Origin of the sequence: Robiginitalea aestuariiviva, from assembly GCF_029537735.1 — a bacterium.
GTDB lineage: Bacteria > Bacteroidota > Bacteroidia > Flavobacteriales > Flavobacteriaceae > Robiginitalea > Robiginitalea aestuariiviva.
Map to the genome: position 1 here is coordinate 185,791 of NZ_JARPUQ010000002.1, position 57,671 is coordinate 243,461.

General features: G+C 55.7%; 47 protein-coding genes and 1 other RNA gene (2 of these 48 only partly in view). 31 read left to right on the forward strand and 17 right to left on the reverse strand.

Annotation, left to right across the window (positions count from 1 at the left end; translation table 11 throughout):
• On the forward strand, window positions 1–501 hold the 3' portion of the coding sequence (locus tag OZ410_RS07540; protein ID WP_277707340.1) for a sterol desaturase family protein. 342 nt of this gene lie to the left of the window's left edge; the window shows 501 of its 843 coding nt (coding positions 343–843); the start codon falls outside the window, past its left edge; the stop codon is at window positions 499–501.
• Here the strand turns inward: OZ410_RS07540 and OZ410_RS07545 are convergent.
• Window positions 498–1,712 (reverse strand): exo-beta-N-acetylmuramidase NamZ family protein, encoded by a 1,215-nt coding sequence (locus OZ410_RS07545; RefSeq protein ID WP_277707341.1) that lies wholly within the window; start codon window positions 1,710–1,712, stop codon window positions 498–500. The two genes, OZ410_RS07540 and OZ410_RS07545, sit on opposite strands and share 4 nt — an antisense overlap.
• Before the next feature lie 3 nt (window positions 1,713–1,715).
• On the opposite strand from OZ410_RS07545, the gene OZ410_RS07550 reads away from it, so the two are divergent.
• The 7 genes from OZ410_RS07550 to OZ410_RS07580 all read left to right on the forward strand — a co-directional run bounded on the left by OZ410_RS07550 (window position 1,716) and on the right by OZ410_RS07580 (window position 8,861).
• Entirely contained in the window at window positions 1,716–2,957 is a 1,242-nt protein-coding gene (locus OZ410_RS07550; protein WP_277707342.1) for an ABC transporter permease, read from the forward strand.
• 47 nt (window positions 2,958–3,004) lie between these two features.
• Window positions 3,005–4,006 (forward strand): PLP-dependent cysteine synthase family protein, encoded by a 1,002-nt coding sequence (locus OZ410_RS07555; protein ID WP_277707343.1) that lies wholly within the window; start codon window positions 3,005–3,007, stop codon window positions 4,004–4,006.
• 12 nt (window positions 4,007–4,018) lie between these two features.
• Window positions 4,019–5,323 carry a M20/M25/M40 family metallo-hydrolase gene (locus tag OZ410_RS07560; protein ID WP_277707344.1) on the forward strand — a complete coding sequence of 435 codons (1,305 nt, stop codon included), beginning with the start codon at window positions 4,019–4,021 and terminating at the stop codon, window positions 5,321–5,323.
• Window positions 5,320–6,117, forward strand: coding sequence for an aldose epimerase family protein (locus OZ410_RS07565; protein ID WP_277707345.1), 798 nt, complete (start codon window positions 5,320–5,322; stop codon window positions 6,115–6,117). The genes OZ410_RS07560 and OZ410_RS07565 overlap by 4 nt, the downstream gene beginning before the upstream one ends.
• A gap of 58 nt (window positions 6,118–6,175) precedes the next feature.
• Entirely contained in the window at window positions 6,176–7,090 is a 915-nt protein-coding gene (locus OZ410_RS07570; protein WP_277707346.1) for a hypothetical protein, read from the forward strand.
• Window positions 7,091–7,147: 57 nt separating this feature from the next.
• Window positions 7,148–8,566, forward strand: coding sequence for an MBL fold metallo-hydrolase (locus OZ410_RS07575; protein WP_277707347.1), 1,419 nt, complete (start codon window positions 7,148–7,150; stop codon window positions 8,564–8,566).
• Window positions 8,567–8,711: 145 nt separating this feature from the next.
• The gene (locus OZ410_RS07580; protein WP_277707348.1) at window positions 8,712–8,861 is read left to right on the forward strand and encodes a hypothetical protein; all 150 of its coding nucleotides are present in this window, start codon (window positions 8,712–8,714) and stop codon (window positions 8,859–8,861) included.
• 105 nt (window positions 8,862–8,966) lie between these two features.
• On the opposite strand, the gene OZ410_RS07585 is transcribed toward OZ410_RS07580, so the two are convergent.
• On the reverse strand, window positions 8,967–10,346 hold the full coding sequence (locus OZ410_RS07585) for an exonuclease domain-containing protein (protein WP_277707349.1): 1,380 nt from the start codon (window positions 10,344–10,346) through the stop codon (window positions 8,967–8,969).
• 304 nt (window positions 10,347–10,650) lie between these two features.
• Here OZ410_RS07585 and OZ410_RS07590 point away from each other — a divergent pair, with 304 nt between their 5' ends.
• The 7 genes from OZ410_RS07590 (at window position 10,651) to OZ410_RS07620 (ending at window position 17,901) form a co-directional block, all read left to right on the forward strand.
• Window positions 10,651–11,955, forward strand: coding sequence for a phosphoribosylamine--glycine ligase (locus OZ410_RS07590; RefSeq protein WP_277707350.1), 1,305 nt, complete (start codon window positions 10,651–10,653; stop codon window positions 11,953–11,955).
• A gap of 1 nt (window position 11,956) precedes the next feature.
• Window positions 11,957–12,427: a GNAT family N-acetyltransferase gene (locus OZ410_RS07595; protein ID WP_277707351.1), complete on the forward strand. Its 471-nt coding sequence runs from the start codon at window positions 11,957–11,959 to the stop codon at window positions 12,425–12,427.
• A 56-nt stretch (window positions 12,428–12,483) separates the two neighbouring features.
• The gene (locus OZ410_RS07600; RefSeq protein ID WP_277707352.1) at window positions 12,484–13,638 is read left to right on the forward strand and encodes an alpha-hydroxy acid oxidase; all 1,155 of its coding nucleotides are present in this window, start codon (window positions 12,484–12,486) and stop codon (window positions 13,636–13,638) included.
• Window positions 13,639–13,893: 255 nt separating this feature from the next.
• A complete protein-coding gene (locus tag OZ410_RS07605; RefSeq protein WP_277707353.1) occupies window positions 13,894–14,121 on the forward strand; it encodes a hypothetical protein in 228 nt (75 codons plus the stop codon).
• Between the two features lie 18 nt (window positions 14,122–14,139).
• Window positions 14,140–14,514 (forward strand): hypothetical protein, encoded by a 375-nt coding sequence (locus tag OZ410_RS07610; protein ID WP_277707354.1) that lies wholly within the window; start codon window positions 14,140–14,142, stop codon window positions 14,512–14,514.
• On the forward strand, window positions 14,511–15,275 hold the full coding sequence (locus OZ410_RS07615; RefSeq protein WP_277707355.1) for a GLPGLI family protein: 765 nt from the start codon (window positions 14,511–14,513) through the stop codon (window positions 15,273–15,275). Before OZ410_RS07610 ends, OZ410_RS07615 begins: the two co-directional genes overlap by 4 nt.
• A complete protein-coding gene (locus OZ410_RS07620) occupies window positions 15,268–17,901 on the forward strand; it encodes a TonB-dependent receptor (RefSeq protein ID WP_277707356.1) in 2,634 nt (877 codons plus the stop codon). The genes OZ410_RS07615 and OZ410_RS07620 overlap by 8 nt, the downstream gene beginning before the upstream one ends.
• 4 nt (window positions 17,902–17,905) lie before the next feature.
• Here OZ410_RS07620 and OZ410_RS07625 read toward each other — a convergent pair whose 3' ends face one another.
• Window positions 17,906–19,057 carry a hypothetical protein gene (locus tag OZ410_RS07625; RefSeq protein WP_277707357.1) on the reverse strand — a complete coding sequence of 384 codons (1,152 nt, stop codon included), beginning with the start codon at window positions 19,055–19,057 and terminating at the stop codon, window positions 17,906–17,908.
• Window positions 19,058–19,281: 224 nt separating this feature from the next.
• Between OZ410_RS07625 and OZ410_RS07630 the strand changes: the two genes are divergently transcribed.
• The 3 genes from OZ410_RS07630 to OZ410_RS07640 are packed head-to-tail and all read left to right on the forward strand — an operon-like array spanning window position 19,282 to window position 22,407.
• Window positions 19,282–19,962: a hypothetical protein gene (locus OZ410_RS07630; RefSeq protein WP_277707358.1), complete on the forward strand. Its 681-nt coding sequence runs from the start codon at window positions 19,282–19,284 to the stop codon at window positions 19,960–19,962.
• Between the two features lie 11 nt (window positions 19,963–19,973).
• Window positions 19,974–21,677, forward strand: a complete 1,704-nt coding sequence (locus tag OZ410_RS07635; protein ID WP_277707359.1) for a hypothetical protein — start codon at window positions 19,974–19,976, stop codon at window positions 21,675–21,677.
• Window positions 21,678–21,708: 31 nt separating this feature from the next.
• Complete coding sequence (locus tag OZ410_RS07640) at window positions 21,709–22,407, forward strand: uracil-DNA glycosylase family protein (RefSeq protein WP_277707360.1); 699 nt, start codon at window positions 21,709–21,711, stop codon at window positions 22,405–22,407.
• A gap of 84 nt (window positions 22,408–22,491) precedes the next feature.
• On the opposite strand, the gene OZ410_RS07645 is transcribed toward OZ410_RS07640, so the two are convergent.
• The 3 genes from OZ410_RS07645 to ssrA form a co-directional block, all read right to left on the reverse strand.
• A complete protein-coding gene (locus tag OZ410_RS07645; RefSeq protein ID WP_277707361.1) occupies window positions 22,492–25,176 on the reverse strand; it encodes a carboxypeptidase-like regulatory domain-containing protein in 2,685 nt (894 codons plus the stop codon).
• Between the two features lie 13 nt (window positions 25,177–25,189).
• The gene (locus OZ410_RS07650) at window positions 25,190–25,927 is read right to left on the reverse strand and encodes a GLPGLI family protein (protein WP_277707362.1); all 738 of its coding nucleotides are present in this window, start codon (window positions 25,925–25,927) and stop codon (window positions 25,190–25,192) included.
• A 754-nt stretch (window positions 25,928–26,681) separates the two neighbouring features.
• Window positions 26,682–27,081: a transfer-messenger RNA gene (gene ssrA, locus OZ410_RS07655) on the reverse strand.
• A 144-nt stretch (window positions 27,082–27,225) separates the two neighbouring features.
• On the opposite strand from ssrA, the gene OZ410_RS07660 reads away from it, so the two are divergent.
• Complete coding sequence (locus OZ410_RS07660) at window positions 27,226–28,431, forward strand: NAD(P)-dependent oxidoreductase (protein WP_277707363.1); 1,206 nt, start codon at window positions 27,226–27,228, stop codon at window positions 28,429–28,431.
• On the opposite strand, the gene OZ410_RS07665 is transcribed toward OZ410_RS07660, so the two are convergent.
• The 5 genes from OZ410_RS07665 to OZ410_RS07685 all read right to left on the reverse strand — a co-directional run bounded on the left by OZ410_RS07665 (window position 28,432) and on the right by OZ410_RS07685 (window position 32,301).
• Window positions 28,432–28,734 carry a hypothetical protein gene (locus tag OZ410_RS07665; protein ID WP_277707364.1) on the reverse strand — a complete coding sequence of 101 codons (303 nt, stop codon included), beginning with the start codon at window positions 28,732–28,734 and terminating at the stop codon, window positions 28,432–28,434.
• 3 nt (window positions 28,735–28,737) lie between these two features.
• Complete coding sequence (locus OZ410_RS07670; protein ID WP_277707365.1) at window positions 28,738–30,135, reverse strand: DUF4153 domain-containing protein; 1,398 nt, start codon at window positions 30,133–30,135, stop codon at window positions 28,738–28,740.
• A gap of 50 nt (window positions 30,136–30,185) precedes the next feature.
• Window positions 30,186–30,476: a winged helix-turn-helix domain-containing protein gene (locus tag OZ410_RS07675; protein WP_277707366.1), complete on the reverse strand. Its 291-nt coding sequence runs from the start codon at window positions 30,474–30,476 to the stop codon at window positions 30,186–30,188.
• Window positions 30,477–30,484: 8 nt separating this feature from the next.
• Window positions 30,485–31,117 (reverse strand): hypothetical protein, encoded by a 633-nt coding sequence (locus OZ410_RS07680; protein WP_277707367.1) that lies wholly within the window; start codon window positions 31,115–31,117, stop codon window positions 30,485–30,487.
• Between the two features lie 62 nt (window positions 31,118–31,179).
• Window positions 31,180–32,301, reverse strand: coding sequence for an Sb-PDE family phosphodiesterase (locus OZ410_RS07685; protein WP_277707368.1), 1,122 nt, complete (start codon window positions 32,299–32,301; stop codon window positions 31,180–31,182).
• 175 nt (window positions 32,302–32,476) lie between these two features.
• On the opposite strand from OZ410_RS07685, the gene OZ410_RS07690 reads away from it, so the two are divergent.
• Window positions 32,477–32,740: a hypothetical protein gene (locus OZ410_RS07690; protein WP_277707369.1), complete on the forward strand. Its 264-nt coding sequence runs from the start codon at window positions 32,477–32,479 to the stop codon at window positions 32,738–32,740.
• Here OZ410_RS07690 and OZ410_RS07695 read toward each other — a convergent pair.
• Together OZ410_RS07695 and kdsA are read right to left on the reverse strand one after the other, a co-directional pair.
• Window positions 32,737–34,701: a DUF3857 domain-containing protein gene (locus OZ410_RS07695; RefSeq protein ID WP_277707370.1), complete on the reverse strand. Its 1,965-nt coding sequence runs from the start codon at window positions 34,699–34,701 to the stop codon at window positions 32,737–32,739. The genes OZ410_RS07690 and OZ410_RS07695 overlap by 4 nt on opposite strands.
• A gap of 41 nt (window positions 34,702–34,742) precedes the next feature.
• Window positions 34,743–35,561 carry a 3-deoxy-8-phosphooctulonate synthase gene (kdsA, locus tag OZ410_RS07700; protein ID WP_277707371.1) on the reverse strand — a complete coding sequence of 273 codons (819 nt, stop codon included), beginning with the start codon at window positions 35,559–35,561 and terminating at the stop codon, window positions 34,743–34,745.
• An 82-nt stretch (window positions 35,562–35,643) separates the two neighbouring features.
• Between kdsA and OZ410_RS07705 the strand changes: the two genes are divergently transcribed.
• Together OZ410_RS07705 and typA are read left to right on the forward strand one after the other, a co-directional pair.
• Entirely contained in the window at window positions 35,644–36,216 is a 573-nt protein-coding gene (locus tag OZ410_RS07705; protein ID WP_277707372.1) for a hypothetical protein, read from the forward strand.
• A 252-nt stretch (window positions 36,217–36,468) separates the two neighbouring features.
• Window positions 36,469–38,268 (forward strand): translational GTPase TypA, encoded by a 1,800-nt coding sequence (typA, locus tag OZ410_RS07710; protein ID WP_277707373.1) that lies wholly within the window; start codon window positions 36,469–36,471, stop codon window positions 38,266–38,268.
• A gap of 2 nt (window positions 38,269–38,270) precedes the next feature.
• On the opposite strand, the gene ppgK is transcribed toward typA, so the two are convergent.
• Together ppgK and OZ410_RS07720 are read right to left on the reverse strand one after the other, a co-directional pair.
• Window positions 38,271–39,023 carry a polyphosphate--glucose phosphotransferase gene (ppgK, locus tag OZ410_RS07715; RefSeq protein WP_277707374.1) on the reverse strand — a complete coding sequence of 251 codons (753 nt, stop codon included), beginning with the start codon at window positions 39,021–39,023 and terminating at the stop codon, window positions 38,271–38,273.
• Window positions 39,024–39,102: 79 nt separating this feature from the next.
• Window positions 39,103–39,786: a cell division ATP-binding protein FtsE gene (locus OZ410_RS07720; RefSeq protein WP_277707375.1), complete on the reverse strand. Its 684-nt coding sequence runs from the start codon at window positions 39,784–39,786 to the stop codon at window positions 39,103–39,105.
• Window positions 39,787–39,940: 154 nt separating this feature from the next.
• On the opposite strand from OZ410_RS07720, the gene OZ410_RS07725 reads away from it, so the two are divergent.
• The 4 genes from OZ410_RS07725 (at window position 39,941) to OZ410_RS07740 (ending at window position 47,605) form a co-directional block, all read left to right on the forward strand.
• Window positions 39,941–42,961, forward strand: coding sequence for a tetratricopeptide repeat protein (locus OZ410_RS07725; RefSeq protein ID WP_277707376.1), 3,021 nt, complete (start codon window positions 39,941–39,943; stop codon window positions 42,959–42,961).
• Between the two features lie 4 nt (window positions 42,962–42,965).
• Window positions 42,966–44,723 carry a TonB-dependent receptor domain-containing protein gene (locus OZ410_RS07730; RefSeq protein WP_277707377.1) on the forward strand — a complete coding sequence of 586 codons (1,758 nt, stop codon included), beginning with the start codon at window positions 42,966–42,968 and terminating at the stop codon, window positions 44,721–44,723.
• 91 nt (window positions 44,724–44,814) lie between these two features.
• A complete protein-coding gene (locus OZ410_RS07735) occupies window positions 44,815–45,915 on the forward strand; it encodes an OmpA family protein (RefSeq protein WP_277707378.1) in 1,101 nt (366 codons plus the stop codon).
• Between the two features lie 64 nt (window positions 45,916–45,979).
• Entirely contained in the window at window positions 45,980–47,605 is a 1,626-nt protein-coding gene (locus tag OZ410_RS07740) for an amidohydrolase (protein WP_277707379.1), read from the forward strand.
• A 51-nt stretch (window positions 47,606–47,656) separates the two neighbouring features.
• On the opposite strand, the gene OZ410_RS07745 is transcribed toward OZ410_RS07740, so the two are convergent.
• The gene (locus OZ410_RS07745) at window positions 47,657–48,190 is read right to left on the reverse strand and encodes a DUF2911 domain-containing protein (RefSeq protein WP_277707380.1); all 534 of its coding nucleotides are present in this window, start codon (window positions 48,188–48,190) and stop codon (window positions 47,657–47,659) included.
• Window positions 48,191–48,423: 233 nt separating this feature from the next.
• On the opposite strand from OZ410_RS07745, the gene asnB reads away from it, so the two are divergent.
• The 3 genes from asnB (at window position 48,424) to OZ410_RS07760 (ending at window position 53,360) form a co-directional block, all read left to right on the forward strand.
• Window positions 48,424–50,094 (forward strand): asparagine synthase B, encoded by a 1,671-nt coding sequence (gene asnB, locus OZ410_RS07750; protein WP_277707381.1) that lies wholly within the window; start codon window positions 48,424–48,426, stop codon window positions 50,092–50,094.
• A gap of 241 nt (window positions 50,095–50,335) precedes the next feature.
• Window positions 50,336–52,279 carry a DNA topoisomerase (ATP-hydrolyzing) subunit B gene (gene gyrB, locus OZ410_RS07755; protein ID WP_277707382.1) on the forward strand — a complete coding sequence of 648 codons (1,944 nt, stop codon included), beginning with the start codon at window positions 50,336–50,338 and terminating at the stop codon, window positions 52,277–52,279.
• A 73-nt stretch (window positions 52,280–52,352) separates the two neighbouring features.
• Window positions 52,353–53,360, forward strand: a complete 1,008-nt coding sequence (locus OZ410_RS07760; protein WP_277707383.1) for a DUF6588 family protein — start codon at window positions 52,353–52,355, stop codon at window positions 53,358–53,360.
• 222 nt (window positions 53,361–53,582) lie between these two features.
• Here OZ410_RS07760 and OZ410_RS07765 read toward each other — a convergent pair whose 3' ends face one another.
• Window positions 53,583–53,960, reverse strand: coding sequence for a hypothetical protein (locus OZ410_RS07765; protein WP_277707384.1), 378 nt, complete (start codon window positions 53,958–53,960; stop codon window positions 53,583–53,585).
• A 240-nt stretch (window positions 53,961–54,200) separates the two neighbouring features.
• Between OZ410_RS07765 and mdh the strand changes: the two genes are divergently transcribed.
• Window positions 54,201–55,127, forward strand: a complete 927-nt coding sequence (mdh, locus tag OZ410_RS07770; RefSeq protein ID WP_277707385.1) for a malate dehydrogenase — start codon at window positions 54,201–54,203, stop codon at window positions 55,125–55,127.
• Window positions 55,128–55,327: 200 nt separating this feature from the next.
• On the forward strand, window positions 55,328–57,671 hold the 5' portion of the coding sequence (secDF, locus tag OZ410_RS07775; RefSeq protein WP_277707386.1) for a protein translocase subunit SecDF. Its footprint extends 611 nt past the window's final position; only the first 2,344 of its 2,955 coding nucleotides appear in the window; its start codon is at window positions 55,328–55,330; its stop codon lies off the right edge, out of view.

Below are 57,671 nucleotides of genomic sequence, written 5' to 3' on the forward strand. Positions count from 1 at the left end.
CACAAGGTGAAGCCGCTCTGGATGGTCCACCTGGTGCACCACACGGACCACGAGGTAGACACCACCACGGCCAACCGCCACCATCCCATTGAGAGCTTCATACGCTTCTTTTTTACCCTGGCCGGGGTCTTTATAGCCGGCACGCCTATCGGTATTGTGATGCTGTACCAGTCCCTCTCTTTGGTGGCCACCCAGTTTTCGCACGCCAATATCCGCCTGCCCCGGAAGGTAGACAAGGCCATCAGTTATGTGCTGGTCTCTCCGGACATGCACAAGGTACATCACCACTATGTGCTGCCCTATACGGATTCGAATTACGGGAATATCTTTTCCATCTGGGACCGGATTTTCGGGACGTATATGGAACTGGACCGGGACGCCATCGTATACGGGGTGGATACCTTCCCGGACCGCAAAGTCAATGCCAGCGTCTGGGGGCTGCTTAAACAGCCTTTCCACAAATACCGCAAGCCCACTACGGGGGGCAGCACCCCGGCCTAAGGGTAGCGCAGGTAGCGCTTTCTTACCTCCCGGAACGCCTCCAGGCCCTCCTGCCAGGAGGCGCGAATTTCCGCCATACTTAGCCCGGCTTCAATCTGCTGTTGCAATGTTTCCGTGCCCGCATGCCGGGTAAACCCTGAGGTATTGAAAAATTCCGAGCCTTCCTGCCGGTGGTTATAGGCTTCCAGCAACCAGGTCAGGTCTACTGCCCGGGGCGGTTCAACCTGGCTCAGGTCCCGTCCGTAACAGGTTTTTCCCTCTTGTTTGGGGTATTTGGCGCCCGCGTTCGGGGCCGGTGTGTAACGGAAATCGAAGTAGGCCGAATCCAGGTAGGGCGCCCCGAAGCGTTGGAACTGTGCATCGGTGCCCCGCCCGGCGTTGGCCGTGGTGCCCTCAAAAAGCCCCAGGCTGGGGTAGAGGCGGGCGGCCTGGGTGTTGGGGATGTTGGGCGAGGGGGCAATGGGCAAATCGTAAGGAACCCCCCGGCGGTAGTGTTCCAGCGGGATAACCGTGAGGTCGGCCTGCAGCCCTCCTTCCAGCCAGCCTTCCCCGTTCAGCATTTCGGCATATTCCCCCAGGGTCATGCCATAAGCCAGGGGGATGGGGGTCATGCCTAAAAAACTGGTATGCGGGGGTTCCATGATAGGCCCATCTACATAATCTGCATTTGGATTCGGGCGGTCCAGCACCAGCACCGGGATGCCTGCCTCCGCACAGGCTTCCATCACCAGTTGCAAGGTGGCGATATAGGTATAGAACCTCACGCCCAGGTCCTGGATGTCGAAGACGACCAGGTCCAGGCCTTCCAAATCTTCCGCAGCCGGTTTGCGGCGGGAGCCGTAAAGGGAAACAATGGGCAGCCCGGTGCGGATGTCCGTGCCGTCCTGTACGTGTTCCCCGGCATCGGCCTGCCCGCGGAAGCCGTGTTCCGGGGCAAAGACTTTGACCAGGTCCATCCCGGCCCCGAGCAGGCTGTCTGCCAGGTGTACGGGTGCCCCGCCCGGGCGGAAGATAACCGTGGTCTGGTTGGCCACCAGGCCCAGGCGTTTGCCCCGCAACAGGGGAAAATAGGCTTCCGTGCGCTGGGCCGCCAGGCACAGGGTGTCTGCCCCGGTTTCGGGGGAGACGGATTCCGGGGCCGAACCCCGGCAGGAGGCCAGGACCAGGAATAGGACAAATAGCGTATTTTTGATCTCGGCTAAAACGTGCATGGGTTGAATTTAGAATTATACATCGCCAGGCGGCTTATCGGGGGCGGGCAGCATAAAAGTAGTATTTCCGCCCCGATCATTAAAATTGCCATTGCGGCCATTGCCATCGGCATCCTGATGATGCTGGTTGCCCTGGCCACCGGCGTGGGCCTCAAATATAAGATCAGGGAAAAGGTTGCCGCCTTTAACGGCCACATCCAGATTTACAATTTCGACAACAACGCCTCCCAGGTTTCCGTGGTGCCCGTCTTCCTGAACCAGGATTTTTACCCGGATTTTAACCTGACGGACGGGGTGCGCCATATCCAGGCTGTGGCCACCAAGGCCGGGATCATCCGCACCGAAGACACCTTCGAGGGCATCATTGCCAAAGGGGTGGGGCCGGATTACGACTGGTCCCCCTTTGCGGATTTTCTGGTGGCCGGAAAGCTCCCGGACTATTCCGGCCCCCTGGGGGAGGAAACCCTCGTATCCCGGATGCTGGCCACCCGCCTGGGGCTGGAAGTGGGCAGCCGGTACAACAGTTTCTTCCTGAAGGACGAAGATCCCTCCCGCATCCCCAACCGCCGCCGCTTTGTGGTGGCCGGCATCTACGACAGCGGTTTTGAGGAATTTGACGCCACCTACATCTTCACGGACATCCGCCACATCCAGCGCATGAACGGGTGGCAGGCAGACCAGGTCGGGAATTTTGAAATTTTTCTGGACGACTTCAGCCAGATCGAACAGAAAAGCATGGATATCTATGGCAAGACCCTCTCGAACCTGGATACGCAGACCATCGAAAACAAATATTACCAGATCTTTGAGTGGATCGGGCTGTTCGATTTCAATATTGCCCTGATCATCGGGATCATGGTACTGGTGGGCGGCATCAATATGGTGACGGCCCTGCTGGTACTGATCCTGGAGCGCACCCCCATGATTGGCATCCTCAAAGCCCTGGGCGCCCCAGACTGGAGCATCCGCAAGGTTTTTCTTTACAATGCCGCCTACCTGATCGGGATTGGCCTGCTCTGGGGGAATGCCCTGGGCCTGTTGCTGATCTGGATACAAAACCGTTACCGGGTGTTCACTTTTCCCAATCCGGAGGAATACTATATTGACTATATCCCGGTTTATATGGACCTGCCCACCCTGCTGTTGCTGAACCTGGGGGTGTTGTTGCTGTGCCTGCTGATGCTGTTGCTGCCGTCGCACATCATTACCCGGATCAGCCCGGTGCGGGCCATCAAATTTGACTGACGGCCCGGGTGCCCCGGCCCAAGGCGCAGCTTTGTATCTTTGTGCTAATGGAATACGCCTCGAATATCCTGGAGACCATAGGGAATACCCCCCTGGTCCGCATCAACCGCATTACCGAATCCCTGCCCTGCCTGGTGCTGGCCAAATACGAAACCTTTAACCCGGGCAATTCCGTCAAGGACCGTATGGCCCTTACCATGGTGGAGGATGCCGAGGCCCGAGGGTGGCTCAAACCCGGGGGCACCATTGTGGAAGGCACCTCAGGCAATACCGGAATGGGCCTTGCCCTTGCGGCCATTGTTAAGGGCTATCGCATGATCTGTGTAATCAACGACAAGCAGTCGCGGGAAAAAGTGGACATCCTCAGGGCCGTAGGCTGCGAGGTACACGTATGCCCTACCGATGTGGCCCCGGAAGACCCGCAAAGTTATTATTCCACTGCCCGGCGCCTGGCCGCTGAAATCCCGGGTGCCTGGTATGTAAACCAATACGACAACCCCGCCAATGCCCTGGCGCATTTTGAAAGTACCGGCCCGGAAATCTGGAAGCAGACCGCTGGTAAAATCACCCATTTTGTGGTAGGCGTGGGTACGGGGGGCACCATTTCCGGGGTGGGGCGTTACCTGAAATCCCAGAACCCTAACGTCAAGGTTTGGGGGGTGGACACCTATGGCTCCGTGTTTAAGAAATACCACGAAACCGGCATCTTTGACCCGGACGAAATCTACCCCTACCTGACCGAAGGCATAGGGGAAGATATCCTGCCCGAGAATGTAGACTTTGGGGTGATTGACGGCTTCACCAAAGTCACGGACCGTGATGCTGCGATCTATACGCGGCGTCTGGCCCTGGAGGAAGGGATGTTCCTGGGGAATTCTGCCGGGGCTGCCATTAAGGGGGTACTGCAGCTACAGGAACATTTTGGCCCGGACGACGTGGTGGTGGTCCTCTTCCACGATCACGGCAGCCGCTATGTGAATAAAATTTATAACGATGCCTGGATGCGCGCCCAGGGCTTCCTGGACGCCGGTGGCGAATCCCAACCCTAAATGCGAAACCCTATGAAACCTTACCGCTTTACCCTTTTTCTAATCCTTTTTCCCGCCCTGCTGGTGCAGGCCCAGCGCCTGAACCGGGCCGAACGCCGAATTGTGGCCTCGGTGGAGGCCCATGCACCCGAGGCTATTGGTTTTCTGGAGCAGGTGGTAAACATCAACAGCGGCACCCTGAACCTGGAAGGGGTGCGGGAAGTAGGCCGGGTCTTTGGCAATGCTTTTGAGGAGATCGGGTTTGAGACCCGCTGGATCGCCATGCCGGATTCCATGAACCGGGCGGGCCACCTCTTTGCGGAAATCGGGGGAGGCAAAGGCAAGCGCCTGTTGCTGATCGGCCACCTGGATACAGTCTTCGAAAAAGACAGCCCCTTCCAGCACTTCGAACGGGTAAACGATACCCTGGCGCACGCCCCGGGCGGGAACGACATGAAAGGCGGGGACGTAGTGGTCCTCTATGCCCTGAAGGCCCTGCAGGAAAACGGCCTGCTGGAAGACGCACAAATCATCGTGGCCTTTACGGGCGATGAGGAAAGCACAGGAGACCCCCTGGAAGTGAGCCGCCGGGACCTGATCGCGGCAGCTCGGCGCTCCGATATCGCCCTGGGCTTTGAGACCGCTACGGGTTTTGACAAGGCTACCGTGGCCCGCCGGGGCGCCTCCGGGTGGATGGTGGAGACTACCGGCCGCCGGGCGCATTCCTCCGGGGTGTTCAGCGAGCGTACCGGGGCCGGGGCCATCTTTGAACTCTCCCGTATCCTGAATGCCTTTTACGAGGAGGTCCGGGGGGAGGAATACCTCACCTTTAACCCCGGCATCCTGATGGGGGGCACCTTTGCGGAGTACGACCCCCTGAGCGGGAAGGCACAGGTCTTTGGCAAATCCAATGTGGTGGCACAGACAGCCAGCGTGCGTGGGGGCTTGCGTTTTATCTCCGAAGAACAGAAGGAACGCACCCGGGCACGGATGCGGGAAATCGTATCCCAGAACCTGCCGCAAACCGGTGCGGAAATCACCTTTTCCGACGCCTACCCGGCCATGCCCCCAACCGAGGGGAACATGGCTTTGCTGGAGGTACTGAACCAGGTGAGCCTGGACCTGGGCCAGGGCGGGGTAACCGCCTACGACCCCGGCCGGCGGGGCGCGGCCGATGTGTCTTTTGTAGCCCAATATGTCTCCTGCCTGGACGGGCTGGGCACCATGGGCTCTGGCGCACATACGCCCAAGGAAACCGTAAACCTCAAAACCATGGAGGCGCTTACCAAGCGTACAGCGTTGCTTATATACCGCCTCCTGCAACAGCCCCGGTCATGAGCGCACAGGAAGCAAGGGTAACCCGGTTACAGGCCGGGGATATGCATGCCATCATTGAAGGAGGCGAATTGGTCAGCCTCAGGGCCGGAGGCCATGAATTTATGCACCGGGCAGGGGAACCCGGGTGGGGGCACTCCGATACGGAAATGTTCCCGATAATCGGACCCACCCAGGATGCCGGGTACCGGGTACAGGTACCCCGGGCCAATGCCGTACAGGACCAGCACGGCCTGCTGCGGGAGTTGCCATATGAGCGGGTTGCTGCCGATGCCCGGGAAGCCGTTTTCCGGAAAGCCTACGCGGCAGGGACACCGGTGCCCAATTCCAAATACCCGGAAAAGTCCACGGCCCGTTGGCTGGTCTGGCCTTACGCCTTCACCTTTACCAAGCGCTTTATTCTTACGGAGGCAGGCATGGAGGTGCGTTTCGAAATCGAAGCCGAAAAAGACATGCCTTTTATGGTGGGATACCACCCGGCCTTCCGCATTCGCAGTGCTGAAGCTCAGGTGGAAGCAGGGGGGCAGGCCATCGGCATTGCCGAAATCCTGGAAGTGGGAGACCGTGCACTCCCGGTACGGACTTGCACGGAAATCACCTTGCAGGACACGAAAGCGCTGCGAATAAAGACCGAAGGCTTCGGACATTTTATGCTCTGGAGCCCGGACCCGGGCATGATTTGTATAGAGCCCATAACGTTTTATCCCTACGATGCCAGCCCTGCCCATTTGCACAAAGGATTCCGGTTTTTGGGGGATCGCCCGGAGCTGTTTCGATGTGTGCTGGAGCCAGTGTGACCAACGGCTAGTGTAACACTTGCGGCCGGAACCCGTCTCTTTCAAAAAAGGTTCCCGTATGAACTCCAGGATTCCTGTTCTTTTGTTGTGCTTCTTTTTGGGCCTGGTTGCCTCCGCCCAGGACACGCTTCCCTTATTTCAGACCCTCCGATTGGGGATGACTTCGGATATGGTGTACAACCACCTGAAATCCCAAGACCTGGAACCTGTAATCTTCCATCCAGAGCATGTGCAATTCCCACTGGCAAGCAGCAGGGAGGAACACTGGCAGGTTGCGGGTTATACCACCCAAGGACACTCCCTGCAGCAAATGGCACTGGTTTTTGCCGATGGGAAACTGGCCTTCCTGCAGGCCCGGGGTGGGGTAAACACATGGATGGATGCCCGCCCAGAAGCCAATTTTGGCTCCTATTCAGGTTACCGGTTTTATGAGGGTTGGGGTGCCGTATCCCATCCCGATAGCGACCAACTTTGGTTACTGTCTCCTGAGGGGCTTCACCTGAACCTTTTTGCGTGGAACCACCCGCTACTCGAAGCTGGTGCTGCATGGCCAGCGTATCCAAAAACCGTGAGCGTTCCGCACTATTTGAAGATGGGGGCCACCCTGCAGCAATTGGAACCCATGCTGGAAAGTGTTTCAACGCAAATAATCCGTGAGGAACTAGACGGGAGCGATCCCAATGCCCAGTTACAACTCAATTGTTACGGCATACCCTATGCCGGCTTTGCGCGAAAGGCAGAAGCCCGGTTTGGTGGCGGAAACCTTAATGTGGTTTGGATATTGACGGCTAAGGCAGAGGAGTCTCGTGTTCGTGAACAACTGCGGCTACAGTACGGGCCGCCGGATTTCACCTCTGAGGCCTGGGAAGCTTACCACAACTGGCAGGTATTCCTGCGTAAGGATAAACCCGAGGTGTTGTTCCTGACCCCTGAGCTGGGCCAGTTTTATAAAAAGGAATACTTCGGTCAGTAAGCGCCTTTCTGTATAGCTCATCCCGATTCCGTATTTTTGAGGAAACGATCGACAGCTATGCAAATTGAACAGATCTACACCGGCTGCCTGGCACAGGGCGCCTATTATATTGAAAGCAAAGGCGAAGCCGCCATCATTGACCCCTTGCGCGAAGTTGGGCCCTACCTGAAACGGGCCCAGGCGGATGGCGCCAAAATCAAATACATCTTTGAAACCCATTTCCACGCGGATTTTGTGAGCGGGCACATTACCCTGGCCGAAAAGACCGGCGCGCCCATTGTATACGGCCCCCTGGCTAATCCCAGTTTTGATGCGCTCATTGCGGAAGACGGGCAGGTATTTCCCCTGGGGGAGGTGACCCTGGAAGTCTTGCATACCCCCGGGCATACCATGGAAAGCACCACCTATCTGTTGCGGGATGCCCAGGGCAACCCCCACGCCATCTTTTCGGGAGACACCCTATTTCTGGGCGATGTGGGCCGTCCTGACCTGGCCCAGAAGGCCGCGGACATGACCCAGGAGCAGTTGGCTTCCACCCTCTACGACAGCCTGCGCAACAAGATCATGCCCCTGCCGGACGAGGTAATCGTATATCCTGCCCACGGGGCGGGGTCTGCCTGTGGCAAGAATATGATGAAGGAAACGGTAGATACCCTCGGGAACCAGAAAAAAGTGAATTACGCCCTGCGGGCAGACATGACCCGGGAGGAATTCGTGGCCGAGGTAACCGAAGGCCTGTTGCCCCCGCCCAAATACTTCCCGCTGAACGTAAAAATGAACAAGGAGGGGTACGAGGATATTGACATGGTGCTGGCGCGGGGTACCCGACCCCTGAGTCCGGATGCCTTTGAGGCGGCGGCCAATGAAACCGGGGCGGTGGTCCTGGATGTGCGCCATCAGGACGACTTTGTGAAGGGCCATGTGCCCCGGTCCATCTTCATCGGGCTGGACGGAGATTTTGCCCCCTGGGTGGGCGCCCTGATTGCCGATGTGGAGCAGCCCATCCTGCTGGTAACCCCTGAGGGGCGGGAAACGGAAGCCGTTACCCGTTTGTCCCGGGTGGGCTTTGACCAGACCCTGGGATACCTGGAGGGCGGGTTTCCGGCCTGGGAAGAGGCTGGCAAGCAAACGGACCGGTTGCGGTCCGAGAGTGCCAAAGCCCTGGAGGCGGAATTGAAGGCCCACCCGGAACAGGTATACGACGTCCGTAAGGAAAGCGAATACCAGGCCGAACACCTGGATGGGGCGCACATGACCCCACTGGGCGAAATCAACGAACACCTGGCGGAATTCCCGGCTTCCAAACCTTTTTACGTGCATTGCGCAGGCGGCTACCGCTCCGTGATTGCCGCTTCCATCCTGAAGAGCCGGGGGTACCATAACCTGGTCAACATTGAGGGCGGCTTTAAAGCCCTGCAGGAAACCGACCTGCCCCGTACGGATTTTGTTTGCCCCTCCCAGGCCAAAAAGTCGTAAGTTGGCTGGGGAAGCGGGCGATGCCACGCCTCCTAAGTTAAATGTTAAAAAAAACACAAAATTATCTTAACAAGGTGTACGGGGAATCCGTACCTTTAAGTCAGTAAGCGTTATGTTCAAAGCATTTTTAAAGCAATTGGGATGGATGAACGCGATCCTTATCCTGGTTGTCCTGTCCGTAATCGTAGTTGCCGAAGTACGCTATCTGCAGGGGAATACCCTGGAAGCAATCTTCATCGGGCTTTGGGCCCCTACCATTATGGGCTTTCTGAACTACTTTAAGATCCAACGGTAGCATGGACTTTGTCCTTTCGTATTCCATCTTTGTCGGGACCATCTTTATGGTCTGGCTGCTGTTTGTGATCTGGCAATTCAACAAACTCCGTAAATAGACCCTTTTTCAGGGTGCTAGCGGTGCAACGCGCCGTACGTTTTTCGAATGTTTTGAGAGATAGGACTCCAGGATGCGCTGGGTTTCCGGATTATGCCTTTGGGGTTGGATCCAGGCTTCCAGCTCTTCTGGGTGGGTGATCCCGGTATCCTCCGGGAGAAAGCCGTACCCCCGGTATTGCCCGCCCTCCATCCATACAATGGCCTGTTCCCCCGGGCTGCGGCCCTGTTCTGCAATCAGCAGGTGGCTGCCCGTATCCCGAAGGGAATCCAGGGCCAGGTCCACCCGGGCATTGTATTGGGTTACCGACTCTTCTCCCCGGCAAATCCCCTGGCAACGCGGAACCCTAAAATGCCCGCAATGTTCTACCCCCTCCTGCAGGTGGCAATACTTGGCACAGAGGGAAAAACGGGTGCAGACCGATTCCAGCTGGGCCCGGGCATCGGCCAGGGAGAAAAAGACCTTATGCGCCTGTTGCCCTTTTCGCAGCCGGTTCAGGGCCAGGTGGCGGATGCCGGCCTGGTCCGGGTAGCTGAACAGCCCATAAGCGGGGCGGATCGCTTTTTGGGCACGGTTAAAGGGTGGGAAATGCGTTTTGATGGCTGCGCTTTCCATGAGCAGGGCCACCAGGTCCGAACCCGATAGTTCAAAATCGATGGCGGCCGTTTCCCGGCACAGGCTGCGCTCCCGGGCCGAGGCATCGTAAAAATGCCCGAGGACCCGCTTTTTGAGATCGATAGCCTTCCCGATATAGAGGATACGCCCGGCTTTGTCCCTGAAGTAATACACCCCCGGGGCGTGGGGGATGCGTTCATAAGTTTCCCGGGGCAGGTGGGGCGGCAGGGTGGCTTCCTGGGAACGGGCATTCAAAAACCCCTGAACAGCCGTCTGGCCTTCGGGCTGGGCCAGGATGCGGGAAAGCAACAGGGCGGTGGCTTTGGCATCGCCGGCAGCCCGGTGGCGGTCCGTCAGGGGGATGTCCAGGCTGTTGCAGAGCTTTCCCAGGCTGTAGGAGCGCAACCCCGGGAAGACGCTTCGGGAAAGGCGTACCGTGCAGAGCTTTTTGCGGCTGAAGGTTCGCCCGCAACGCTCAAATTCCTTTTTGACAATCGGGTAATCAAAATTTACGGAGTGGGCTACAAAGACCTGGCCTTGGGTAAAGGCTTCAATCTGGTCCGCCAGGGCCTCAAAAGGGGGCGCCTGCCGCACCATGGCCGTGGTAATGCCTGTGAGCCCGGTGATAAAGGGCGGGATCTCGCACCCCGGGTTTACCAAACTGCTGAAGGAATCCGTGATGCGCTCCCCTTCCACCCGGAACAGCGCAATCTCGGTGATGCGGTTGCCTGTGGCCCCGGTGCCGGTGGTCTCTATATCTACTACGGTGTACATGCAGGACAGGAAAAAGAAGCGGATTTTAAAAGTACAATATGCATGGGGTACCTGCCAAATGCCAGCTGTAAAATTGCTGGGATGCATATTGTTTTTTTTATGACCTTTGCCGGGAATTCAACTGCTTCGGGCAACGTAGCCCGGGCCATGATCGCACAATTTTTCCCCGGGGTAAACAGGCGCTTGCAGTCTGCCGGTTTGCCCGCATCCCGAAGGATGCGCCGGGATTTCCACCCGGACTGTACCCTTCCGGACAGCCTCCCGGCTGCCCGGCCTGCATCTTTTTTATTTATCCCGGATACCCATGGCAGGAAAAAGTCCTAAGAAGGAACGTCCGCGGCGTTGCCTGTTGGTATCCCGCTGGGGGGAATCTCTGGACATCGCCATTGCTATGCAGGAGGAAGGGTGGCAGGTGAAGTTTTATATCGAAGACCGCGGCATGCGGGAAATCGGCACCGGTTTTGTGCCCAAGGTGCGGGACTGGCACAAGCACGAGGCCTGGGCGGACCTGATCCTTTTTGACTACACGGGCTGGGGAGCAGAGGCAGTACGGCTGCGGCAGGCCGGAAAAGTCGTTTTCGGCGGTTCGCCATTCACGGATGCCCTGGAACTGGACCGGAACTTCGGGCAGGAAGCCTTGCGCAAGCATCGGATTAATACCCTTCCTTCCTGGGAATTTCATTCCTTCCAGGAGGCCATTGCCTTTGTGGAAGCCCACCCCAATGCCTATGTGGTAAAACCCTCAGGCGAAACCCAGGAACTCAAGCAATTGCTTTTTGTGGGCAAGGACGACCGGGGCGAGGATGTACGCCGGTTGCTGGCCGCCTACGAACGCTCCTGGGGGGATGCCTTTGGCGACTTCCAGTTACAGCGGCGGGTCAAAGGGGTGGAAATGTCCATCTCGGCCTTCTTTAACGGCACCACTTTCCTGAAGCCCTACAACGTAACCTTTGAACACAAGAAACTCTTTCCAAAGGAGGTGGGGGTCTCTACAGGCGAAATGGGGACGGCCATGTTCTGGACCCAGGAATCTCCCTTGTTCGACCGCACCCTGAAGCGTTTTGAAGCCACCTTTGCCCGGGACGGCTTCCGGGGGCATATCGACATCAACTGCATTGTGAATGGCAACGGGATCTACCCCCTGGAATTCACTTCCCGTTTTGGCTATCCCCAGGTGAGCATACAGCGTGCCGGCCTGGCCGAACCCATAGGGGACCTCCTCTACGATATTGCCCGGGGCACCCGGGCCCAGTTCCAGACCCGCAAGGGGTTCCAGGTGGGGGCTTATATTGCCGTGCCCCCCTTCCCCTACGAGGATAAAAAGACGTTCGAACTTTTTTCCAAGGACGCGGTGGTAGTTCTCCAGAAGGGCAATACGGAAGGCATCCACCCCATGCACCTCAAACGCATTGGCGGGCAGTGGCTCATCACCGGCAATACCGGGCTGGCCGTGCTGGTTACCGGGACGGGCCTGACCATGCGGGATGCGCAGCGGGTGATGTACAACCGCATTGCTTCGGTGCTGATCAACAACGGCTATTACCGCACCGATATTGGCGACCGGTGGTATGAGGATTCGGATAAACTCTGGTCCTGGGGCTTGTTGTAGGATGAAAAGGCCACCCAAAGGCTGGGCCGATTGGTCTGCCACTCCCGAACGATTTTTTGACGCCCTGCCGGAGGACTGGGCGGTGGAGGCCCGTGAGATCTGGCCCAAACTGGGGCCGGAATCCCGGATTCTGGTCTATGCCCCTAAGGCTGCCTTTAAGGCCGGGGGAATCCTGACCCAATCCCTGTTGCCCGAAATGGAAACCTATGGGGAAACGGCACGCGGGTACTACCGCCGCGGGTTCTGGTATGTGGGGTTCCTTTATGTACACCCGAAGGCCCGGGGGCAGGGGCTTGGCGGCCAATGGCTGGAACAGGCCTGGCAAGCTGTGCCGGCCCGGGGGCTGTGGCTCGGTATCGAAACCCTGGGGCTCCTGAAATTCTATACCCAAAGCGGGTTCCATCTGGACCACATCCTGCATGTGGGGACGGAAAGGGAGTGGTTGCTGTCCCGCTCCCGGGATGGGTGGTAGGGTATGCGCCGGTTGGGCGGAATTGGCTACCTTGCCCATACCAAGCCTGAATAGCCGTGCGCAACGCCACCCGCATCTCCTTTAACCCCAGGTACCCGGATATCCCTGCCTTGCGGGAGAAAGCCCGGCGGCGCATCCCGGCCTTTGCCTTCGATTACCTGGACGGCGGTTGCAATGCCGGGGAAAACCTGGAACGCAACCGCAAGGACCTGCAGGAAATTGTGTTACAACCCCGCTACCTGGAAGCCTTTCCGGGATGCAGGCTGGAAACCACCCTTTTCGGGCAAACCTATGCCGCGCCCTTTGGGGTGGCCCCAGTGGGATTGCAGGGCCTGATCTGGCCGGGCTCCCCCGAAATCCTGGCTCGTATGGCCGCGGAAAGGCGGTTGCCTTTTGTCCTGAGTACAGTGAGTACGGCTTCCCTGGAAACCATTGCAACGCTTACGGAAGGCCAGGCCTGGTTCCAGTATTACCACCCGGCTTCGGATACGGTGCGCGACCACCTGCTGGAGCGCGCCCGTGCCGCCGGGTATTCCGTCCTGGTACTCCTTTGCGATACCCCCACTTTTGGCTACCGCCCCCGGGAAATCCGCAGGGGGCTATCCATGCCGCCCCGTTGGAATGCCTCCAATATCCTGCAGGCGTTGGGCCGGCCGGCCTGGTTGGCGCAAACCCTGCGCACCGGCGTACCCCGGTTTGCCAACCTGGAGCCCTATATGCCAAAACAGATGGACCTGGCCGGGCTGGGCCGGTTTATGGACGGCTTTTTTGAAAAGCGCATGACCCGCGAAAAGATCGCCTACATCCGTGATCGCTGGCCGGGTACCCTGGTGCTGAAAGGGGTAAGTACGGTGCAGGATGCCGAAACCGCCCGGAGCCTGGGCCTGGATGGCATTATCGTTTCCAACCACGGCGGGCGGCAGCTGGATGTGGGCCCGTCGGCCATTTCGGACCTGCAGCATATAGCCCCGGCGGTAGGGCAGGACCTCACTGTGATGATGGACAGCGGCCTGCGCAGCGGAACCGACCTGGCCCGTGCCCTGGCCTGTGGGGCCGAAGCCGGTTTTCTGGGCCGGGCGTTTATGTATGGGGTAGCCGCCCTTGGCAGCAGAGGTGGCGCTCAGGTGGCCGGGCTGCTGGAAACCCAGTTGCGGCAGGTCATGGAACAACTCGGTTGCCCCGATCCCGCTCAATTCACACATTTCCGCTAATCCGAAGCGCCCCTTCCATCTTTCTTTCTCGTTCACGCGAATGGATAATCCGTACCGGACACGTTCGCGCAAATTGGTCTAAGAACACGTTCACGCGGATTTGTAATGCGTTCGAGACATACGCACCCTATCCTTTTTTTCACTCCTGATGGCAGGCTGCAGGCTGGCCGCGCATCTTTGGCGGGTCTGATCGCGATCCGGACAGGAGGCATCCGAAAATCCTTCAAAGAGTAGGAATCACTTCAAGCCTGAAATATGATACGATTTATTGCCAGTGCTATGCTGTTGGGTTGTTTTGCCGGCAGCGGAAGCGCCAACCCCGTGCCGTATTCGGAAGGGTGTTCCGTAACCGCATCGGGTTGGGTCCATTCTGAAGAACTTGGTTCCTTCCAGGCCACCATCACGGTTACCGGCCCCTGTGATGCCTCCCTGGCGGACAAGATGCGCCAGGCCATTGCCGATTTGCGGGCCGGATTCCAATAAACCTTTAACACCACTGTTATGAAACCATTCCTTACATCTATTTTGATTTTTGTCCTGACCCTCCCTGCCCTTGCCGTGGCGCCTGCCCCTTCAGCAACTGGCCCGTACCAGCTATGGGTTGAAGGGAGCAGCGGGGCAGAGACCCATACGCAGTATGTGCATGCGGAAACGGCGGAAGCCCTGGACGCTGTAGATTTTTCCGCTATGGAAACCTGGGCTTTCTCCCGGGCCGACGGTCCCGAAGACTGTACCATTTCCATTACCGTAAAGGTTCGATTTGGCTTTGACTCCAATTTTGTGGAGGCCTCGGGTACCGTTTCGGGCATCCCCTGCGACGGGGTGGTGGAAGCCATCAAGGCCCTGAAGGCCCAACTCATGGCCGGGATCAAATGAGCAGGATAATTCGCGCGGCGGCCTTTGTAGGCCGCCGCTTTTTTGTTTTGGCATGGCTCCTGCCCCATGGGGGGATCATGGCCCAGGAGGCCCTTTCAAGCTGGGAGGCCCGGTATGACCTGCGTCTGGATATGGGCATGGCCCGGCGCTATGAAGCGCGCCTTCAGGGTACGCCTCAGGGCGGCCTTTTTTCCTGGGGCCGGCTACTGGAATCGGAGGCTGCACAGAGCGACTATGAATTTAACCTGACATTGGGTGCCTCAGACTCCCTGGGGAGTTATACGTATACGGACCTGAAGGCAGGTACCATGCGTTCCCGTATCCCCTTCCAGGGAGGCAGGAGTTACGAGGTATGCGAACCTGTTCCGGAAATTGCCTGGCACCTGTCTGATAGTCTGCAAACCATAGGGCCCTTTACCTGCCTGCGCGCTACGGGTGCCTTCCGGGGCCGGGAATACGAGGTGTGGTATACCCCGGAACTCCCGGTTCAGCTGGGGCCCTGGAAATTACATGGCCTGCCTGGCCTTGCGGTATGGATCCGGGATGCCGAAGGGGCGGTGGAAATAACCCTGAAATCCTGGATCCCCAGGGCCGCCCCGCTGGTAAAACCCAGGGAACCGGAAGACTGCATGACTCTGGAGGCATATACCGCCCTGCAAGCCTCGTGGGCGCAGGAACTAATGCGCCGCATGCAGGCGAAATTCCCCAGGGGCGCTCAAATTTCTATCGGGAAACAGGATGCCCTGGAGCGCTTTGAATAAACGTTTAATCCTTGGGGTCCTGCTCTGGGGAGCTTATCTGCAGGGACAGGAATTAGAGGGCCGGCTCCGGGATTCCCTGGGGCAGCCCGTGGCCCAGGCCCGGGTCTGGCTCCATCCGGCTGAAGGCATGCCGGCAAGGGGCGCGGCCTTCAGCGATTCCCTGGGTCGGTTCCGGATCCCGGGCCTTAGGTCGGAACACCTCCGGATAGGGGTGGCCGCCATGGGGTTCCGGGCCCTGGATACCCTGGTTACACGGGAAGCGGGTAAGCCCTGGCCCCTATTGCAATTCACCCTGCAGGCATCCCCCTTTTTGCTTCAGGAGGTAGTGGTTCGGGCCGAAAAAGCCATGCGCGTGGGGCGGGATACCGTTGAATTCCTGGTGGATCCCTATACGCGGGGTACGGAACAGGTAGCAGAAGATATCCTAAGGCGTTTGCCCGGGGTGGAGGTAAGCCCGGATGGGGAAATCCGGGTTCGGGGAAAACCTATTGGCCGGGTCCTGGTGGAAGGGGACGACCTCACTGCCCGCCGGTATCGCATCCTGACCCGCAACCTGGATGCCGGAGCCATCGAAAAGGTGCAGGTCCTGCAGGATTACCAGGAAAACCGTGCGCTCAGGGGGCTCAAATCCTCCCGGGAGGTGGCCCTGAACCTGGTATTGCGGGATGGCGTAAAGGGCCGGTGGGCCGGGCGGGGGACCCCCGGGCTGGGTAGCGGGTCCCGATACGACGTCCGCATCAACCTCATGTACCTGAAACGAGCGGTGAAGCTTTATGCCCTGGGCCATACCAATACTGTAGGGGAAGACCCGGCTGGCGACCTTTTTGAGCTGCTGCACCCGGAAGTCCTGGAGCCCGAATTCCCGCCGGGGGAAGGGCAGGCTAGCGGTAGCGGTTTTACCCCCCGTCTGGATCTGTTACCCCTGGAGCGCCGGGCCTACGTCCAAAACCGCGCCGGGATGGGGTCGGTCAATACGGTCTGGCGCCCCGGTTCGGGTTTCCGGGTACAGGCCCAGGTACTGGGGCTGCGCGAAACCGAGCGGGTAAAATGGTCCCGGCAGGAAACCCTGCAGGGGGCAGATTCCCTTTTTCGAATTGCCGAAGTCCGACTGCAACAGTTGCGGGAACAATTCGTTTCCGGGGCCTGGGAGGTGGCCTGGGAGCCGGATACCACCCACAGGTTGCTTTGGAAAACACGCTGGAGCCTAGGGCGTTTCCGGCAGGCGGACTCCCTGGTTTTTAACGGGCAGGGAAATATACAGGACCGACAGTTATCTGTTGGACGGTGGGAATCTTCCCTGGACTACACCCACCGTTGGGGTGCCGCCACGGCCCTGCGCCTGGCGGGGAGGTGGATAGCTGAAAAACGCCCGGAAACCCTGGATTTTGACGGGTACCTCCTTAGCGGTTTCTGGGGGCCCGGGCAGCCCGGGTGGGAAACCCGGCAGCGCTTTTTGGCCCGCCTGCAGTATACCGGGCTGCGGGCCGCCCTGATCCATAAACAGGGGGCGCATACCCTGGAGGCACAGGCCTACTGGAGTATTTCACAAAGTGCGATGGAGAACCAGTGGGGGTTGGGTATTCCCGGGGGAGCCCCGGAGGGGCCTTTCGGGAAGGCGGCCGAACAGCGGCGACGGATGGGGTTACGGCTGGAGTGGACCCTGGATAAACCCGCCTTTCGCACCGCCCTTTCCCTGGAAGGCCTGGGCGCCTGGGCCAACTATTCGGAAAACGGGACCCGGAGATTCCGCGCCCTGGCCCTGGTGCCCGGGGCCAGCATCCGCTGGCAACCCGCCCCCCGGCATACCCTGCAGGCCCGGTATACTTTTGACTTCCGGGAAAGTCATTTTGCAGAACAATGGAGCACTCCGCTGCTGAGCGGGTACCGAAGCATACGTACGGGCCTGGGCCGCTATTTCCCCTTCCGGTCGCACCGGCTTACCGCGGGGTATACCTTCGGTGACTGGGGGGATCCCACCCGTTTGTTTGCCTTTGCCCTTTGGCGCCTTGAACCCGGGTTTCCGGGAATGGACTGGTTGCAGCGCCCAGGTTTTATTGCGTATTCCCTCCGGCCGATGTCGCAAAGGGAAATGATCACCCTGAACCTGAACCTGGACCATTACCTGGAGGCGCTTCAATGCAACCTGAAATGGAAGGCTGCCTATACCCGGCAGGACTATACGGCCGGATTGGAAGGCACCCTGAATCCGGTGCAACACCAGAATCTGAGCCTGGGCCCGGAGCTGCGTTCGGCCTTTGGGAAAGGGCTGGAATTCCATGGCGGGTTAACCATTTCCAGGCTGTGGTCCGGGTTTGGCGGGCGCAACCGAACGAGCGCTTTGCGCGGGTTCCTGGACCTGGAGGCGGGGCGGGGCCCCGGGTGGTCTGCCCGAATCCGGAACGAATATTTCGACTATCCCGACGCGGCTTCCCACCCGCTATGGTTGTCTTCCGCAACCGTCCAACACACCCCTGAAAAAGGGCGGGTGCACTATCGGTTGCAGGTCCAGAACCTCTGGAATGCCTCCTTTTTTGGGCTGCGCACCCTGCAGGATACCGGATACCAGGATTCGGGGTATGCGCTCTCCGGCCGCTGGGTTTTGCTGCAGGTTTCAGTGCGGTTGTAAGAACTCAGGGCCGCTCTACCTCCCGGATGTATACGGCATCCGGGACCAGCGGCAGGGAGACGATGTCTAGAACGGAACCTTCAAAATCCGTGATCACTACCCCTCCTTCGGGGGTGCCGTCCCCCTTCACGTAGGCAATGGCAATGAGTCCGGTTTCCAGGTCGGCGTCGAATTGCCCGAACAGGGGGCGGCTGCCGGTCTGTTGTTCCATACGCGCCTGTAAAAGGGGCAGGTAAGGTTCCCCGCCCGCGGCAAATGCCCCGGCCTTGAGGTTGTAGATGGCCGGCTGTGCAAAAAAGAGGCTGGGTTGCTGGTAGATATAAGACACCAGGAGGTCTTCCCCTGAAAATCGGGTCCGGAAAAGACCTTCAGCCTGTGCCGGAAAGTTGGGGATGGGGCCGGATTCCCCAAATTGGAGCAGGCCGGTGTGGAAGGCCAGGTAGGTGCCGTCTGTCCGGAACATGAGGAGCTCGCTATCCCTTAGGCAGGCGGAGGTCCATTCCGGGCCGGGGTTTACCTGGGTAAGGACTGAGGCCGTGGGCAGGTCCACCAGGGCCAGTACAGGTTCGTCCGTGCCCGCCCGGCGGTAATACAGGATCAGTAGGTCCTGTTGGATCAGGGCATCCAACACCCCTTGCGGCCCGGCCTCGGCAAGCAGCAGATCCGTACAGGACCCGGAAGCCGGGTGGTGAATCCGCAGGCGGGTTTCCGGGGTACTGCCCTGTGGAAAAGCGGTGTAGGGCAGCACCAGGTATTCCAGGCCGCCGTACAGCCCCCGTATCTCCTTTGGCGTGTCCGTTTCCGATGCAAACCCGCAAAGGTCCTCAATGGCCGTAATGTTGCCGGAATTCAGGTCTTTCAGGTAGGCCCGGGATTTTTGTCCTTCCCAGGTATAATAGGCCAGGGTGTTTTCAAAAACCTCCCGCCGGGCAAACTGAAAAAAAGACAGGCCCATTTCTTCGCTCAGGTTTTGGATGAGCGGGGGGTCGCTAGAACGATTGCGGTCCATCTGGATTTGCGGCCCTGTGGCGCCGGCCAGGGCCGTAAACCGGACCATGGGCGGGGCAGCTTCGGACGGTATAGCTTCTTCCCGGGAACAGGTGAAGCAGGTGAGGGCCGCCAACACCAGGGGAAGGCAACGGTTAAAAAGTTTCATAGCAGCTTTTTAGAGTACCTAAAATAGGGAAAAGAACAGAGATGCGAACCCGGGCGGCCTGGGCGGTGTTCCCTATCCCAAAATTTAGTACTTTGAAAGACAAACCCTACAAAGCGCTTCGCAAAAATTCCCCTCATATGGGTATGGCCCGGCGCGCCACGGGCCTGCATTTTGCGTACGGACCCCCGAAAGGCGGGGACTCCCTTGATTTTAAACGTGCCACAATGAACAATGACTTACTTGTTTCCTACCTGTCCCTCCGGAAATCCATCGGGTTTATTGCCTTGGGAATGCCCGTATTCCTGGTGATTGGCTCCATTTGGATAGGGGACTGTTCCCAGATTCAGAGTTCCATTTCCGATTACTACCACACCGTCATGCGGGATGGACTGGTAGGCACCATTTGCGCCATTTCCTTCTTTCTTTTCGCCTATCGGGGCTATGATGTTAAGGACTTTTGGGCTACCCGGGCGGCGGCTGTCCTGGCGCTTTTTGTCGCCTTCTTTCCCACCATTTATACCGATGAGATCTATCCCCCATGTAATGTGGTACGCCCCATAGAAAACCCCCTGGTCAATGCCATTCATTTCAGCAGTGCCCTGCTGTTTTTTCTGGTACTGGCCTACATCTCGTTGTTTTTATTTACCAAAACGGACCATCCGCAGGCTATGGGCCAACGTAAAAAGCATCGCAACCGCGTCTACAAGACCTGCGGGTGGGTTATGTTGGCATGCCTGGCCCTGCTGGCCCTGTATTTTGCCTGGTTGCGGCACCGCTTTCCGGGCCTGGCTGCCTATGATCCCGTATTCTGGCTGGAATCCCTGGCCCTGTGGGCCTTTGGGATCAGCTGGCTGATTAAGGGGGAGATCTTTATGAAGGACCTGCCGCAGCCTCCTGCACCCTGATCCCCTGAATGATGAAAAAGCCCATTGCCGACCTGCATTGCCACCCCAGTTTAAAGCCGCACCTGAATGCCGAAATCGGGAGTATCTGGGAATACCGGGAAAACCCGACGGTGGATGAGGTCTTTCGTTTGGTCAGCTTCCGCAAACTCGCAATCCGCGGCCTGGCAGCCAAAATGGCCCTGAAAACCCAGTCCAACCTGGACAGCTGCCTGCAGGGCGGAAACCGCCTGCTCTTTTGCAGTATTTATCCCTTCGAACGGGAATTTATGCGGCCGGACCGCCCCTTTAAACGGGCTTCCCTGGTGGTGAAATGGGCGCTGCAGGCCCTCTTGCGAAAACGGTATAAACGCCATATAGACAGCAAGCTGATCCGTTTGATTACCGGGATTTCCCCATCGGCTGCCATCCGCTTCCTGGATCAGATCCACACCCCTGGCGGGCGGGTGGATTATATGCAGGGGTACCTGGATGAATACAACTACCTGCTTGCCGCCCAGGGAGAGCGCCCCGGAGCGCCACAGGACGGGACACGACCGGCCTTCCGCCTCCTCTCCGATGCCAGCCAACTCCCTCAGGAATCCGATGAAAACACCCTGTCCGGGATTATTACCGCAGAAGGGGCGCACGCTTTCGGGGATTATGCCCTGGAATTCCTGCGAAAGGAGATGGCTTTCGGCGACCTGCCCGAAGCGGAGCAGGCGCGGTTGCGGGCTTCTTTCCGAAGAAACCTGGCTATTGTAAAAGATGCGGACCAAACGGCTTTCCCGCCGTTCTTTGTGACCTTCTCCCACCATTTCCACAATTTCCTTTCCGGGCATTCCCAAAGTTTTGCAGGCCTCTTTTCGAAGGTGTTCAACCAGGAGCCCGGGATGGACGCCGGCCTGTCCGCCCTGGGGCGGGAAGTCCTGGAACTCCTGCTGGAGCGCGGCCCCCGCAGTGCCCGTATCCTAATAGATACCAAGCATATGTCTCCCCGGGTGCGCCAGGAATATTACGCCCTGGTGCGGCAGCGACGGCAACAGGGGGATGCCATCCCCATCGTGTCCAGCCACTCCGCCGTGAACGCCCTGGATACCCTGGAAACGGCTATGCGCAATAACAATGACAGCCGCACGGAGCGGCGATCCTACGTGAGCAAATTCGAGATTAACCTCACCGATGAAGATATCCGGGAAACCTTTGACTCGGGCGGCATCATTGGTATTTGCATGCACGACGGGCGCATGCCGGGCAGACAGTTCAAAAAGAAACTGCGGGCGGTACGGGCCCATCCGGAAAAGGCCAAACGCCTGTACAGCCAAATGTTCCTGACTAATATTTTCCATATCGTCAAGGTGAACGCCAGGCACCTGCAGGCCCTCCACCCCGGGGGTGCGGGGGAGGCTGTAATGCAGACGGCTTGGGATACCGTATCCCTGGGCTCGGACAACGACGGGATCGTAGACCCCTTTAATACGTATGAAACCGCGGCAACCCTGACCGATTTCCGCCTTAAAATCATCGAGGCCATGCAGACCCAGGACAGGCCTTATATGAAAGACTTCCGCATCCTTTCCCTGCCGGAGGAAAAACCCATGGAACCGGAAGAACTCCAGGCCCTGATGATGGGCCTGACCCCGGAAGCCATTGCCGACCGCGTCTTTTACGACAATGCCCGGATCTTTTTGGAGCGCTACTTTACGGAGGCGTATCGGTTTTCGGGGGCGGTGGTATAATCCGCCTTGCCATGCGTATCTTGCAGACCCTATGGAACCACCTAAGAGTACCCTCGCCGACCACATTATCGCCTTTAACCGCAACCTGGAATTCACTGGGCGGTTACCCAGGGGGATTGGGGTGCTGAACCCTTTTCAGGACAACCCGGAAATCCTGCCGATTTCGGAGGCTTTTTACCGGAAATACTATTCGGATAACCGGCCCCGCCGCCTGATCATGGGGATTAACCCGGGGCGGCTGGGGGCCGGGGCCACGGGCATCCCGTTTACAGATACCAAAAGGCTTACGGAAGTCTGCGGCCTGCCCGGGCCGGAATTTCAGACCCACGAGCCGTCCTCCGTCTTTGTCTACCGGCTTATTGAGGCCTATGGCGGCCCGGAGAAGTTTTTCGGGAAATACTATATCAACTCCGTTTCCCCCCTGGGCTTTGTTAAACAAAGTAAAAGTGGGAAATGGGTGAATTACAACTACTACGACAGCCCGGAACTCTTCCGGGCGATTACCCCCTTTGCCCATGCCAAACTCCGGGAACAGCTGGGCTGGGGCCTGGAAACCGGCACCTGTTTTTCCCTGGGAAAAAAGAATGCCAAATACCTGGAACTACTCAATGAAGAGGGGGACTACTTTGACCAGATTGTGCCCCTGGACCACCCCAGGTATATTGTGCAGTACAAAGCCCGGCAGATGGATGCCTATGTGGATACCTTCCTGGAGGCGCTGGGGGAGTAAGGGCACTGTTGCGCGGGCGTTCGACTCCCGGAGGTGGAGCCGACAATAGGAGTGTAAGTACCCCTTAAATTGATTTTATATATTTCAGAATTTATATGAAAATAACAACATAACAATTCTTGGCATAATTGCCGTACTTTGATCTTTAATAAGAAAATCACTAAAGGTATTCTTATTAATTGACTGCGCATCAAACAGGTTGAATGCTTTTATTTCAATACCGAATGGACTATTCTCCTTTTTATAAAAAATAGAAGCATTTGCTAATTCAAATCTATTAGTTAAACCTGCTGTCTGATTTTGGTAGTTATAACTTGATATTTCGAATTTGAGATCAAAGCTTGATAGAAAATGATATTCAGTAGAAAAGAAAAATTCATTATTGAGAAAGCTATTTTTATTAAAATTGCTCAAATATTGTGTTGGCGCATATTCGTATGCAAAAGTAAAATTTGGCCAGTTATCAAAAAGAGTTTCAATTTGTCCTCTCAGGGTAAGGGACCTCGAAATATTTTTTGTGGTTCGATTATTAATAATTTGAAAAAACTCTCTATGACTGCCCCTGGACCGAATTCCTAGCTTAATTGGCTTGATAGTCTTAGTTACACTCAATCGACCTGAGTATTGATCCTCAGGCATATCGAACATAACTAGAGTAGTGAACTGATCAATCCCTTCTAATTCAGTTGCAGTTTTGATTCCTTGGGTTTTTTTGTTGTAGCCCAAATTGGCATTAATAGTGTAACCTCTAAAGAGGCTAAACTTATTGTAGGCTATAGAAAATTCATGATAGCGAGCGTTTGTTAGTATTTGGTTCCCTCGGAATACTGTATTGAAACCTTTGAGTAAAAAGTTGTTGGTTAAGTATTCATGTCGAGGAAATCTTACTCTAGTCGCATACTTAAATTGCAATTTTTCACTTTTATTTAACTCTGCCTCTATTCCCAACTGAGGCAGCAAATAAGAAGTGTCATTAGAATATCCATTTTCGGGCTGTTGATTTTTCCACCAGTACTTATGATGAAAAACACCTGATTTTATCGTGAAAATGTCAAGAAGGAGTTTATACTCAATTCCAACAATGAAATCGTTTAAGGCGTAATTGCTTTTATTGCCAAACCCAAAATTAGAAAAGTTATTGATTTCCCCATTTGTGAGGACTTGCTCCTCTTGCGAGGAGAAATGCTCTGACATCAGACTGTAACCAACCGATGAATAAATGTGGTTGTAATTATTTAAAACCCAGTAATCTTTGATTAGCATATCGAATGCTAGATTCTGCGTTTCTAAAGTCTGTCTTACATCATAAATCAGATCCTGTTCAAGGGGTATCAAATTATTCAGATAAGGTTCATCAGAAAGCCAAGAATTATTGGGTTCATTTTCCGCATATTCCAACGAAACTTCCGAACTCAAGGTATGGTTTCTGTTGAATTTCCTGCTGTATTCCACATTATTTTTGATATTGATTGCCTCCAAATTGCCTTTCGTTCTGAAAACATTCGTACTATCTGCTACTACACTATTCAATAGGCCAGTAATGTCATTTCGGGATAGTTTTGCAAAGGAATGGAAAGCGAAATCTTCGTTAAGGCTAGGTTGATATTCTATCCCAAGCTTGCCGAGAATAAAGAAGTTGTTAAAAAATTCAGAACGAGTTCTATTTTCTATGAGTTGTGAGTCATTATTGAGATATTCATTTATGGTTACATGCCTTTTAGTAATATTTCTGTCATCAAAAAAAACATAAGTGTTTAGTTGAGCTTTCGAACCCATTGACTGACGTAAATTCACGGCTGCAAATCTATCTGTACTTGAGTTAAAGTCCTTGTTGGAAAGAAATCTTGAGAAATCATCGTTCAGGAGTGCTGAATAACTTTTAATGTCTCTCATTAGTTTTCCAAACCCTCCTTCAAATTCGATATAGTCTTTCAATTCAAAGGAGTTGTTCCCGGTGTTATTGAAATCTCCAATGAAGTTAATGTTTGTTCTTGGGCTATAATAAAAAGTGCTTGAATGAGCACTATACCGTTCCTTATATCCTGCGCCACTTTCTAAATCGCCAAAAATGAATTTCTTTTTATTTTCTTTTAGCTTAATGTTTAACACTATTTCTTCACTATCAACAAGGTTTTTGAGAAAAGCTATTCTATTATAATTATCCAGTACTTCAACTTTGTCAACCACATCTGCTGGAATGTTATTCACAGCTAATTTGCTATTTCCTGTAAAAAACAATTCATTCTCAACTAATACAGAGGTTATCCTTTTACCATTGATGTCAACGTTACCCTCACGATCCACTTCAATTCCCGGCAACTGCTTTAGAACCTCCCTTAGTTTACGTTCCTCACCTGTAGTAAAGGCATCAACATTGTAGATTATTGTATCTTCTTTAATTTCTATTGGGATTTTGTAATCAAGAACTACTTCATCAAGTTGATTGATGAATGGATGGAGAATAATATCCTTGGTTTGTGAATTATTTGCTATGATGAGAAGAGACAATTTCTTGTAGCCGATATAGCTAATATCAATGGTATATTGAATTCCTTTTCTTAGTCTTAAGGAATATGATCCATCTTCGGCACTAATAGAGAATTTGGTTTCTTCGTCTTGGGAATTAGGAAAGGCAAGAATATTGGCGTTAGGCAAAGGTGTTCCCACACTATCAAGAACTTTACCTTCATACACAACATGTTGAGAAATAGATAAATTAATACCGCATAAAAACGATAGAAATAAAAATTTGGTTTTAATTGAAAACACAAAAAAGTTAACACTAATTGTTGCGCGAAGGTAGCTTAGATAGATAGTCTTTCCCCGACTTTTTATATTCTTCGGTCGACATAATATTTTTAGGATTCGGCCAAATCAGTTCCATTTCCTTGGTTTGATTTAATTTAATCTTTTGTGCAGTATAACTAATAATTGGTCCATGAAATTCCAGTACTAAACCGGGTAGCTGGCACACATAGTCACGAGGGCCTAGTTTTAAGGGGATTTCAGGACAATACCAAGCAATTACTTCAATATCGCCGACAGGAGCAGAGACTATGTGATATGCTTTATACACTTTAAATTTCCCAATAAACTTGCTCTCGTTGGTTAAATTCCAAACTACATCATTCTTTTCGATTTCCGTAAATAGCGTTCTATTCTCAACGCTTCGCTCCAAAAGTTGGTAGCAAGAATCCAATTTGGTGTAGTAGGTTCCATTGTTTGCCAATATGGACGCTGCTCCATATGCCATTTCCTCTCCATCAAGAGAAATAGTCTTGATTTCATTAAAAATGGCAATGTCCTTGTTAAAAGTCAGCTTCATACTAATACTGGACATTCCTTTGGCAGCCAGATCATAGAATCCAATAGATTTATTTGGATTTGCCTTGTTTTGATCTACAAGCCGCTTATAAAAATTATCCATGTCGAGATTATACAATATTTCGCCATTATTCACTTGACAATAGCCGATTTGGAGAACTAATGAACATCCTAATAATATCAATAACTGCTTCATACGTCATTACATTTTTCAACAGGAGTGCTTGAAGGACTGACAGCACTCCTGTTGAATTTAAATCCACACTTTACTGTTGGTTCATTCAAGCACTGTAATTATACTCCCAAATTTTTGCTGCAGTAAATCCATCTGACCCTCCATTGTCCCAGTAGTATTCTACCGCATCCCAGGCGTAGTCCTCGCAAGCGTTAAAAAACACCTTAATGGTTGAAGAAGCAGTCAGATTAGGCACAAAAAATAGGCTTAACACTACAACGGCAATAAATTTTTTAAAATAAAATAATTTTAATTAAACATTAACAAATAAAAACCTACTAAAAAAAGAAAAAGATTACAAAATAAAACATTGTGCCCCTGGACCACCCCAGGTATATTGTGCAGTACAAAGCCCGGCAGATGGATGCCTATGTGGATACCTTCCTGGAGGCGCTGGGGGAGTAAGGGCACTGTTGCGCGGGCGTTCGACTCCCGGAGGCGAAACCGACGATAGGAGGTTCACGAATACCTTAAAAGAAAATAATTAAGCACATGAGTAAACGAAAAAAGCCACCCGAAGGTGGCTTTTGAAGTGGAGCCGGAGAGGTTACCTCGCTGCGCTCGGTGCTCCCTTCGGCTCCCATCCTGCAATTGGAAACCCTGCCCTGGCAAAGCCAGGGCGGTTTCGCGTTCCCGATCTCCGCGATCAAGCGAGCTTGACGCGTATCCCGGAAACACAAAACCCCGCCAGATGCCTGGCGGGGTTTTCGCTTGATTGTGGAGCCGGAGGGAGTCGAACCCTCGTCCAAACAAGCAATAACCATGCTTTCTACATGCTTAGTTTTTGTTTGATTGTCGGCGCGTAACTGACCAAAAACCGCCTATTACGCGCTTAGCTTCTTTGTTTTGATGCGGCTATCGAAGCCATAACCGCACGATGTTGACTTTTATGGTGCCCCCGGTAGGGTCGCCGTCAACAAGGGCTACCCGGGGACATTCAGCTTTCCCGCCTTGCGGGACTAGGCCAAGACTTACTGTAATTCAGTCTGTTAGGCAGCTAAAGCGTAGTTAGACTCGCCATTTAAAAAAGTTGAGTTATGAGATTAACGAGCTGTATCCCAGCGCTCGGCATGCTTACATAGCCATTGGTCTCGCTGTCAAAACCAGTCGGCCCCATATTTTCAAAGAACGCCCTTTCGGGGTGGGCAAAGGTACACATTTCCTTCTCACTTCCACTCAGAAGGGATTCCTCCGCCAACGTTTGCGTACCCTTGGGAATCCTTCTATTTTTGCCCAAATTCCATACCAAACTCCCACAGATGAAATTCGGACTGATCCAGGAACGCAAAACCCCGCCGGACCACCGTGTGGTGCTCTCTCCCAAGGCCTGCCAAAAAGTCCTGTCGGCATTTCCCGGGGCCCAAATCGCAGCGGAAACCTCCCCGGTTCGGGTCTTTTCGGATATGGAGTACTCCAGGGCAGGTATCCCCGTACAGGAAAATGTTTCGGACTGCGAGGTGCTGCTGGGGGTAAAGGAAGTGCCGATTGCGGCCCTGATTCCGGAAAAAAAATACTTTTTCTTTTCCCATACCATCAAAAAGCAACCTTACAACCGGGAGCTGCTGCGGGCCATCCTGGAGCGGAATATCGAATTATACGACCACGAGGTACTCACCAACCCCAAAGGCATTCGCCTGGTGGCCTTTGGCCGATATGCCGGCATTGTGGGTGCCTATAACGGCTTTAGGGCCTATGGGTTAAAGACCGGCACCTATGCACTGCCCAAGGCGGAATCCCTGACGGACCAGCAGGCACTGATCCGGGAGCTGAAGACCCTGCAATTGCCCCCCATCAAGGTAGTGCTTACCGGGAGGGGGCGCGTGGGCAGCGGTGCCCGCGAAATGCTGGACGGCATGGGCATGCGGCAGGTAACGGTGGCAGACTTCCTGGAGGAGGACTTTAGCGAGCCGGTGTATTGCCAGATAGATGCCTCTTTTTATAACAAACGCAAAGACGGGGTACGGGGAAGCAAAGAGGATTTTATTGCCAATCCGGAGGAGTACCGCTCCAATTTCTTCCGTTTTGCCCGGGTGGCCGATATGTTCATTGCCGGTCATTTCCATGGGCAGGGAGCGCCCTACCTCTTTACGCGCGAGGATGCCCGCCACCCCGAATTCCGCATCCGGGTGGTGGCGGATATTTCCTGCGACATAGACGGCCCTGTGGCCTGTACCATCCGCCCTTCTACCATTGCAGACCCCGTATACGGCTATGACCCGGTTACAGAGGCGGAGGCGGATTTTCGCCGCCCCGATGTAATTGCCGTTATGGCGGTAGACAACCTGCCCGCAGAGCTGCCCCGGGACGCGAGCGAGGGCTTTGGCGCCGCTTTTGTTAAGCATGTGATCCCGGCATTTTTTGACGGCGATGCCGAAGGGGTGCTGGAACGCGCCCGCATGACGCAGGGCGGGAGGCTTACCCCCCGCTACGCCTACCTGCAGGCCTATGTGGACGGGAGGGAATGACTACCATATCGGGAGTCCCAGAATAACCGCTACGGGCAAGGCTACGGCCCACCCCATTAACCCCAGCACCAGGACGCTTTCCAGCAGGGTATGGGGCTTATGCAACAGGGCAAGGGTAACGGCCAGTCCCATTCCCAGGCAAAAGACACCCAGCAACAGCCAGATTACCCATCCCATTATCCACAGAAAGTCCAGATCGGTATTCAGGGCCATCAGCCCAAGGAGCATCAAACTCCATAATCCGGATGCCAGGCCCAAATAAAGGGCCCTACGGTGCAGGCGGGTCGATAAAAGGATATCCATATTTTAAGGGTTCTGCAGGTTGTCCAGGGTCCATTCCTGCCAGGTGCGCTCCTGCATTTCGGCCTGGAATTTTTGGTTGCGCTCCTGGAGTTCCTGTTTTACAGGTTCCGGCAAGTGCGGATTTTCCGCCGCATACCGAAGTAACCGTGGGGCATTTTGTAGGGGGAGTTCCTGCAGGTATTCCAGGTCCGGACTGGAGACATAGCTGAGGTTATACGTGGTAATCCAGGAAGTCCAGGGCAGGGTCCAGACGCCTACCAGGATAGCAAATAAAGAAAGGGCGTTTTTACGCAAGAGGTAAAACAAACTTCGGGTATCCCGCAACTTGAAAAAGGTGGTTGCCAGCCCTACCCCTACAAGGGCCAGAAAGACAAATACCCCCAGGCGTTTAAAAGTCAGGCCGGAATGGTAGATATACAAGGCATTTTTAATGGCGGTATTCATCAATAACAGGGTATTCAGGCCCAGCCAGAGATACGCCAGGCGTCGCAAAGGCCCGGCCTTGGTGTAAAAGTTGAGTCGGCCCCGAAAGAAAACCAGCAGTACCCCCATGGCCAGGAAAAGGGAAAATATCAGGGCATACACGCCCTGGTGCACGGCCTGGGATTGCAGGGCCGGGGTGCCCACGGAGCCCTGGGCCAGATAGATGTAATCCAGGACCAGATAGAGCAGCAGGAGGACAGACAGGCTGCCCAGGGCCATGCGCCCCCAGAGGTTTTCCCGCTCCAAAGCGTCTTCCTGTTGGGGGGTGAAGGGCTGCGCAGGGCTGCGGAGGGTATCCGGAAAGTGGGCATCTGCCTGTAGGATGCGTTGCGGGTCGAAGGGGCGCAGCAGGTTCAGATACAGCAGGAAACCCACCACGGTTAGCCAGAACCACCCCAGGCTCAGGAAACTGAGGTCGATTCGCCCCAGCAGGTCCTCGAACACGGGGTTGGCCTCTGCATAAAGCCCTCCGAAAACCCAGAGCAGTACAAAGCTGATCAGGATGCCGCCAAAAATCCGCCCTATGGGGCCGGCAGGTTTGGCCGGGGTGTCCGACGGGTTCCTGAACCCCTCTGCCTGGCCCAGCAGCATGCCCAGGGGTAGGTTCAATGCCCCTGTCAGGCCCTGCGTGTAGAGGGAGGCGCGCCCGGTTGCGCTGCCGCCGGCCAGGACAACCAGGCTTAACACATGAACCAGTACCGCGGGAGGGCTGGGTTGGATAAAACACCCCAGCGCGCTATACAGATAGGCGCTGAGCAGGAATACCGGCAAGGGCCGCTCGCCTTTGAGCCACACCAGGGTGGCCGTAGTATACAGGGCCAATAGCAATACGTTCAGGCCGGGCTCCTTTTCATAGAAGAGGCTGGAAAAGAGGAATCCGCCGATTAGGGCCAGGATATAGGGGGTTGTCTTGTTCATTTGAATTTGAGTAAAGTACTTTGAAAAACAAAGTATAGATATAAAAAATTTTAGGTTCCAAGTAATCGTTCCAGGGCGTCCAGGTGTTTGCTGAAGGCTTCCTTCCCTTCGGGGGTGGCCTGATACCGGGTGTTGGGCCTGCGGTCCACAAAGCGTTTTTCCACCCGGATATAGCCTTCCTTTTCCAGGGCCTTCAGGTGGCTGGCCAGGTTGCCGTCCGTTACTTCCAGCAGGTCGCGCAGGCCGGTAAAGTCCATATGCGTATTCACCATCAATACGGACATGATGCCCAGGCGGATGCGATGGTCAAAGCGTTTGTCGATGCCGTCTATCAGTCCCAAGGATGGTATTATTTATCGTACTTAAAATACATGATACTGCCATAGATGATATGGAACACCCCAAAACCCAGGGCCCAGAACAACAGGCCATACCCGGCGAACTGTGTGGCGGCCAGCCCCAGCAGGATGTTGGCTACCCCAAGGCTGCGGATATCGCCCAGGGTATATTTGCTTGCATTCAGGCAGCTGAGGCCGTAAAAGATCAGCAGGGCCGGGGCAATTAGGGCCACATACCCGTATTGCAGCATGGCCAGGCAGAATAGCCCGCCAGCCCCCAGTGGGATCAGGAAGTTGCCCAGCAGGCGTTTGCTGGAGGGCGCCCAGAGCTTTTCCCCATTGCGCAGGGCTTTGCGGTAAGACAGTAGGATGGCTGTGGCCACAGCCAATACCAGCACGCCCCCGGCAATCCAAAAGAGGCGCAGCACCAGCGCATCGTCCGTGATGCCCGGGTTATCGACGGCCGAATCAAACCCCTGGCTGGCGTTGAAGGCCTTTATTTCTCGGGAGGCCAGGAAGGCCCCTGCCAGGGCGTAGGCACCGGCCAGGATCCCGGAAACCCCGCTCAGCGACAGGAACCGGCTGGACCGAGACATCATTTCCCGGATCTCGCTCAGGTCTTCCTTGTATTGGTTTGTATCCATTTTAAAGTACTTTGAAATACAAAGTAAATGTTTCTTCCGATTCCCTGCAAGGAAATTTGGGATTATTCCGGGTGGATTTCCCAGGTGGCAATGGGATGCACCCTGGGGGCCGTATAGGCGCCAAGGGCCCGCAGGCGCAGTTCCATTTGCTCCAGGGGGTCCAGCGTTTTGATCATGAGGGTATAGGTGCCCCCGGCCGGGATTTCGAAAACCGGGGCGCTGCTGTAGAAGGTAAAGCCCATGGCATTTTCCAGCAACAGGTCGCTGCTGCTGGTGTTTTCGAGCTCCACCTCCAGGATCTGGGTATTGGGGATGTATGCACTGCGGGTAACCCGTATACTGGATTCCAGCAAGGGTTTCAGGTAGGCTTCTTTCCCCACCCATAACCCATTGTATACCGCCACGGTACGCCCGGCAAATAAGGCCTCCTTCAGGCTTTCGGCCGTGCGGTCTTCGGCAAAGACCAGGGTAACCGGGCGGTGCTTGCCGGCCTCGATATAGTCCCAGGCAATAAGCCCGTGGATGTCGCTGGTCCCCATAATGGTCAGGTTGTGTTCCAGGGCCAGGGCCAGGGCTTCCTCCGAATAGTCGGTGGTGTTGATCACCTCAATGCCATGAAGTTCGCCCGCGGCAATACGGGCTTGCTGGAATTCGCTCAGCACCGGGTTTCCCTGGGGTTGCTGGGCATACCAGGCCGGGTGGTTCCAGAATACAAAGGCGCCCTGTTTGCGCGCTTCGGCAAACGGGGTTTCCGGGTCTTCGGCCAGCAAGAGGTTGGCGTCCGAAATAAAAACGGCGTTGTTGTGGCCCATCGGGGCCTTGCGCGTGATTTCGGAGCCGTGAACCAGGAGCAGGTCGTGGTCTGCGGCTTCCTTTAAGGCCAGGTTATAGGAACGGTTGCGGTCCGGGTGTGGGATGTCTGCGGCATGGGGCTGGTATTCCAGGTGCTCGGTAAGTGAAATAACATCTACCCCCTCCCGCAGGGCCTCCATCACGCGGATATCCGGCCAGACGCTGCCGTCGGAAAAAACGGTATGCTGGTGCAGGTCCGTCACCAGGGTATGGTACCCGGGGATGTCCGGGAAGGCAAAGGGGGTGCTGTTGCTGTGGGAGTGCGTCTGGCCCAGAAGGCCCTGGCTGCCCGCAATCAGGAGGCAGATAAGGATAAAGGAACGGGTTTTCATGGTCGGGTGGTTTTCGTAAAAATAAGGCAGGGATGCCCTGCTACCAAGGCAGCCGCATCAAGAAATTCATTCCCCAACGTTAATTCGGGGTGAAAGATGTGATAAGGTGTTGATAAGATTGTGGAGTCCGTACCCTTTTAATCCCTATCTTCCAAAGCTTTGTCAAACCAACGGCGTGACGTTTAACTGGATTCTGGAGGGGCTGCCCAACCCGGCCCAACTCAAAACCTGCATAGAGCTGGAATACCAGCTGCGCCCGCGTATTACCCGGTTTTTGATGGACCGCCTGGGGCCGGAATACCTTGGGGATTTTTCGGACTTCCATTTTGATGTGGACCTGGTAAGTCGGGAAGTGCGCATCTCGGACAAAACCCCGGCAGCTTACATTGCGGGGCTTTCCATGGATTTTATGAACGAAATCGGGCGGGGTTGTTGTTAATTCCCCCGTGCCAGTACAATCAGGGACTGGGTCTGCGCCCGCACGGCCTCGTCAAAGAGGGATTTAAGCGCCGGGTACAGTTCTGAGGTATAATGGGGCGTTTTCAGGTTAAAATTGAACGTAAGCAATACATTGCCGCCCCGCTCTTCCACCTTGTACATCAGGTGGCCCAGCCCATCCGGCAGGGCAGTCATCAGGGGCTCTGGGAGGCTTTCTACGGTAAACCCTTCCGGGAGGGTAATACTCAGGCTGTACACATAGGCACGCGCGTATCCGAAATCTACGGGATAGGTTCGCTGGTTCAGGGTAAACGGGTTGCGGCTGAAAAAACGGATCAGGAACGGGTCCAGGTAAATGCGGTCCCCGCTTATCTCATTTTCCATCCGGAAGTCCAGGCGCTCGTACGTGCTGGTCTCTGTGCTTTTTTCGGCATCCAGCCCCAGGGAAGTTACTTCTATGTCTTCGCGGAAGCCTTCTTCCAGCTCTTCCTGATAGTCCTCTTCCTCGGCCATCTTGCGGCGTTTATCTACGGCGGGGTACCCGGTATTGAGCCAGTACATCACCCCGCTGCCTTCCATGCCATCGGCTTCCAACAGCAGTTGTGCCCGTACGTTTACCTGGTTGCGGCTTTCGATGTTGAAGTCCTCCCAGTAGCTTTCATTTTCAAAATCCATGACCCGCCCGTAGTAATTCAGGCACCGGAAGGGGAGCATCCCGAAAGGAATGTATTTATCCGTGGCGTCCATGTAATAGGTTTTTCCGTCAATTTCCGCGCGGGCCAGGACGTAATTAAAGTCGGACATTACCGGGTGCGACCGCTTGGGCAGCCCCATCCGGCGGGTGGCGCTCATCACCAGTTCGGCCGGGATGCCCCCTGCATTGAGGAGGTTGATCAGGGTCATGTTGATTTCGGCCACGCTCCCGCTGCCCTGGTCGAAGGCATCTTTTACCCGGCTGTTCAGGGAAACCCCGTAAGACCCGGTCCAGTTAAAATGGGTGCGCACATACTCGTAAATGTTCCGGGCGCGCTCCAGGGGTTCCCCGGTGCTTAGCAGGGTAGGGGGCACCTGCTTTTCAAAATAGGTTTCCTTTTTCAGTTGCCGGCCCAGGTCCGAGTCGGTACGCATTTCCTTGTCTACGTCCTCCCAGGATTGCGTGAAACGCTCAATCTCCCCGTTAATCTTGCGCCATTCGGCCAGTTCAAAGACCATACGGGATTTGTAGTTGCGCGTACCCAGCATAAAGGGTTCTTCCACAAATGCCGGCACATCTTCCATGGCGTAACGGAGTTTTTCGCAATCGGCCGGTTTGGAAATGCCGGGAACCCGCAGGCAACCCTTTTCCAGTTCCGCCTCATTCACAGCCAGGGTAAGGGTGCCGATCAGGGCCCGGTTGTAATAGTAATTCCCCGGGATGCTGGCATTGAATTCCGTGTAGACCTTCGGGATGGATTCCTGAAAATCCCACCCGTTAAAATTGTAGATGTACGGGGAACGCAGCAGGTAGGTGTATTCCAGCACCGACCCCACCTGTATCTTCGGGAAACTGAAGGTGATTTCAGACCAGTTGGGCCCCAGGTCCTTGTTAAAGATCTGGTTTTGCTCCACCCCAATCCGCACCGTGCCGTTGTGGGTCATGGCGCGCACCTCCATCACCTTTTCCGAAGTGCTTTCCCCCCGGTAGTAGGGGATGCTGATGGTACCGTAGTCAAAGCCTTCCTCCTTCAGTACCTTGATCTTGGCATGGTACTTCTTGTATAACCAAATGCGGCTGCCGTCCACGTCAAAATAATTGTCGCCCCGTTCGTACAGGTAAACGGCCGCGGCGGTGGTGTCTGCCTCATATGCCCCGAAGGATTTTTCTTCCGGGTTCAGTTGGCCGTAGGTGTGGTTGGATTGTGCGGTGGCCGCCTTCCCGACAAGCACAAGCAGGAAGATCAGCAGGGCGGTAAAGTTTTTCATGGTGGGTTGGTGGGTTGGTGGGTTGGTGGGTTGGTGTGGGATCAGAACTGGGTAATGACCTTGCGGATGGCGCAGAGGCGGGTCAGCAAGCCTTCCAGTTGATCCAGGGGCAACATGTTGGCCCCGTCGCTTTTGGCGTTGGCCGGGTCAAAATGGGTTTCGATAAACAGGCCGTCTACTCCGGCGGCAATGCCCGCCCGGGCCATGGTCCCGATCAGCTCGGGGCGGCCGCCTGTAACCCCGGAGGCCTGGTTAGGCTGTTGCAGGCTGTGGGTCACGTCCAGTACCACGGGGGCAAACTGGCGCATCACCGGGATGCCCCGGAAATCCACAATAAGGTCCTGATAGCCAAACATGGTGCCCCGGTCGGTGATCACCACTTGTTCGTTACCGCTGTCGGTGACTTTGGTTACGGCATGTTTCATGCTCTCCGGGCTCATAAACTGCCCTTTCTTCAGGTTTACCACCCGCCCGGTTTCCGCGGCGGCTACGACCAGGTCCGTCTGGCGTACCAGGAAAGCAGGGATCTGGAGCACATCTACGTATTCGGCTGCCATGGCGGCATCGGAAACTTCGTGGATATCGGTTACGGTGGGCACGTGGAAGGTTTCGGAAACCTTCCGCAGGATTTTCAGGGCCTTTTCATCGCCAATGCCCGTGAAGGAATCCACCCGGCTGCGATTGGCCTTTTTAAAACTCCCTTTGAAAATATAGGGGATTTGCAGTTTCTCGCTGATCCCGGTAATGGTCTCCGCAATGCGCATGGCCATCTCCTCGCCTTCAATGGCGCAGGGTCCTGCCAACAGAAAAAAATTGTCGCCGCCGCTAAAGCGGAGTTGCGGGATTTTCGAAAGCTCCATATGCTAAAGTTTTGACAAAGATAGCACGAATCCCGGGCACTGCGGTTACTTTAGGCGTATGCCAAGAGGGTATCCTTTTCTGATGGCTTGCGCCCTGCTGCTGTGCGGCCTCCACCTTCACGCCCAGCGGGCAGAGCGGGGCTGGGGTACAGTAATTCTGGAACCGGGGAAGTTGCAGCTGAACCTGCTGATGCCGGGCTTGCAGTACGAGCTGGGCCTGCTGCCCAACCTCACCGTTGGGGCCGAAATAGGCCTGGGGCTGGCTACCCCCCGGGAGGGGTATTCCCTGGCGCCCGCATACCGGGCATTCTCCCGCTACTATCACAACCTTAAGGCCCGGCAGGCCGGGGGCAAAACGGTTTCGGGCAATTCCGGCAACTACTTTGCCATCACCTTCAACCATTACTTCACAAAGCTGGAACTGGCCGGGAATATGGACAATGAAGGGCGGGACCTGATCTTCCTGGGCCCGGTGTACGGGCTGCAGCGATCCTATGGCAACGGATTCAGCTTCTCGGTCGACGCCGGGGCCGGCTTTTACTTTCGCAACCGCATCTCGTCCGGGATTGGGCCCTCGGTGCACCTGCGCCTGGGTTGGAACCCGTTTGCGCGCCGCAAACAGCAGAAAAAACCTGTGATTGTCCCAATGGACTGAATTCCATTATGGGTTCGGAAATGCGACATTTCGCTGGTCGGCAAACCGGAATCGGACACCCGGGTATTCCGCGCCCCCTCCCCCGGGGGCAAATCTAGCCGATCAACCTGTACTTGGATTGCAGTCCTGTCCGTCGCAACCCTTTTTTTATCAGCATTTTAGCGCGCTCCGTGACCGCTAGGGCAATCCGATGCAGATTTCATGCGGTTATCCGGAATTCCTGCCTATCTTTGCGCCCATTTTCAGAACGTTATGAAAGACATCCGAAACATTGCCATTATTGCCCACGTAGACCACGGGAAAACCACCCTGGTGGACAAAATCCTCCATTTCTGCCAGCTCTTCCGGGAGAACGAACAGACCGGGGAACTGATCCTGGACAATATCGACCTGGAGCGGGAACGGGGCATTACCATCGTTTCCAAAAACGTTTCGGTTACCTATAAGGACACCAAGATCAATATAATCGACACCCCGGGCCACGCCGATTTTGGGGGAGAAGTAGAGCGGGTGCTCAATATGGCCGACGGAGTTTTGCTCCTGGTCGATGCCTTTGAGGGGCCCATGCCCCAGACCCGTTTTGTTCTTCAAAAGGCGATCAATATGGGCCTGAAACCCTGTGTGGTGATCAACAAGGTGGACAAGGAAAATTGTACCCCGGAGGAGGTGCACGAAAAAGTATTCGACCTTATGTTCGAGCTCGGGGCCGAAGAATGGCAGCTGGACTTTCCGGTGGTCTATGGCTCGGCCAAACACAACTGGATGAGCCCGGACTGGAAAAAGCAAACCGAGAGCATCGAGCCTTTGCTGGAAATGGTGATCGACCACATCCCGACCTTCCAACCGAAGAGCGGCAGCACCCAGATGCTGATCACCTCCCTGGATTATTCTTCCTATACCGGACGGATTGCCATCGGGCGTCTGCAACGGGGCAGCCTGAAGGAAAACCAGCCTGTAACCCTGGTAAAGCGGGACGGACGGCAGGTGAAAACGCGCATCAAGGAACTCTATACCTTCGAAGGCCTTGGGCGCAGCCGGGTAAGTGAATTGCAGACCGGGGACATCGGCGCCCTGGTAGGCCTGGAAGGTTTTGACATAGGCGATACGGTTGCCGATGCAGAGGTGCCCGAGGCCCTGGCAAGCATCGCCATCGACGAGCCGACCATGAGCATGCTCTTTACCATAAACGACAGCCCGTTCTTTGGGAAGGATGGGAAATACGTGACCTCCCGCCACATTAAGGAACGCCTGGAAAAGGAATTGGAGCGCAACCTGGCCCTGCGGGTGCAGCCCACGGACAGTGCCGATAAGTTTATGGTCTTTGGCCGGGGGGTGTTGCACCTTTCCGTGCTGATCGAAACCATGCGGCGCGAGGGGTACGAGTTGCAGATTGGCCAGCCCCAGGTAATCATCAAAGAGATTGACGGGGTGAAGTGCGAACCCGTGGAACACCTCACCATCGACCTGCCGGAGGAAGTTTCCGGACGGGCGGTTGAAATGGTCTCCGTCCGCAAAGGCGAGATGATCCACATGGAAGCTCGGGGCGAGCGCATGTATTGTGAATTCCACATCCCTTCCCGGGGCATTATCGGCCTGCGGAACCAGTTGCTGACTGCCACGGCCGGGGAGGCTGTCATGGCCCACCGCTTCCTGGAATACCAACCCATGAAAGGGGATATCCCCATGCGGCAGAATGGCTCCATGATCTCCATGGAAAACGGCACGGCCATTCCCTATTCCATCGACAAGCTGCAGGAACGGGGTAAGTTCTTTGTGGATCCGGGCGAGGACATCTACGAAGGGCAGGTAATCGGGGAGAATTCCCGTGGTGACGACATGGTGGTGAACGTGACCAAGACCAAAAAGCTGACCAACGTACGGGCTGCCGGTTCGGACGACAAAGCGCGGATAACCCCGGCCATTAAGTTTTCACTCGAGGAGGCCCTGGAATACATCCAGAAGGACGAATACGTGGAGGTGACTCCCAAGAGTCTGCGCCTGCGCAAAATCCTGTTGAAGGAAACAGACCGCAAGCGCGGCAAGGCCCTGTAGGGTTACTGCAATTCCGGGTGGGAAACCAGGCAGGCAGTAGCTGCGCCGATAATACCGGCGTGGTTTTGCAGCCCTGCGGGGATCACGGGGGTGCTGATGGTAATGCAGTCCTTGAATTCGTCCCAGTCCTTGGAGGTGCCTCCGCCCAGGATAATGGTATCCGGGGAAACAATCAGCTCGACCAGTTTCAGGAATTTGTTGAAGCGTTTGCCCCATTTTTTGTAGGTGAGGTCTTCCCGTTCCTTTGCCGATGCCGCTGCCCAGGATTCGATCTTCTTATGTTCCTTGTAGGGAATTTGCCCCAATTCAAAGTTCGGGATCAGCCGGCCGTCCAGAAAGGCGCCGCTGCCCAGGCCTGTTCCGATGGTAATCATCACCACAAAGCCTTTCATATCTTTTCCGATCCCGTAATTCATGGCGGCATACCCGGCGGCGTCCGCATCGTTGATCACGGTGAAGTCATTGCCCGTAGCGGCGGAAAATAATTCTTCCACATTCTGGCCCACCCAGGACTTGTGCAGGTTGCCCTTGGAGTGGCATACCCCGTTTTTGATTACCGAAGGGAAGCCGCAGCCCACAGGGCCTTTGTAGTCAAAATGCCTTACGATTTCCGCAACCACCTGGGCCATGGCATCGGGTTTGCGGGATTTGGGGGTGGGGATTCGAAAGCGGGGGGAACGCATCTCGCCGGTTTCCATATGGATCATGGCTCCTTTGATGCCCGAACCGCCCACATCAATGCCGAGTACTTCCATTCAAAGGGTTCGTTGATTCGGCCGCAAGGTAACAAAAAAACCGTTCCATGGGGTTAACCGGGGGAGTGGGAGGAAACCGCTACCCGGCCTTCTGGATCACCTCAAAAACCTTGCTGCCGTCGCATTTCAGGGTTTTGGAGGGGTACTTCAGGATCAGGGCATAGTCGTGGGTGGCCATCAGGATGGTGCGCCCCGTTTTGTTGATCTCCTGCAGCACCTTCATCACTTCCACACTGGTCTGGGGGTCCAGGTTTCCGGTGGGTTCGTCTGCCAGGATCAGCTCCGGGTCGTTCAAAAGGGCCCGTGCAATGGCTATGCGTTGCTGCTCCCCCCCGGAGAGTTCGTGCGGGAATTTAAAGCCCTTGGTTTTCATCCCCACCTTGTCCAGCACTTCCCCGATGCGCTTGTCCATGGCCTCGGCCTCTTTCCAGCCCGTGGCGCGCAGTACAAAGCGCAGATTGTTGTGTACATTGCGGTCCGGCAGGAGCTTGAAGTCCTGGAATACAATGCCCAACTTGCGCCTTAAAAAGGGGATGTCCTTTTCCTGCAGCGTCTTCAGGTTAAAACCTACAATGCGCCCATGGCCTTCCCTCAGGGGCAGGTCTGCATAAAGCGTTTTCATAAAGCTGCTTTTACCGCTGCCGGTCTTGCCGATCAGGTAAACGAATTCCCCGGGGCGGATGCTCAGGGTGATCTCATTGAGGATCATGCTTTCCTGCTGGTAAACGGCAACATCTTTCAGGTTAAGGACCGGTTCTTCCATAGTGGGTTTTGTTGATATAAAAGTAATAAGTTCCGGGGTTCCCGGCCCTTAAAAAAGGGATAAATTCCCGTTCTTCGTGAAGCCTGGCATACGCAACCGGCGGATTCTGCGTTATACAAGATAATCCGGTCATTACCTAACCCGAGAGATCACTATGCGAAAGAAATGCACCGTGCTGCTGGCCCTTGCGGGGTTCCTCGCGGCGGGCTACGGGCAGCAGTCCATCGTCTACACCCACCCGGGGAAGACTTACCAGGAAGCCCTGGACCTTTACCACAACAAACAATACCAGGCCTCACAGACGCTATTCCAGCGCGTGAAGGCCCAGACGCAGGATCCGGAAACGGAAGCCAACAGCGCCTATTACATTGCGAATGCCGCCGTGCGCCTGAATCAGGTGGGGGCAGACCAGCTTATGGAGGATTTTGTAGAGCAATATCCCACCTCGGTGCGCCGCAATTCCGCCTTTATGGATGTGGCGGATTATTATTTTGAAAACGGCCGCTACCCCTATGCCCTGAAATGGTACAAACGGGTAGAGGTTTCCTCCCTTTCCCGTCCGGAGCGGGAACGCTACGATTTCAATATGGGATACGCCCTGTTTTCCTCCAAAAAACCCAAGGAGGCCGAGCGATACCTGCAACGGGTGTCCAATTCTGCGGAATACGGGTCCCAGGCCAAGTATTATCTGGGGTATATCGCCTACCAGCAGGACGATTACGAAGCGGCCAACCAGCGTTTTGACCAGATCACGGACCAGGAGGTGCTGCAGGAAAAACTGGCCTATTACCAGGCGGATATGAATTTTAAGCTGGGCAACTTTGAGGAGGCCATTGCCCAGGGCAAGAAACAGCTCCCCAAGTCCGACCGGCGGGAAACCTCCGAGCTCAATAAGATCATAGGGGAGAGTTATTTCAACCTGGGGCAGTATGATAATGCCGTACCCTACCTGCAGGAATACAAGGGCAAGCGCGGCCGCTGGAGCAATACGGATTATTACCTGCTGGGGTACTCCTTTTACAAACAGGGGGCCTTTGAGGAAGCCGTACAGCAGTTCAACAAGATTATTGGAGGTGATGATGCCGTAGCCCAGAACGCTTATTACCACCTGGCGGAGTGCTACCTGGAGCTGGACAAGAAACAGGAGGCCCTGAATGCCTTCCGCAATGCCTGGAGCATGCCCTACAACGAGGAGATCCGCCGGGACGCCCTGTTGAATTACGCCCGGCTGGGGTATGAGATCGGCAACCCTTATGAGCCCGTGCCCAAGGTGCTCGGCACCTTCCTGGAAGAATACCCGGAGAGTGAATACCGGGCCGAGATCCAGGAGTTGCTGGTCGATTCCTATATCACATCCCGGAATTTTGAAGGGGCTATGTCCCTGCTGGAGGCAAACCCCCGCTTTGCCACCCCGGCCACTTATCAGAAGGTGGCGTTTTACCGGGGCTCCGAATTGTTCCTGGCGGAAGATTACGCCGGTGCTCTGGAAGCCTTCCAAAAGGCCGTGCGATCCGGGGCAGATCCGGTCTTTACCGGCCGTTCCCAATTCTGGCTGGGGGAGTCCGCCTATGCCCTGGGGCAATACCAGCAGGCCCTGGCCGCGTACCAGGCCTTACGGGCCTCCCCGGTAGCTGGCAGCCTGGAAGAAACCGCTTCCCTGGATTACCAGGCCGGCTACGCCCATTTTAAATTGAAGCAATACCAGCAGGCGGCCGAGCGCCTCCGCGCCTATGCCCGCCGCGGGCAACCGGGTGCCCAAACCACAGATGCCTGGATGCGCCTGGGCGACAGCTATTTTGTGAGCAGCCGGTACGCCAATGCCATTGAGGCCTACGATCAGGCCCTGGCCTCGGGCAGCCCGGAACGGGATTATGCGGCCTACCAGAAGGCGATGAGCCTGGGCTTTTTGGGGCGGGAAAGCGCCAAGCGGGAAAGTCTGGTCACCTTTATTGGCCGCTTCCCGAATTCCAGCCTGAAGGACGATGCCCTTTTTGAGCTGGGCGGGTCCCATGCCAATGCCGGGGACGATGCCCAGGCCATTGCCTTCCTGGACCGGTTGATAGCCGAACACCCCCGGAGCGCTCTGATGCCCGGGGCGCTGATGCGCAAAGGCCTGATTTACTATAACGGGGGTCGCAACCAGGAGGCCCTGGAGGCCTTTCAGGAAGTGGTCTCGCGCTACCCCAGGCGGCCCGAAGCCGTTCAGGCCGTACAAACCGCCAAGCTGATTTATGTAGACATGGGGCAGGTGGACGCCTATGCCCGGTGGGTGCGCGGCCTGGATTTTGTGGAGGTGACCGACAGCGAACTGGAAGCGGCTTCTTATGAAGCTGCGGACAAACCCTGGGTGGAGGGCAATACCGATGCCGCCCGGCGGGCCCTGGAGAAATACCTGGAGCAGTTTCCCTCTGGGGCCAACCAGTTGGAGGCGCGCTTCCGCCTGGCGCAGCTGTATTACGCGGACGGGCGTAAGGCAGATGCCCTGGAACTCTATCGTACGGTGGCCGAAGCCGGCGGGGGAGAAACCGGGGAACAGGCTCTGACCCGGGTCTGTGAAATCCTGGTCTCGGGCGGGGATACCCGGGGCGCCCTGCCATACTTGCAACGCCTGGAAGCCACGGCGGATATTCCCCAGAACCGGACTTTTGCCCAGTCCAACCTGATGAAGGGCTATTATGAAAGCAAGGATTATGTACGCACCCTGGAGTATGCGGAGAAAGTCCTGGCCAGTCCCAGCCTGGACGACCGGATCCGCAGCGATGCCCAGGTGATGATTGCGCGTTCGGCCCGGGAGACCGGGAATATGCAAAAGGCCCGGGAGGCCTATGCCCGGGTGCTGGAAATCGGGTCCGGTGCCACGGCTGCTGAAGCTCTGTACTTCCAGGCCTTCTTTAAACGGGAGGACGGCGACTATGAGGGCTCCAATACCGCTGTTCAACGCCTGGCCAAGGACTTTGCCGCCTACCGGGAGTGGGGGGGCAAAGGGCTGGTGCTTATGGCCAAAAATTTCGATGCCCTGGAAGACGCCTTTCAGGCCACTTATATCCTGGAAAATGTAGTGGCCAATTTTGGCGCTTATCCCGATTTGGTGGAAGAAGCCCAAACCGAACTGACCCGTATTAAAAACCGTGAAGCAGAGCGCAATGCTTCGGTAAACCCGGAAGAAAACAACTAGGATTATGAAAAGGATACACGCCTTCCGTACCGCTGCCACCCTGTTACTGTCGCTGGCCCTGGCCACCGTTCAGGCACAGGAAGACGAACTGGGTACCGAAACCGTAACCGTGGTGCGCTCCTACAGCCCCACGGTATCGGACGCCTATAAGATCAAATCCCTTCCCAACCTGAACGATTCCATCGTGACGCGCAAAAAGGAGGTGCGCTATAGCATCTTTTCCGTACCTGTGGCTTCCACCTTTACCCCGGCCAAGGGGCGCGCTGCCGATGTGGAACGGACTGCCCCGGAAAAACTTTTCAACAGTTATGCGGCCATTGGCCTGGGCAATTATAACAATGCGCTGGCCGACTTTTACCTAAGCCGGGATTTTGACCGGGGAGGTAAGCGTTTTGATGTGGGCCTGAACCACTTTTCCTCCCGGGGCGCCCTGGACGGAACGGTGGTGGATACGGATTTTTACGACACGGACCTGGACCTGACCTTTACCCGCAGGGACCGGGACTGGAACTGGAACGTATCTGCCGGGGCAGAACACCGGAAGTACCACTGGTACGGGTTGCCCGAAGGGACGGTGGACCCCGTTACGGCCGAGGGTCTGGACGCCGCCCAGAACTACCTGGCCGGGCAGGTGAGCGGCGAGCTGAAAATGGAGGATGGGTATTTCCGCAAGGCCAATTTCCTGGCGCGTCATTTCCGGGACGGGCTCGCCTCTGCGGAGAATCGCCTGCGCCTGAGCGGGGCCCTGCAGTTCCCGGTTACCGAGGAATCCCTGGACCTGGGGGTAGAGCTGGATTACCTGGGCGGGCGTTTTGACAATGCGGACCAGAGCCAGTATACCAATACCGGCGGGATAGACTACCAGTATCTCATAGGGGGCATACGCCCCGGGCTGCTGCTGTTGCGGGATAACCTGAAACTCTACCTTGGGACCCGCCTGGTGGCCGGCCTGGATATGGAAAATAGCGAGAACAACTTCTATGTGTACCCGGATGTGCGGGCTTCCTACCGCTTGCTGGAAGAGGCTGTGGTGGCCTTTGGGGGGGTAGAAGGCAGCCTGGTGCAGCAGTCGTATTACGATTATAGCCAGAACAACCCCTTTGTATCGCCTACCCTGCAGGTGCGCCCTACGGACCGGCAATACGAGGCCTACCTGGGCATTAAAGGCCAGCTGGCTTCCCAGTTGAGTTATACCCTTAAAGGGAGCTACACGGCCGAGAATTACCGGCCCCTGTTTATCCTGAACCCCCAAAACCCGGGTCGTGGGGATGAGAAGGCTTATAATTACGGCAATTCCTTCCGCGTTTTTTACGACGATATGAAGACCCTTGGGGTGTTCGGGGAATTGCAGCTCACTGTGAAACGCAATTTTACCCTGGGGGTGAATGCGGCTTTCTATGACTACGACACCGAAACCGATAACCCCGCCTGGAACCTGCCCTCTGTAGAAGCCGGACTTTCCCTGGATTACCGGGATGCTAAGGGGTGGTACCTGGGGGCCAACCTGTTTTACTTGGGTGAGCGGGAAGATTTTGCTTCTGTGGCCCAACCCAATACGGCCCCGGAGGACTACCCGGCCTCCATTATTACCCTGGATGGGTTTTTCGATGCCAATGCCCATGCCGGGTACCACATCAACCCCCAGCTTTCGCTCTTCGTCAAGGCCAGTAACCTGGCGGACAACGCCTACCAGCGGTGGGCCAATTTTCCGGTACAGGGCCTGCAGGTGCTGGCAGGGGTGAGCTACAAATTCGATTTATAGCGGTTTTCCGGCCTGTGGCCGGAGTGCTGGTGGATAGAAACTCCGGATTTAGTACTTTGTGGGGATGCGTCCTGCCGCGAATACCATCCGCATGTTGTGGGCCCTGGTACTCTCAGGGAGTTCCCTGTTGGCCCCGGCCCAAACCAACCTGATCCCCAACCCCGGGCTGGAGGCAGCCCTGCGCTGCCCGGGCCATATGGGGAATTTGGGGGCCGATCTCGCCCCGTGGCAGGCGCCAACCAACGGGACCACAGATTATTTCCATGCCTGCAGCAAGCGCATGCCTGTGCCCGCTAACTTTAACGGCTACCAGCAACCTGCCGAGGGTAAGGCCTATGCCGGGCTCTACCTATATGCCCCTCTGGATTACCGGGAATACCTGCAGGTGCCCTTGAGGGAACCCCTTGCCATGGGGCTGGAATACGAACTTTCCTTCCAGATCAGCCTGGCCGAGGGATCGGATTACGCCCTGCGGGAGGTAGGGGTTTTGTTGAGTGATCATCCGGTACACGCCCGGACCAAAAAAGTGCTGGGACGCCGGCACTGGTTTTCCCGAAAGGATGCAGTGGCCTACCTGCTTACAGCCGAAACCCCTGAATATTATGTGGATACCCTGGGATGGATGCCGGTCCGGATCCGTTTTACGGCCCGGGGTTCGGAACGCTTCCTTACCCTGGGGAATTTTGAGGGGAACCGCGCCACCCGTACCCGAACTACCGGCCATGGGAAGAACAAAGGGGCCTATTACTACATGGACGATTTCCGGCTGCAACCCCTGGACCAGGCCCGTCATAAACAGGCCGTGGCCGCTGCCGGTGTGCACTTTGCAGTCGATAGCGTACAGGCCATTCCCGGGGTCCTTTTCGATTTTGACAAGGCTTCCCTTACCCCGGCAGGAGAAGGCCTGCTGGACCGCCTGTACCGCCGCCTGCAAACGGACACCGCCCTGCAGGTGGAGTTGGTGGGGCATACGGACAGCCTGGGTAGTGAGGCCTATAACCAGAGCTTGTCCGAGGCGCGTTGCGCCGCAGTGGCAACCTTCCTGCAGGAGTTAGGGCTGGAGGCGCACCGTATTCGCTGGTTAGGGGTAGGGGCCGGCCGGCCGGCTGCGGACAATGCTACTCCGGAAGGCCGGAGCCGCAACCGGAGGGTGGAATTCCGGTTATACTACCCGGGGGCACCCCCGGAATAATCCGGTATATCCCTATCTTTAAGCCGGAACTTTGGGGCGCGTAGCCCCGGATAAACCCCTTAATATGAAATGGACTCTTACGGGCGTTACTGCCCTGATACTAATGTCGGCCTGTTCGGAACCCCGGCAGGAAGCCGACCTGATTGTGCACCATGCACGCGTGTATACCGTGGGCCCGGAGGGGGCCACGGCTGAAGCGTTTGCGGTAAAGGATGGCCGTTTTGTAGCCGTAGGTACTTCAGAAGAAATACTGGAGGCTTATTCTGCCCCGGATACGCGGGACGCTGCCGGGCAGGTCATTGTACCGGGCCTGATAGACGCACACTGCCATTTTTACGGCCTGGGCCTGAACCAGGAAGCGGCAGACCTGGTGGGCACCCGGAGTTTCGAGGAGGTGCTGGAACGCGTACAGGCCTTTCACGAGGCCCATCCTGCCGATTATCTCTACGGACGGGGCTGGGACCAGAACGACTGGGAAGTTAAGGCCTTCCCGGATAAGGCGGCCCTGGACCGGCTGTTTCCGGATATCCCGGTGGCCCTGGAACGGGTAGACGGGCATGCGCTGCTGGTGAACCAGAAAGCCCTGGACCTGGGGGGTATTACTGCCAGTACCCGTGTACCTGGCGGGGAAGTAATTCTGAAGGACGGGCAGCCCACGGGCATCCTGGTAGACAGCCCTATGGACCTGGTGATGAACCGCTGGCCCGCCCCTGACCGGGCGGCTCAAATACGGGCCTTGCAGCAGGCGGAACAAATCTGTTTTGCAAATGGCCTGACCACAGTGAATGACGCTGGCCTGAGCGCCGACGTGATCGGACTCATCGACAGCCTGCAACAAGCCGGGGAACTGAAAATACGGGTCTATGCCATGGTGAGCAACAGTCCTGCGAACCTGGACGCCTTCCTGGGGAACCCCCCGGTGAAAACTGACCGCCTGAACGTTCGCTCCGTAAAGGTGTATGCGGATGGTGCCCTGGGTTCCCGCGGGGCCGCCCTGAAAGCACCGTATACGGATCAGCCCGGACATTTCGGGGCCATGATTACCCCGGCTGAAGACCTGGATGCCCTGGCCCGCCGCATTGCCGCCGCCGGGTTCCAGATGAATACCCACGCCATTGGCGACTCGGCTAATGTGGCCGTACTCCGGGCTTACCGGGCAGCCCTGGCCGGCCTGGACGATCCCCGCTGGAAGGTGGAGCACGCCCAGATTCTGGATACGGCAGACCTGAAGGGATTCGGCCCGAAAATTCTGCCTTCCATTCAGCCTACCCATGCCACCAGCGATATGTACTGGGCCGAGGACCGGCTGGGCGCAGACCGCATGCCCGGGGCATATGCCTTTGCCAAACTATTGAAAGCCTCCGGTCGCGTGGCCCTGGGGACGGATTTCCCGGTAGAGCAGGTGAACCCCATGCTCACTTTTTACGCCGCGGTGGCCCGGCAGGACCAGGAGGGGTATCCCGAAGGCGGGTTCCAGATGGAGGATGCCCTGAGCCGGGAGGAGGCCCTGAAGGGGATGACCCTGTGGGCCGCGTATTCCAATTTCGAAGAAGGGGAGAAGGGCAGCATCGAACCGGGAAAGTGGGCCGATTTTACCTTCCTGGATGCCGATCTGATGACGGTGCCCGCCTCAGCACTTAAAGACATCGGGGTGCAGGCCACCTTTGTGGCCGGGAAGCAGGTGTATTAACAAAAAAAGGCCGGGAACCCCGGCCTTTTTCTATGCATTGAATTTGGTGAACTACATGGTAATGGGAACCGCAACGCGGGTTTTGTCCCACCCCATAACCAGGTGTACCCCGCCATCCACTTCCTGGAAGGTAATGGAAAACGGCTCCAGGGATTCGTCCGAAGCTCCTGCCGGTACGGAAACCCGGGCCAGGTCTGCGCCTTCGTCGTAGCTGTATGCGCCCCACTGGTTCAGGGATTTGTTTAAAATAACCGTCCACTCCTGGTCTCCCGGAATACTGAACAGGGAATAGGTACCTGCCGGCACGTCCACGCCCCCGAAATTGACATCCTGATAGAAGGTGATCTCGGTGTTTTCATTGGCGCCTGTCCGCCAAACCTTGCCGTTGGGGGCCAGGGTAGCCAGGGTCCGGCCTTTCAGTTGGGGCCGGCTGTAAATGACCCGGACTACTTTCTGAGGCTCGCGCCCCGGGTAGAGGGCCATATCCATCGGGCTCTTGTCCAGGCCACTGAATTTCTGGGCCTGAAGCTGGGAAGGGGCGGCCATGGCCAGAAGGATGGCAGCCAGTACAATCGTGTTTTTCATGGAAATGGTTTTTTTAGGTGCGTAAAACTACCTTCTTTTCCGGAAGGCCTTTTTTAAAAGGTCGTTAAAATTTGCGAGGCTTACAAATTCCTCAATTCGGAGCAGGAATGCTGCTTTACACTTTACTTTTAACTTTAAAACACATAAATAAGTTATAAATCAAAAGTGCTTATAAGATAAGTGTTTTATTTGTGTAATCTGTAATCGATTTTTGACTTCAAAATAGAACTGAAATGTGCGGAATAGTATGTGCTTTTGAATTGAAACAGCCTGCGGAGACCCTCAGGCCGCAGTTGTTGGAAATGTCGCGCAAGGTGCGTCACCGGGGCCCGGACTGGAGCGGGGTGCACGCCACCGATAAGGCCATCCTGGCCCATGAACGGCTGGCTATTGTGGATCCCAGCTCCGGGAAGCAGCCCCTGCTAAGCCCGGACGGGCAGCTGGTGCTGGCGGCCAATGGCGAAATCTATAACCACCGGGAACTGCGCAAACGCTTTGAAGGCCAATATGCCTTTAAAACGGAATCGGACTGCGAGGTTATCCTCCCGCTCTACCAGGAAAAGGGCCCGGGCTTCCTGGATGAGCTCAATGGCATTTTCGCCTTTGCCATTTACGACAGTACTGCCGACAGCTACCTGGTGGCCCGGGATCATATGGGGATTATTCCCCTGTATATCGGCTGGGATGCCTACGGCACCTTTTATGTGGCTTCTGAGCTGAAGGCACTGGAGGGCACCTGTACGAAGATCGAACTCTTCCCCCCCGGGCACTACCTTTCCAGCGAAGTGGAAGGTTTCCAGCCCTGGTACCAGCGGGAATGGAAGTCTTACGACGCCGTGAAGAAAAACCCCACCAGCATTGCAGACCTGCGCAAGGCCCTGGAAGATGCCGTACACCGGCAATTGATGTCCGACGTGCCTTACGGTGTATTGCTTTCCGGGGGGTTGGATTCTTCCGTGACCTCGGCCATTGCCAAAAAATACGCAGCCAAGCGGGTGGAGACGGACGACACTTCAGACGCCTGGTGGCCGCAGCTGCACTCCTTTTCGGTGGGCCTGGAAGGTTCTCCGGACCTGGCAGCTGCCCGGAAGGTGGCCGATCACATCGGGACGGTACACCATGAGATTAAATTTACCATTCAGGAAGGCCTGGATGCCATCCGGGATGTGATCTACCACCTGGAAACCTACGACATTACTACCATCAGGGCTTCCACGCCCATGTACCTCATGGCCCGGGTTATCAAATCCATGGGTATCAAAATGGTGCTTTCCGGAGAAGGTGCGGACGAGCTCTTTGGTGGCTACCTCTACTTTCACAAGGCACCGAGCCCCAAGGACTTTCACGAGGAAACCGTGCGCAAGCTGGAAAAGCTGCATATGTACGATTGTTTGCGGGCCAATAAATCCCTGGCGGCCTGGGGTATTGAAGGACGCGTTCCCTTCCTGGACAAGGAGTTTATGGATGTGGCCATGCGCCTGAACCCCAAAGACAAAATGATTACCCCTGAGCGTATGGAGAAGTGGGTGGTGCGTAAGGCTTTTGAAGACTACCTGCCCGAATCCGTGGCCTGGCGGCAGAAGGAACAGTTTTCCGACGGGGTGGGGTACAGTTGGATCGATACGCTGAAGGAGGTAGTGGCCCGGGAAGTCTCGGACGAGCAACTGGCCAATGCCCGTTTCCGCTTCCCCCTGCAGACTCCGACCTCCAAAGAGGAGTATTACTACCGCAGCATCTTTGAATCCCATTTTCCCAGTGATGCCGCGGCCCTGAGCGTACCCCAGGAGCCCTCCGTGGCCTGCAGTACCAAGATTGCCCTGGAATGGGACGAGGCCTTCCGGAACATGAATGATCCTTCCGGTCGCGCCGTGGCCAAAGTACATACGGACGCCTATGTGAAGTAAAGCAAAGCCCGTCCGGCCTGCCTTATGGATGGTCGGTTGGGCCTACTCTGGATTAGTCCTTGAAAAGCACCGGCAACGGTGCTTTTCCTGTTTGTCCCGGACGGGGTTTGGGAACCCTGTTTTTTCCACAACAATTGTTGATAACTTGGAGTCCTCCAAAATGGCGAAAAGCGCCTATTTGCAAGGGTAATGCCTATATTTGTGAGATTGCAAAATTGCAGCGATATCAACCGAATCAGCAATGAGTGAAGAAGTAAACAAAAAGTCCTATTCCGCGGACAGCATCCAGGCGCTGGAAGGCATTGAACACGTGCGCATGCGCCCCTCCATGTACATTGGGGATGTGGGGGTCCGCGGCTTACACCACCTGGTATACGAAGTAGTGGATAACTCCATCGACGAAGCGATGGGCGGGCACTGCGATACCATTTCGGTGACCATTAACGAAGACAACTCCATTACGGTCCAGGACAACGGCCGGGGTATCCCGGTGGACCTGCATAAAAAAGAAGGTGTATCCGCCCTGGAAGTGGTCATGACCAAGATCGGGGCCGGGGGGAAATTCGACAAGGATTCCTATAAGGTTTCCGGGGGGCTCCACGGGGTTGGGGTCTCGGTGGTAAACGCCCTGTCCGACCATCTGAAAGCCACTGTCCACCGCGACGGCAAGATATGGGAACAGGAATACGAACGGGGGCGCTCCCTGTATCCGGTTAAAAGTACCGGCACCTCCGATACCACGGGTACCATTGTAACCTTCCACCCGGATGTACAGGTATTCCAGGAAACCATTGTTTACAATTACGATACCCTGGCCAACCGCATGCGGGAACTGGCCTACCTGAACAAGGGGATCACCATCACCATTACCGACCGCCGCCAGAAAGACAAGGAAGGGGAGTTTCAGAGCGAAACCTTCAGTTCGGAGGAAGGCCTCAAGGAATTTATCCGTTTTCTGGATGGCAACCGGGAACCCCTGATCCAGGATGTTATTTCCATGGAAGGGGAAAAGAACGGGATTCCGGTAGAGGTAGCCATGGTCTACAATACCTCCTACACGGAAAACCTGCATTCCTACGTCAACAACATCAACACCCACGAGGGGGGTACCCACCTTTCCGGCTTCCGCCGCGGGCTGACCACCACTCTGAAGAAATACGCGGACTCCTCCGGGATGCTGGACAAGCTGAAGTTCGAGGTGGCCGGGGACGACTTCCGCGAAGGCCTTACCGCCATCGTTTCCGTGAAGGTGGCCGAGCCCCAGTTTGAGGGGCAAACCAAGACCAAACTCGGAAACCGGGAAGTTTCTGCCGCCGTAAGCCAGGCAGTTTCCGAAATGCTAACCGATTACCTGGAGGAGCACCCCGAAGATGCCAAGCGCATCGTGCAAAAGGTGATCCTGGCTGCCCAGGCGCGCCACGCGGCCACCAAGGCACGTGAAATGGTGCAACGGAAAAACCCCATGAGCGGGGGCGGGCTGCCCGGGAAACTGGCGGACTGTTCCGATCAGGATCCCGAACGCTGTGAACTCTTCCTGGTGGAGGGGGATTCTGCAGGGGGTACGGCCAAGATGGGCCGTGACCGGAATTTCCAGGCGATCCTGCCGCTACGGGGTAAAATCCTCAATGTAGAGAAGGCCATGCAGCACAAGGTCTTCGAAAACGAGGAAATCAAGAATATCTATACCGCCCTGGGGGTATCCATAGGCACAGAGGAAGACAGTAAGGCCCTGAATATGGACAAGCTCCGCTACCACAAGATTGTGATCATGTGTGATGCGGACGTGGACGGGAGCCATATTGAAACCCTGATCCTCACCTTCTTCTTCCGCTATATGCGGGAACTGGTGGAAAATGGCCATGTCTACATCGCCACCCCGCCCCTGTACCTGGTCAAGAAAGGCAGCAAGAAACGCTACGCCTGGAACGACAAGGAGCGGGATGCCATTACCGAGGAATTTGGGGGCTCCGGGGTAAACATTCAACGGTATAAGGGTCTCGGGGAAATGAACGCGGAGCAGCTCTGGGAAACCACCATGAACCCGGAGGGACGTACCCTGCGGCAGGTAACCATAGAGAATGCCACCGAATCCGACCGGATCTTCTCCATGCTGATGGGCGATGAGGTGCCGCCCCGCCGGGAGTTTATTGAGAAAAATGCCGTCTACGCCAACATTGACGCATAAGAATTCCCTTTTCACAACAAAAACCCCTGTCTCCGGCAGGGGTTTTTTAGTTTAGAGGTAAAATTCTTACACCATGAAAAGATTTGCTATGCTGTTGGGGGTTTTGGGGAGCACTGCCCTGGGAACTGCCCAATCGAATGTAAACGACCTGCTGGCTGCCGGCCTTGCCGATGCCCAGCGCTTCACCACGGATTACCTCTCTCCGGCCCAGACGGGTATTGTATACAGCCTGGGTAGCTCCTGGCTGAATACGGCCAAGGCCAAACCCCTGGCCGGTTTCGAAATCGGATTCATCGGTTCCATGGCCGGGTTTAAAAACAAGGAAGACAAGAAAAGTTTTGTCCTGAATACGGCCGAGTACGAAAACCTCCGGTTTGAAGACGGCAGCACCTCCAAGAGCGTAAGTACGGCCCTGGGAGAGCTCTCGGGCATTAATGTGGTGGTGGAAGACGAGAATGGTTTCTTTTCCCAGAGCTTTGAGCTGCCTACGGGCCTGGCTTCCGAAAATATCAACTTCTTGCCTGCCGGCTTTTTGCAGGTTGGGGTAGGGTTGATCAAAGGGACTGAGATCAAAGCCCGTTTCCTGCCCAAGATCGATACGGACGAGGTAGAGGTAGGCCTGTATGGCTTTGGTATCCTGCACGATTTCACCGAACACCTCCCGGCGGACAAGCTCCTGCCCATTGCCATTTCCGGCTTTATCGGCTACACCCACCTGGACGGGTCCTATGACTTTACCAATACCAATTTCATCGACGGGGAGAACCAGCGTATCGAGGCCCGCTACAATACCTGGACGTTCCAGGCAGCGGTGTCTACCCGCCTGCCCGTCATCAACTTCTACGGCACCCTGGGGTATATCAGCGGGAAATCCGAGACCGATATCCTGGGAACCTACCGGGTAACCTCCGGCCCCTTCCAGACTACCTATACCGATCCGTTTTCCATCAGCCAGAAAGATGGCGGGGTCACTGCAGGGGTTGGTACCCGGCTTAAACTGGGCTTTTTCCGCCTGCATGCAGACTACACCCTGGCCGAGTTCAATATCTTTTCTGCGGGGGTAAGCTTCGGTTTTCGCTAGGCCAGAGGCCAACCCTTTAAAAGGCAACAGCCCGCTGCACAGCGGGCTGTTTTTGTTTTGGCCTTCTCTTTAATTGCCGCCGGGCCTGCATGGGCTGGTAAAACGGGAAGGCATTGTTTCCTTGGCAGCCCGGGTTGCCGGGTTTGGAGGGGGTAAAAAAATAACAGCCCGCCAAATAGCGGGCTGTCTCCGTCGATCTCTATGGAATTTAAGACTCGGGAATTATTCGCGCGTCGCCAGGATTTCGCCCTGGTGATCTTCGAGCAGTTCGCTGCCTTCGCGAAGCACAATCTTCACAACATCGGACGGCAGGTCTGTGCCCGGGTATTCAATATGGTAAAAGCCCTGGCTGAATTCCCAGCTGAAATCACTCTTAAAGGTGATCTGGGAACCTTCGTACCGCTGGTAGCGGCCCAGGTAAACATCGTTAAAGATCCATTCTTCCCGGAGGGTCACCTTCTGGGCAGGCTCCTGGGCAATTTCGGTACGGCTCCAGATGCCGATTACGGGATCGTCGTTTTCGGGGATTTCGGAACAGCTGCTTACGGCCATCAAAAGGCACAAAAACAGCGGGACAAGCGGGGGTAACTTTCGCTGCATGACGTAGGTAGGTTTAGGATTTGGGTATTATGCCAACGGGGGTAAAACCGCGGTATTGCCTTTTTTTCGACGTCCGACACCCCGCCTGCCCGTTTTTCGACCAACGGCTGATTTTGTTAACATTTTTTTAGCCTGCCACCCCGGCTGAAACCGGTGGGATTCCCCTGAATTCGGACGGTTTTTCCGCATATTTTCGTTAATTTTGTGGCCGCTTCTAACCTCTGTTAAAAACACATCGATATGAAAGTTACCATTGTAGGTGCCGGGGCCGTCGGGGCCAGCTGTGCCGAGTATATTGCCATCAAGAATTTTGCGGCCGAGGTGGTGCTGCTGGACATCAAGGAAGGCGTTGCCGAAGGCAAGGCTATGGACCTGATGCAGTGCGCTTCCCTGAACGGGTTTGATACCCGTATTGTAGGGTCTACCAACGACTACAGCAAAACTGCCGGCAGTGACATTGTGGTGATCACCTCCGGGATTCCGCGCAAACCGGGGATGACCCGGGAGGAACTGATCGGCATCAATGCCGGCATTGTAAAATCCGTGGCAGGCAGCCTGCTGGAGCACTCCCCCGAGGCCATCATGATTGTGGTGAGTAACCCCATGGATACCATGACCTACCTGGTACATAAGACCACCGGCCTGCCCAAGAACCGCATCATCGGGATGGGCGGGGCCCTGGACAGCGCGCGGTTCAAATACCGCCTGGCCGAAGCCCTCGAAGCCCCTATTTCCGACATTGACGGCATGGTAATTGGCGGGCACAGCGATACCGGGATGGTGCCCCTTACCAGCCAGGCCACCCGCAACAGTATCAAGGTTAGTGAATTTATCTCCGAAGACCGACTGCAGGAGGTTGCCGAAGCCACCAAGGTAGGCGGCGCCACCCTGACCAAACTCCTGGGCACCAGCGCCTGGTATGCCCCCGGAGCTGCGGTTTCTGCCCTGGTGCAGGCCATTGCCTGCGACCAGAAAAAAATGTTTCCCTGTTCCGCCCTGCTGGAAGGGGAGTATGGCCTGGAAGACCTCTGTATAGGGGTGCCGGTAATCCTGGGGCGCAATGGGATTGAGCGCATTGTGGAACTGGAACTGAGCCAGGCGGAAGCCGACAAGATGAAGGAAAGCGCCGCCGGCGTTTCCAAAACCAACGGCCTGCTGGAGGTTTAACCAGCGATTCCCTGCCAAAAGCCAGCATCCTCCCCCGGGAGGATGCTTTTTTTATGGGGTGCTGCAGGCTTCCCAACCCGGCGGGACGGGCTTCTGCGGGCTTTTACAAAAGCTGTGATTTTATTGGCAGTTCCTAGGGGAAATAATATATTTGCACGCTGTTCGCAGCATGTATCCATTATTCAGACAAGCACTTACACATGAATAACAAAGGACTTATCCGGCTGTTTGCCTGGCTCTTTGGCCTGGTAAGCGTTTACCAGCTTTCCTTCACTTTTATTACCTCCAAGATTGAATCCGATGCAGAGGCCTATGCCGTGGCTTCCATCCCCTCAGATGAGGAGGATTATGTAGCCAAAAGGGAGCAGGTGGAAGCCCGTTACCTGGATTCCGTAGCCAAGAACCCCATTCTCGGGTTCACTTCCTACGAGGATGCCAAGAAGAAAGAATTAAACAAAGGTCTTGACCTTAAGGGCGGGATCAATGTAACCCTGCAAATCTCCGTTCGGGATATCCTGTCCGGCCTGGCCAACAACACCAAGAACCCGGTGTTTAACAAGGCCCTGGCCGATGCGGACGAAGCTTCCAAAAACAGCGATGCCACGTACCTGGAGCTGTTCTTTGACTCCTTTGACGCCATCAAGGGGGACACCAAACTGGCATCTCCGGATATCTTTGCGAACAAAGGTCTCAGCGATGAGATTAATTTTGAGATGACCGACGACCAGGTCAAGCCCATCATCCGCCGGAAGGTGGACGAGGCTGTGATCTCGGCTTTCGAGGTGTTGCGGGAACGTATTGACGGTTTTGGGGTGACCCAACCCAACATCCAGCGGGAAGGTAATTCCGGACGTATTCTGGTAGAGCTCCCCGGGGCCCGTGATATTGCCCGCGCCCAGGACCTGCTCTCCAGCACCGCCCAGCTGGAATTCTGGGAAACCTATGAGCCCGGCAACCAGGCCCTGCTGAACTTTCTGATCCAGGCCAATGAGGCCCTGAAATCTATCGTGGAGGCCGAGGCCCCCCAGGCCAAGGAAGCCAGCGAGATCGATTCCCTCCTTTCCGATGTGTCCCAGGATTCTCTGGACCTGGCCCAGCAGAGCAACCCCCTCTTTGAAAAGATGCAACCCAACCCGGGCGGGGTAGCCATTGGGGTAGCAGCCATCCAGGATACGGCCCAGGTGGGCGCCTGGCTGCGCCTGCCACAGATCCGCAGATTGCTGCCGGCTGAGGTACAGTTTACCAAATTTATGTGGGAACGCCCCACCCAGGGCTCCGAAGTGGCAGCCCTCTACGCCCTGAAATCCAACCGGGCAAACACCCCGCGTATGAGCGGAGACGTCGTGAGTGACGCCCGCGATCAGTTTGACCAGTACAACCGCCCCTCCGTAGGGATGGATATGAACGTACGCGGCGCCCGCGACTGGAAACAGCTCACGGCCGAGGTATACGAAAACCAGACGGCCATTGCCATTGCCCTGGACAACCGGGTATACACGGCTCCGGGCGTTAACGAACCCGGCGGGATTTCCGGCGGGGCTACGGAAATTTCAGGGACCTTTACCGTAAACGAAACCAAGGATATCGCCAACGTACTGCGTGCCGGGAAACTGCCCGCCAAGGCGGAGATTATCGACTCTTTTGTAGTTGGACCTTCCCTGGGTCAAGAAGCCATCAGTAGTGGTTTTATGTCCTTTATTATTGCCATGGTCTTTGTGCTGCTGTGGATGGTATTCTACTACGGCAAGGCCGGGGTATTTTCGGATATTGCCCTGATCTTTAACATTGTCCTGATCTTTGGCGTGCTGGCCAGCCTGGGGGCGGTACTGACCCTGCCGGGTATTGCCGGTATTGTACTTACTATCGGGATGTCTGTAGATGCGAACGTTCTGATCTTTGAACGGATCAAGGAAGAGGTGCAGAAAGGCAAAGGTATGTCCCAGGCCGTTTCGGACGGTTTTGACAATGCCCTTTCCTCCATCCTGGACGCCAACATCACCACCGGCCTTACCGCCATTATCCTGCTGGTATTCGGATCCGGGCCGATCAAAGGTTTTGCCACCACCCTGATTATCGGTATCCTGACCTCGCTCTTCACGGCGATCTTTATTACCCGCCTGCTGGTTGACGGATACCTGGCTAAGCGCGGGCGCAGGCTGGATTTTGCTACCGGCATGACCAGGAACCTGTTCCGCAATATGAATATCGACTTTTTGAGCAAGCGGAAAATTGCCTACGTCATTTCGGCTATTCTGGTTATCGGAGGGCTTTCTTCCCTGTTCACCAAAGGCCTGGACCAGGGTGTGGATTTTGTCGGGGGGAGGAACTACCAGATCCGGTTTGTGAACCCGGTAAACCCAACCGAGATCACCTCTGAACTCACCGATGCCCTGGGTAGTGCCTCGGCCAAGACCTTTGGGGATGCCAATCAGATCATGGTGACCACCAAATACAAGGTGGACGTGCAGGGTACTGAGGTAGATGACGAAATCCTGGGAATCCTTTTCAACGATCTGCAGAAGTACCTGCCGGACGGGACCACGT

Excerpts from the sequence above, each read along its gene's own strand:
- OZ410_RS07595 (WP_277707351.1), top strand. The coding sequence starts at position 11,957 with ATGAAAAGGCCACCCAAAGGCTGGGCCGATTGGTCTGCCACTCCCGAA.
- typA (WP_277707373.1), top strand. The coding sequence starts at position 36,469 with ATGAAAGACATCCGAAACATTGCCATTATTGCCCACGTAGACCACGGG.
- OZ410_RS07760 (WP_277707383.1), top strand. The coding sequence starts at position 52,353 with ATGAAAAGATTTGCTATGCTGTTGGGGGTTTTGGGGAGCACTGCCCTG.
- gyrB (WP_277707382.1), top strand. The coding sequence starts at position 50,336 with ATGAGTGAAGAAGTAAACAAAAAGTCCTATTCCGCGGACAGCATCCAG.
- OZ410_RS07745 (WP_277707380.1), bottom strand. The coding sequence starts at position 48,190 with ATGAAAAACACGATTGTACTGGCTGCCATCCTTCTGGCCATGGCCGCC.
- OZ410_RS07560 (WP_277707344.1), top strand. The coding sequence starts at position 4,019 with ATGAAACCTTACCGCTTTACCCTTTTTCTAATCCTTTTTCCCGCCCTG.
- OZ410_RS07630 (WP_277707358.1), top strand. The coding sequence starts at position 19,282 with ATGAACAATGACTTACTTGTTTCCTACCTGTCCCTCCGGAAATCCATC.
- OZ410_RS07740 (WP_277707379.1), top strand. The coding sequence starts at position 45,980 with ATGAAATGGACTCTTACGGGCGTTACTGCCCTGATACTAATGTCGGCC.
- mdh (WP_277707385.1), top strand. The coding sequence starts at position 54,201 with ATGAAAGTTACCATTGTAGGTGCCGGGGCCGTCGGGGCCAGCTGTGCC.
- OZ410_RS07590 (WP_277707350.1), top strand. The coding sequence starts at position 10,651 with ATGGCAGGAAAAAGTCCTAAGAAGGAACGTCCGCGGCGTTGCCTGTTG.
- OZ410_RS07735 (WP_277707378.1), top strand. The coding sequence starts at position 44,815 with ATGTTGTGGGCCCTGGTACTCTCAGGGAGTTCCCTGTTGGCCCCGGCC.
- OZ410_RS07725 (WP_277707376.1), top strand. The coding sequence starts at position 39,941 with ATGCGAAAGAAATGCACCGTGCTGCTGGCCCTTGCGGGGTTCCTCGCG.
- OZ410_RS07695 (WP_277707370.1), bottom strand. The coding sequence starts at position 34,701 with ATGAAAAACTTTACCGCCCTGCTGATCTTCCTGCTTGTGCTTGTCGGG.
- OZ410_RS07605 (WP_277707353.1), top strand. The coding sequence starts at position 13,894 with ATGATACGATTTATTGCCAGTGCTATGCTGTTGGGTTGTTTTGCCGGC.
- OZ410_RS07670 (WP_277707365.1), bottom strand. The coding sequence starts at position 30,135 with ATGAACAAGACAACCCCCTATATCCTGGCCCTAATCGGCGGATTCCTC.
- OZ410_RS07765 (WP_277707384.1), bottom strand. The coding sequence starts at position 53,960 with ATGCAGCGAAAGTTACCCCCGCTTGTCCCGCTGTTTTTGTGCCTTTTG.
- kdsA (WP_277707371.1), bottom strand. The coding sequence starts at position 35,561 with ATGGAGCTTTCGAAAATCCCGCAACTCCGCTTTAGCGGCGGCGACAAT.
- OZ410_RS07575 (WP_277707347.1), top strand. The coding sequence starts at position 7,148 with ATGCAAATTGAACAGATCTACACCGGCTGCCTGGCACAGGGCGCCTAT.
- OZ410_RS07610 (WP_277707354.1), top strand. The coding sequence starts at position 14,140 with ATGAAACCATTCCTTACATCTATTTTGATTTTTGTCCTGACCCTCCCT.
- OZ410_RS07570 (WP_277707346.1), top strand. The coding sequence starts at position 6,176 with ATGAACTCCAGGATTCCTGTTCTTTTGTTGTGCTTCTTTTTGGGCCTG.
- OZ410_RS07625 (WP_277707357.1), bottom strand. The coding sequence starts at position 19,057 with ATGAAACTTTTTAACCGTTGCCTTCCCCTGGTGTTGGCGGCCCTCACC.
- asnB (WP_277707381.1), top strand. The coding sequence starts at position 48,424 with ATGTGCGGAATAGTATGTGCTTTTGAATTGAAACAGCCTGCGGAGACC.
- OZ410_RS07685 (WP_277707368.1), bottom strand. The coding sequence starts at position 32,301 with ATGAAAACCCGTTCCTTTATCCTTATCTGCCTCCTGATTGCGGGCAGC.
- OZ410_RS07640 (WP_277707360.1), top strand. The coding sequence starts at position 21,709 with ATGGAACCACCTAAGAGTACCCTCGCCGACCACATTATCGCCTTTAAC.
- OZ410_RS07580 (WP_277707348.1), top strand. The coding sequence starts at position 8,712 with ATGAACGCGATCCTTATCCTGGTTGTCCTGTCCGTAATCGTAGTTGCC.
- OZ410_RS07660 (WP_277707363.1), top strand. The coding sequence starts at position 27,226 with ATGAAATTCGGACTGATCCAGGAACGCAAAACCCCGCCGGACCACCGT.
- OZ410_RS07730 (WP_277707377.1), top strand. The coding sequence starts at position 42,966 with ATGAAAAGGATACACGCCTTCCGTACCGCTGCCACCCTGTTACTGTCG.
- OZ410_RS07650 (WP_277707362.1), bottom strand. The coding sequence starts at position 25,927 with ATGAAGCAGTTATTGATATTATTAGGATGTTCATTAGTTCTCCAAATC.
- OZ410_RS07565 (WP_277707345.1), top strand. The coding sequence starts at position 5,320 with ATGAGCGCACAGGAAGCAAGGGTAACCCGGTTACAGGCCGGGGATATG.
- OZ410_RS07615 (WP_277707355.1), top strand. The coding sequence starts at position 14,511 with ATGAGCAGGATAATTCGCGCGGCGGCCTTTGTAGGCCGCCGCTTTTTT.
- OZ410_RS07555 (WP_277707343.1), top strand. The coding sequence starts at position 3,005 with ATGGAATACGCCTCGAATATCCTGGAGACCATAGGGAATACCCCCCTG.
- OZ410_RS07720 (WP_277707375.1), bottom strand. The coding sequence starts at position 39,786 with ATGGAAGAACCGGTCCTTAACCTGAAAGATGTTGCCGTTTACCAGCAG.
- OZ410_RS07705 (WP_277707372.1), top strand. The coding sequence starts at position 35,644 with ATGGCTTGCGCCCTGCTGCTGTGCGGCCTCCACCTTCACGCCCAGCGG.
- OZ410_RS07680 (WP_277707367.1), bottom strand. The coding sequence starts at position 31,117 with ATGGATACAAACCAATACAAGGAAGACCTGAGCGAGATCCGGGAAATG.
- ppgK (WP_277707374.1), bottom strand. The coding sequence starts at position 39,023 with ATGGAAGTACTCGGCATTGATGTGGGCGGTTCGGGCATCAAAGGAGCC.
- OZ410_RS07635 (WP_277707359.1), top strand. The coding sequence starts at position 19,974 with ATGAAAAAGCCCATTGCCGACCTGCATTGCCACCCCAGTTTAAAGCCG.
- OZ410_RS07545 (WP_277707341.1), bottom strand. The coding sequence starts at position 1,712 with ATGCACGTTTTAGCCGAGATCAAAAATACGCTATTTGTCCTATTCCTG.
- OZ410_RS07665 (WP_277707364.1), bottom strand. The coding sequence starts at position 28,734 with ATGGATATCCTTTTATCGACCCGCCTGCACCGTAGGGCCCTTTATTTG.
- OZ410_RS07585 (WP_277707349.1), bottom strand. The coding sequence starts at position 10,346 with ATGTACACCGTAGTAGATATAGAGACCACCGGCACCGGGGCCACAGGC.